General features: G+C 70.2%; 46 protein-coding genes and 3 pseudogenes (1 of these 49 only partly in view). 19 read left to right on the top strand and 30 right to left on the bottom strand.

What is annotated here, in order from left to right:
* Positions 1-781, top strand: partial view of a LacI family DNA-binding transcriptional regulator gene (locus AMK21_RS29555; protein ID WP_073882273.1) — the 3' portion only. Its footprint begins 233 nt before the window's first position; 781 of the gene's 1,014 nt are visible here — the last part of the coding sequence; its start codon lies off the left edge, out of view; its stop codon occupies positions 779-781.
* A gap of 167 nt (positions 782-948) precedes the next feature.
* On the opposite strand, the gene AMK21_RS29550 is transcribed toward AMK21_RS29555, so the two are convergent.
* The 6 genes from AMK21_RS29550 to AMK21_RS29525 form a co-directional block, all read right to left on the bottom strand.
* Positions 949-3,219, bottom strand: coding sequence for a glycosyl hydrolase family 95 catalytic domain-containing protein (locus AMK21_RS29550; RefSeq protein ID WP_073882237.1), 2,271 nt, complete (start codon positions 3,217-3,219; stop codon positions 949-951).
* Positions 3,216-5,189, bottom strand: a complete 1,974-nt coding sequence (locus AMK21_RS29545) for a beta-galactosidase (protein WP_073882236.1) — start codon at positions 5,187-5,189, stop codon at positions 3,216-3,218. The genes AMK21_RS29550 and AMK21_RS29545 overlap by 4 nt, the downstream gene beginning before the upstream one ends.
* A gap of 43 nt (positions 5,190-5,232) precedes the next feature.
* Positions 5,233-7,470, bottom strand: coding sequence for a sialidase family protein (locus AMK21_RS29540; RefSeq protein ID WP_073882235.1), 2,238 nt, complete (start codon positions 7,468-7,470; stop codon positions 5,233-5,235).
* 192 nt (positions 7,471-7,662) lie between these two features.
* Positions 7,663-8,592 (bottom strand): carbohydrate ABC transporter permease, encoded by a 930-nt coding sequence (locus AMK21_RS29535; RefSeq protein WP_073882234.1) that lies wholly within the window; start codon positions 8,590-8,592, stop codon positions 7,663-7,665.
* Positions 8,589-9,644: an ABC transporter permease gene (locus tag AMK21_RS29530; protein ID WP_073882233.1), complete on the bottom strand. Its 1,056-nt coding sequence runs from the start codon at positions 9,642-9,644 to the stop codon at positions 8,589-8,591. The genes AMK21_RS29535 and AMK21_RS29530 overlap by 4 nt, the downstream gene beginning before the upstream one ends.
* Positions 9,645-9,679: 35 nt before the next feature.
* Positions 9,680-11,347, bottom strand: a complete 1,668-nt coding sequence (locus AMK21_RS29525) for an extracellular solute-binding protein (RefSeq protein WP_073882232.1) — start codon at positions 11,345-11,347, stop codon at positions 9,680-9,682.
* Positions 11,348-11,711: 364 nt separating this feature from the next.
* Here AMK21_RS29525 and AMK21_RS29520 point away from each other — a divergent pair, with 364 nt between their 5' ends.
* Positions 11,712-14,528 (top strand): glycoside hydrolase family 3 C-terminal domain-containing protein, encoded by a 2,817-nt coding sequence (locus AMK21_RS29520; protein ID WP_079181276.1) that lies wholly within the window; start codon positions 11,712-11,714, stop codon positions 14,526-14,528.
* A gap of 251 nt (positions 14,529-14,779) precedes the next feature.
* Here the strand turns inward: AMK21_RS29520 and yicI are convergent, their stop codons facing one another.
* Complete coding sequence (gene yicI, locus AMK21_RS29515; RefSeq protein ID WP_073882230.1) at positions 14,780-17,059, bottom strand: alpha-xylosidase; 2,280 nt, start codon at positions 17,057-17,059, stop codon at positions 14,780-14,782.
* A gap of 720 nt (positions 17,060-17,779) precedes the next feature.
* Between yicI and AMK21_RS29510 the strand changes: the two are divergent.
* From AMK21_RS29510 to AMK21_RS29500, 4 genes and pseudogenes are all read left to right on the top strand, one after another.
* Positions 17,780-18,592 (top strand): annotated as a pseudogene (locus AMK21_RS29510) (glycosyl hydrolase).
* A complete protein-coding gene (locus tag AMK21_RS36755) occupies positions 18,535-18,834 on the top strand; it encodes a hypothetical protein (protein ID WP_267893941.1) in 300 nt (99 codons plus the stop codon). The pseudogene AMK21_RS29510 and the gene AMK21_RS36755 overlap by 58 nt, the downstream one beginning before the upstream one ends.
* A 415-nt stretch (positions 18,835-19,249) precedes the next feature.
* The gene (locus AMK21_RS29505) at positions 19,250-19,813 is read left to right on the top strand and encodes a hypothetical protein (protein ID WP_073882229.1); all 564 of its coding nucleotides are present in this window, start codon (positions 19,250-19,252) and stop codon (positions 19,811-19,813) included.
* Between the two features lie 4 nt (positions 19,814-19,817).
* A complete protein-coding gene (locus AMK21_RS29500; RefSeq protein WP_073882228.1) occupies positions 19,818-20,309 on the top strand; it encodes a hypothetical protein in 492 nt (163 codons plus the stop codon).
* Between the two features lie 646 nt (positions 20,310-20,955).
* Here AMK21_RS29500 and AMK21_RS29495 read toward each other — a convergent pair.
* Positions 20,956-22,422 (bottom strand): non-reducing end alpha-L-arabinofuranosidase family hydrolase, encoded by a 1,467-nt coding sequence (locus AMK21_RS29495; RefSeq protein WP_073882227.1) that lies wholly within the window; start codon positions 22,420-22,422, stop codon positions 20,956-20,958.
* Between the two features lie 565 nt (positions 22,423-22,987).
* Here AMK21_RS29495 and AMK21_RS29490 point away from each other — a divergent pair.
* The 4 genes from AMK21_RS29490 (at position 22,988) to AMK21_RS37230 (ending at position 26,565) form a co-directional block, all read left to right on the top strand.
* Positions 22,988-24,421, top strand: a complete 1,434-nt coding sequence (locus tag AMK21_RS29490) for an endo-1,4-beta-xylanase (protein ID WP_073882226.1) — start codon at positions 22,988-22,990, stop codon at positions 24,419-24,421.
* 540 nt (positions 24,422-24,961) lie between these two features.
* Complete coding sequence (locus AMK21_RS29485; protein ID WP_143194888.1) at positions 24,962-25,822, top strand: hypothetical protein; 861 nt, start codon at positions 24,962-24,964, stop codon at positions 25,820-25,822.
* On the top strand, positions 25,816-26,115 hold the full coding sequence (locus AMK21_RS29480) for an RNase A-like domain-containing protein (protein ID WP_073882224.1): 300 nt from the start codon (positions 25,816-25,818) through the stop codon (positions 26,113-26,115). Before AMK21_RS29485 ends, AMK21_RS29480 begins: the two co-directional genes overlap by 7 nt.
* A gap of 60 nt (positions 26,116-26,175) precedes the next feature.
* Positions 26,176-26,565 carry a contact-dependent growth inhibition system immunity protein gene (locus tag AMK21_RS37230; RefSeq protein WP_158070736.1) on the top strand — a complete coding sequence of 130 codons (390 nt, stop codon included), beginning with the start codon at positions 26,176-26,178 and terminating at the stop codon, positions 26,563-26,565.
* A 548-nt stretch (positions 26,566-27,113) separates the two neighbouring features.
* On the opposite strand, the gene AMK21_RS29475 is transcribed toward AMK21_RS37230, so the two are convergent.
* Together AMK21_RS29475 and AMK21_RS29470 are read right to left on the bottom strand one after the other, a co-directional pair.
* Complete coding sequence (locus tag AMK21_RS29475) at positions 27,114-28,442, bottom strand: class I SAM-dependent RNA methyltransferase (protein WP_073882223.1); 1,329 nt, start codon at positions 28,440-28,442, stop codon at positions 27,114-27,116.
* A gap of 133 nt (positions 28,443-28,575) precedes the next feature.
* Positions 28,576-30,624, bottom strand: a complete 2,049-nt coding sequence (locus AMK21_RS29470) for an APC family permease (protein ID WP_073882222.1) — start codon at positions 30,622-30,624, stop codon at positions 28,576-28,578.
* Between the two features lie 323 nt (positions 30,625-30,947).
* Here AMK21_RS29470 and AMK21_RS29465 point away from each other — a divergent pair, with 323 nt between their 5' ends.
* Both AMK21_RS29465 and AMK21_RS29460 read left to right on the top strand, forming a co-directional pair.
* Positions 30,948-31,616 carry a potassium channel family protein gene (locus AMK21_RS29465; RefSeq protein ID WP_073882221.1) on the top strand — a complete coding sequence of 223 codons (669 nt, stop codon included), beginning with the start codon at positions 30,948-30,950 and terminating at the stop codon, positions 31,614-31,616.
* Positions 31,616-32,296 (top strand): potassium channel family protein, encoded by a 681-nt coding sequence (locus AMK21_RS29460; RefSeq protein ID WP_073882220.1) that lies wholly within the window; start codon positions 31,616-31,618, stop codon positions 32,294-32,296. Before AMK21_RS29465 ends, AMK21_RS29460 begins: the two co-directional genes overlap by 1 nt.
* A 73-nt stretch (positions 32,297-32,369) precedes the next feature.
* Here the strand turns inward: AMK21_RS29460 and AMK21_RS29455 are convergent, their stop codons facing one another.
* The 8 genes and pseudogenes from AMK21_RS29455 to AMK21_RS29425 all read right to left on the bottom strand — a co-directional run bounded on the left by AMK21_RS29455 (position 32,370) and on the right by AMK21_RS29425 (position 37,505).
* A complete protein-coding gene (locus tag AMK21_RS29455) occupies positions 32,370-33,176 on the bottom strand; it encodes a DUF3159 domain-containing protein (protein WP_073882219.1) in 807 nt (268 codons plus the stop codon).
* A gap of 3 nt (positions 33,177-33,179) precedes the next feature.
* The gene (locus tag AMK21_RS29450) at positions 33,180-33,596 is read right to left on the bottom strand and encodes an OB-fold nucleic acid binding domain-containing protein (RefSeq protein WP_073882218.1); all 417 of its coding nucleotides are present in this window, start codon (positions 33,594-33,596) and stop codon (positions 33,180-33,182) included.
* A gap of 75 nt (positions 33,597-33,671) precedes the next feature.
* Positions 33,672-34,364, bottom strand: coding sequence for a response regulator (locus AMK21_RS29445; RefSeq protein ID WP_073882217.1), 693 nt, complete (start codon positions 34,362-34,364; stop codon positions 33,672-33,674).
* Positions 34,365-34,470: 106 nt separating this feature from the next.
* Positions 34,471-35,225, bottom strand: a pseudogene (locus tag AMK21_RS29440) (sensor histidine kinase); the annotation flags it as partial.
* Between the two features lie 48 nt (positions 35,226-35,273).
* Positions 35,274-35,336, bottom strand: a pseudogene (locus AMK21_RS36970) (hypothetical protein); the annotation flags it as partial.
* Between the two features lie 288 nt (positions 35,337-35,624).
* Positions 35,625-36,392 carry a DUF3710 domain-containing protein gene (locus AMK21_RS29435; protein ID WP_073882216.1) on the bottom strand — a complete coding sequence of 256 codons (768 nt, stop codon included), beginning with the start codon at positions 36,390-36,392 and terminating at the stop codon, positions 35,625-35,627.
* A gap of 1 nt (position 36,393) precedes the next feature.
* Positions 36,394-36,921, bottom strand: a complete 528-nt coding sequence (dut, locus tag AMK21_RS29430) for a dUTP diphosphatase (RefSeq protein WP_018488271.1) — start codon at positions 36,919-36,921, stop codon at positions 36,394-36,396.
* Positions 36,921-37,505, bottom strand: a complete 585-nt coding sequence (locus AMK21_RS29425) for a PaaI family thioesterase (RefSeq protein WP_073882215.1) — start codon at positions 37,503-37,505, stop codon at positions 36,921-36,923. The genes dut and AMK21_RS29425 overlap by 1 nt, the downstream gene beginning before the upstream one ends.
* Positions 37,506-37,563: 58 nt before the next feature.
* On the opposite strand from AMK21_RS29425, the gene AMK21_RS29420 reads away from it, so the two are divergent.
* The gene (locus AMK21_RS29420) at positions 37,564-38,022 is read left to right on the top strand and encodes a DUF3093 domain-containing protein (RefSeq protein ID WP_073882214.1); all 459 of its coding nucleotides are present in this window, start codon (positions 37,564-37,566) and stop codon (positions 38,020-38,022) included.
* An 18-nt stretch (positions 38,023-38,040) separates the two neighbouring features.
* Here the strand turns inward: AMK21_RS29420 and AMK21_RS29415 are convergent, their stop codons facing one another.
* The 4 genes from AMK21_RS29415 to AMK21_RS29400 form a co-directional block, all read right to left on the bottom strand.
* Positions 38,041-38,997 (bottom strand): hypothetical protein, encoded by a 957-nt coding sequence (locus AMK21_RS29415; RefSeq protein WP_073882213.1) that lies wholly within the window; start codon positions 38,995-38,997, stop codon positions 38,041-38,043.
* A 13-nt stretch (positions 38,998-39,010) separates the two neighbouring features.
* Positions 39,011-39,307 carry a DUF4193 domain-containing protein gene (locus tag AMK21_RS29410; protein WP_003965732.1) on the bottom strand — a complete coding sequence of 99 codons (297 nt, stop codon included), beginning with the start codon at positions 39,305-39,307 and terminating at the stop codon, positions 39,011-39,013.
* A gap of 405 nt (positions 39,308-39,712) precedes the next feature.
* The gene (locus AMK21_RS29405; RefSeq protein WP_073882212.1) at positions 39,713-40,954 is read right to left on the bottom strand and encodes a sensor histidine kinase; all 1,242 of its coding nucleotides are present in this window, start codon (positions 40,952-40,954) and stop codon (positions 39,713-39,715) included.
* 5 nt (positions 40,955-40,959) lie between these two features.
* A complete protein-coding gene (locus tag AMK21_RS29400) occupies positions 40,960-41,613 on the bottom strand; it encodes a response regulator transcription factor (RefSeq protein WP_073882211.1) in 654 nt (217 codons plus the stop codon).
* Positions 41,614-41,962: 349 nt separating this feature from the next.
* Between AMK21_RS29400 and AMK21_RS35565 the strand changes: the two genes are divergently transcribed.
* Positions 41,963-42,136 (top strand): hypothetical protein, encoded by a 174-nt coding sequence (locus AMK21_RS35565; protein ID WP_162888441.1) that lies wholly within the window; start codon positions 41,963-41,965, stop codon positions 42,134-42,136.
* A gap of 103 nt (positions 42,137-42,239) precedes the next feature.
* Here the strand turns inward: AMK21_RS35565 and AMK21_RS29395 are convergent, their stop codons facing one another.
* Both AMK21_RS29395 and AMK21_RS29390 read right to left on the bottom strand, forming a co-directional pair.
* Entirely contained in the window at positions 42,240-43,040 is an 801-nt protein-coding gene (locus tag AMK21_RS29395) for an inositol monophosphatase family protein (RefSeq protein WP_073882210.1), read from the bottom strand.
* A gap of 33 nt (positions 43,041-43,073) precedes the next feature.
* Complete coding sequence (locus AMK21_RS29390) at positions 43,074-44,201, bottom strand: ferrochelatase (RefSeq protein WP_073882209.1); 1,128 nt, start codon at positions 44,199-44,201, stop codon at positions 43,074-43,076.
* Between the two features lie 215 nt (positions 44,202-44,416).
* Here AMK21_RS29390 and AMK21_RS29385 point away from each other — a divergent pair, with 215 nt between their 5' ends.
* The gene (locus AMK21_RS29385) at positions 44,417-45,664 is read left to right on the top strand and encodes an MFS transporter (protein ID WP_073882208.1); all 1,248 of its coding nucleotides are present in this window, start codon (positions 44,417-44,419) and stop codon (positions 45,662-45,664) included.
* Positions 45,621-46,943 carry a D-arabinono-1,4-lactone oxidase gene (locus AMK21_RS29380; RefSeq protein ID WP_073882207.1) on the top strand — a complete coding sequence of 441 codons (1,323 nt, stop codon included), beginning with the start codon at positions 45,621-45,623 and terminating at the stop codon, positions 46,941-46,943. The genes AMK21_RS29385 and AMK21_RS29380 overlap by 44 nt, the downstream gene beginning before the upstream one ends.
* A gap of 65 nt (positions 46,944-47,008) precedes the next feature.
* Here the strand turns inward: AMK21_RS29380 and AMK21_RS29375 are convergent, their stop codons facing one another.
* Positions 47,009-48,091: a hypothetical protein gene (locus tag AMK21_RS29375; protein ID WP_073882206.1), complete on the bottom strand. Its 1,083-nt coding sequence runs from the start codon at positions 48,089-48,091 to the stop codon at positions 47,009-47,011.
* A gap of 575 nt (positions 48,092-48,666) precedes the next feature.
* On the opposite strand from AMK21_RS29375, the gene sepH reads away from it, so the two are divergent.
* On the top strand, positions 48,667-49,716 hold the full coding sequence (gene sepH, locus AMK21_RS29370; protein WP_073882272.1) for a septation protein SepH: 1,050 nt from the start codon (positions 48,667-48,669) through the stop codon (positions 49,714-49,716).
* A 72-nt stretch (positions 49,717-49,788) separates the two neighbouring features.
* On the opposite strand, the gene AMK21_RS29365 is transcribed toward sepH, so the two are convergent.
* Complete coding sequence (locus AMK21_RS29365; RefSeq protein WP_073882205.1) at positions 49,789-50,619, bottom strand: sulfurtransferase; 831 nt, start codon at positions 50,617-50,619, stop codon at positions 49,789-49,791.
* A gap of 237 nt (positions 50,620-50,856) precedes the next feature.
* Between AMK21_RS29365 and AMK21_RS29360 the strand changes: the two genes are divergently transcribed.
* Complete coding sequence (locus tag AMK21_RS29360) at positions 50,857-51,633, top strand: VOC family protein (protein ID WP_073882204.1); 777 nt, start codon at positions 50,857-50,859, stop codon at positions 51,631-51,633.
* 20 nt (positions 51,634-51,653) lie between these two features.
* Here AMK21_RS29360 and AMK21_RS29355 read toward each other — a convergent pair whose 3' ends face one another.
* The 4 genes from AMK21_RS29355 to AMK21_RS29340 are packed head-to-tail and all read right to left on the bottom strand — an operon-like array spanning position 51,654 to position 57,059.
* Complete coding sequence (locus AMK21_RS29355) at positions 51,654-52,307, bottom strand: thymidine kinase (RefSeq protein WP_073882203.1); 654 nt, start codon at positions 52,305-52,307, stop codon at positions 51,654-51,656.
* A gap of 50 nt (positions 52,308-52,357) precedes the next feature.
* The gene (locus AMK21_RS29350) at positions 52,358-53,545 is read right to left on the bottom strand and encodes an alkaline phosphatase family protein (protein WP_073882202.1); all 1,188 of its coding nucleotides are present in this window, start codon (positions 53,543-53,545) and stop codon (positions 52,358-52,360) included.
* Complete coding sequence (locus AMK21_RS29345) at positions 53,545-54,141, bottom strand: DUF5998 family protein (protein WP_073882201.1); 597 nt, start codon at positions 54,139-54,141, stop codon at positions 53,545-53,547. Before AMK21_RS29345 ends, AMK21_RS29350 begins: the two co-directional genes overlap by 1 nt.
* A gap of 41 nt (positions 54,142-54,182) precedes the next feature.
* Positions 54,183-57,059: a bifunctional GNAT family N-acetyltransferase/acetate--CoA ligase family protein gene (locus AMK21_RS29340; protein WP_073882200.1), complete on the bottom strand. Its 2,877-nt coding sequence runs from the start codon at positions 57,057-57,059 to the stop codon at positions 54,183-54,185.
* A 165-nt stretch (positions 57,060-57,224) separates the two neighbouring features.
* On the opposite strand from AMK21_RS29340, the gene AMK21_RS29335 reads away from it, so the two are divergent.
* Positions 57,225-57,506, top strand: a complete 282-nt coding sequence (locus AMK21_RS29335; RefSeq protein ID WP_007449776.1) for an HPr family phosphocarrier protein — start codon at positions 57,225-57,227, stop codon at positions 57,504-57,506.
* Positions 57,507-57,671: the final 165 nt, after the last annotated feature.

The raw sequence follows: 57,671 nt of genomic DNA, 5'->3' as shown, positions 1-57,671 counted from the left end.
GGAGATCGCCATCGCCGTCGCCACCAACGCCCGGGAGCACGGCTTCGACGTTCTGATGCTCACCGGCGAGGAGGGGCCCGCCGCCGTGCGCCGCGTGGTCGCCAGCGGCCTTGTGGACGCCATCATCCTGATGGATGTGGAACTGGACGATGCCCGGCTCCCCGTGCTGCGCGAGAGCGGCCGGCCCGCGGTGCTCATCGGCCTTCCCTCTCAGACCACCGACTTCACCTGCGTCGATCTGGACTTCACCGAGGCCGGCGCTCTGTGTGTGGAGCATCTGGCCGAGTTGGGGCACCGGGACATCGCCGTGATCGGCGAGGCTCCGGCCGTGTACGAGCGCAAGGCCGGGTTCGCGGAGCGCACGATCGACGGCCTGCGCGCCCGAGCGGGCCGGCTCGGGCTGCGCGTGTTGCACCGTCCGTGCGAGGGCACGTACGCCTCGATGGCGAGCGCCGTCGGGCAGATCTTCACCGAGCGCCCCGATGTCACGGGCTTCGTCGTGCACAACGAGCAGGCGGTGGAACCGCTGCTCAGCCTGTTGCGCCAGGACAGGAGGGCGGTGCCCGAGGACATCTCCGTCGTCGCCGTGTGTCCCGAGCAGGTCGCCCTCCAGGGTTCGGTCCGGTTGACGTCCGTCACCATCCCCGCGCGGGAGATGGCACGTCAGGCCGTCGACCACCTCATCGCCAAGGTCGAGGGGAAGGCCGACGAAGAGGTCGTCCTCCTCAAGCCGGAGCTCGTTGTCCGCGCGAGCAGCGGGCCTGCGCCCGTCAGGGGATGACGGGCGCGGTCCACCAGCGGTCATGGGATATCAGGCGGCGGCGTGTGCCGGGGACGGCTCCGGAGCGACGGCAGCGGGCGGAGCGAGCGCCGCGGCGAGCACGTGGCGCCGGTGGCCTCGGAACCTGTACGGAGTGTGTCGTACGGAGTCCCTGCGACGGGGTGGGGTCATGTCCTGCCGGGGAGGGAGAGAACGTGCTTCTCGTGGGCGACGAGGGTCAGCGGGTAGCGGTCACTGCCCGCGATCACGTCGATCGTGCGGTCGCTCGACGGCCACAGCACGGCGGTGGCATGGTCTTTGGACCACCGCAGGTCGAGGCGGGCCGCGAAGCGCGTGCGGATGCCTCGCAAGGTGCCTTCGGCGCACTCGCGTGGCACGGAAGGCAGCAGTACCAGCCGGTCGGGGGACGACTGGACCAGACACTCGATGAGCACCGCGGGCAGCGTGTGCGCGGCGTCCGCGTTGTACACGTCCCGCGCCGGGTAGTGGGCGCTCATGAGTGAGTCGTGGAAGTAGTCGCCGTGCAGCACGTGGCGGAGCGCTCGGCCCGCCAGTTCCTTGTCACGCAGCCGGGCGGCGACGAGCGCGGTGTGCAGGCGGCCGTGCGCCGAATCGTTCTCCGAGCCGCGTAGTTCGAGAGCGCGGAGGGCGGCCGTCGCGAGGGCCGGCGTGTCAAGGGGGTTGATCTCGTCGAGCGGCCACACCGGGTAGAGGTGGCTGATGTGCCGATGGTCGTACGTGTCCTCCAGCTCAGGACCGGCCCACTCGGCCAGTGCCCCGTCCGCGTTGACCCGGTAGGAAGGAAGCCTGGCGGCGAGGGCCCGCCAGTGCGGGGCGCTGGGGTGGTCGGGGCGGAAGTCGGCCGCGGTGGTCAGGGCGTGCCGTGCGGCGGCGATGTCCATCGTGGCGTCGACGGTGCCCCAGCTCGCGTTGGCGGGCCGGTTCTCGGGCGAGTACGAGGGCACCACCGCCACGGGGGCGTCGGGGCCGCGGCTGACGAGGAAGTCCTCGTAGAACTGGGCCACCTCGACCAGGGCGAGGGGGAGCCAGGGGCCGGGCCGGCCTCCGGTGAGGACTTCGTCGACCAGAGGGTGGAGCAGCCAGTCGGCGCCCGCGGTCCACAGGTGCAGGGGGTAGGCGCGTTCGAAGTGCCGGGTGTGGCCGCTCTCCCCGTCCGTGTGGGAGGGCGCGACGATGCCGCGGGCACCGAAGATCTCGCGGGCGTTGTCGCGCCAGTGGGCCAGTTGACCGCGTATCAGCTCCGCGTGGGCCCGGGACACCTCGGGCAGCGCCCCCGCCGCCGCGGACGCCACCTGCAGGTTGAGGTTGGCGTTGGTGGTGAAGGCTCCGGACCAGGCGGTGTCCCAGTCGCCCGTCCAGAGACCGGTGAGACGCGGCGGCAGTATGCCGCTGGACGACAGGAGGTGGTAGCGGCCCGCCGCGAAGAGACGTTCGAGAAGCGCCGGGCTGTCCGGACGGCGCAGCAGTGCGCTGCCCGGCAGTTCTCTCTCCGCCGGATCCGCCGTCAAGGTGAGTTCGGCGCGAAGGTAGGCGCCACGGTGGGCGGGCAGGTGTCTGGCCAGAAGCCGCGAGTACGCCAGGTCGGTGGCATCGTGCGGGCCGGGCGGGACGGTCGAGTCGACGCTGACCGGGTCCGCTTCGAGCAGGGCACCCAGCCCAGCGAGGTGCGCGGCGCCGGGGTCGCTGCCGGCAGGATGCCGCTCCACCCGGGTCAGCAGCAGTATCGCGGAGGCTCCGGTGACCCGCAGCCTGTCACCGGCCGCGTCCGCCCGGCCGTCGGGGATGACCACGAGGGTCGTCCCCGTGAAGGCGGTCCGTCCGTTCCCGTACTCGGTGCGCAGGCTCAGTACCGCCCTGGTGCCGGGGCGCCCGTTCCTCTCGCACACGACCGAGCGGGAGAAGCGCAGCCCGGCAGGCAACCCGGGCAGGCGTTCGTCGAGGCGGACCTCGGCGCTCAGTCCACCGGGCCGGCCGGACACCCGGTGGACGATCACGTCGTCGGTGCGAGAGACGAAGACGTCGCTGCGCCAGCCGTCGTCCATCGCGCTCACGTGCCCGGTGGTGAAGTCCACCTGCCTGCGGTATCCCGGCTCCCCTGTCACCCCCCTGCGTCGTATGCGGACCTGGAAAGCGGGATGGAAGGGCTGCACCCATACGTGCGGGTACCCGGCGCCGAAGTCCTCCGCCGCCCTGGTGTCGCCTGCCAGCAGGGCGGCCTGAAGAGCGGGGAGTTCGGCGGCGAGCGCCGGGGGGCCGACCGCTTCGCTGCCGTTGGGGCGGACCAGGGTGTGGTGGTTCACCACGACGCGTTCGTCGGCCGGATGGCCGAACACCATGGCGCCGTGCCTGCCGTTACCGCTGAGGTAGGCGTCCTCCCACCGTCCGGCGGGCTGCGGTTCCCACGTCCCGTGCCTCACGCCAGCACCGCCACACCATGGCGCTCCAGGCGGACGGAACCCTCCACCCGGTCGCCCGTGATCAAGTCCCGGTACGGGCCCGGCACGTCGACGGTGACCGGCCCGGGAGCATGGTTGAGCAGGAAGAGCACGTCACCGCGGCTGATCGCTTCCAGACCGGGTGGCCGGTTCTCCAGGACGGGTCGCGCGCCCGCCTCGCACGCCACGCGGGCGAGCAGCTCGCGGAGGGCTGTCGGCTCGGGCAGCGTGGAGACGTACCAGGCGCCTCCGTGGCGCAGCACGGCGGGCATGCCGACGAGCTCACCGCTTCGATAGGTGGCGACGGTCTCCGCTGCGGACAGTTCCAGTTCCTCCGCCCAGAGGGATCCCCGGAAGGGGCGGAGGCCGTCGTCGCACACCACCTTCTCGCCCGCGGGCAGCGGCCACCACTCGTGGACGAGGCGGATGCCGAACAGATCGCGCAGCCGTTCGTCCATGCCGCCGGGACGGATGCGGTCGTCCTGGTCCGCGGCGCCGGTCATGAACCCGCAGACGAGTGTGCCTCCGCCGCGTACATGGGCGACGAGACTGTCCACAGCGGCGTCGGTCAGCAGATACAGGTGCGGGACGACGACCAGGCGGTAGGGACTGAGGTCGTGCTCGGGGTGGGCGAAGTCGGTGGTGACTCCGGCCTCCCACAGGGCACGGTGCCAGGCTCGTACGACGGTGGGGTAGTGCACCTCGGAGGACAGGCGGCCCTCCTGTTCGTCGGCCCACCAGGAGTCCCAGTCGTGCAGGATCGCCACCTCGGAGATGACGCGGGTGCCGGCGACGCTCTCCCCCAGTCGGGACAGCTCGGCACCGATCCGCTTGATCTCCTGGTAGGCGCGACCGTGTTCGCCCGCGTGCGAGACCATGGCCGAGTGGAACTTCTCCGCTCCCTGTCGCGACTGCCTCCACTGGAAGTGGCAGACGGCGTCCGCGCCGCGGGCAACGGCCTGGAGGGACCAGAGTCGGCCCAGGCCACGGGGCTTGGGCACGTTGACACCGCGGAAGTTCACCGCGCCCGCCGCCTGCTCCATCACCATCCACGGCCCGCGGGCCTGCGAGCGGGTCATGTCCTGGATCATCGCTCCGTACTGGCCGGCGTGCGGGTCGGCGGGGTCCGGGTAGACGTCGACGGAGACGACGTCCTCCTCCCCGGCCCACTTCCATGCGTCCTGCCCGGTCCAGAAGGGCATGAAGTTGGTGGTGACGGGGATGTGGGGGGTGCGCGCGGCGACGATGTCGCGCTCGGCGGTGTAGCACTCCAGGAGGGTGTCGGAGGTGAAGCGCCGGAAGTCGAGCGTGCAGGCGGGGTTGCGCAGGTACTGCGCCTTGCGCGGTGGGATGACCTGTTCCCATGTGTCGTAGCGCTGGCTCCAGAAGGCGGTGCCCCAGGCTTCGTTCAGGGCGTCGATCGTGGTGTACCTCTGGCGCAGCCAGCGGCGGAAGTGCCGTGCGGTCTCGTCGCACCAGCAGAAGGTGCAGTACTCGTTGTTGATGTGCCACATGCGCAGAGCCGGGTGGTCGCCGTAACGCTCGGCGAGGTCCTTCGTGATGGCCGCGGCGTAGGCCCGGTAGACGGGTGAGCTGGGGCAGAAGTGCTGTCGTGATCCGTACCAGATGATGGATCCGTCCTCGCCGCGCGGCAGTGTGTCGGGGTGGAGGGTTCCCATCCACGCCGGCGGTGAGGCGGTGGGGGTGGCGAGGACGACCCCTGTGCCGTGCTGGTGCAGAAGGTCCATGAGCCGGTCGAGCCAGCCCAGGTGGCGTTCTCCCGGGCGGGGTTCGATCTTCGCCCAGGAGAACACCCCGACGGTGACGGAGTTGACCTCGGCCTCCTTCATCAGCCGCATGTCCTCCAGCCAGGTCTCCTCGGGCCACTGCTCCGGGTTGTAGTCGCCGCCGAAGAGGATGCGGGGTCCGGTGGCGTCGTTGAGGGAAGGCATGCAAGGACTCGCTTCGTCAGGGAGGTTGAGGTTCGTCGAGAGGTCAGACGGGGTCGGCGTACTGGACGCCGCGGCCGTTCGTACCGAGGTAGACGCGGCCGTGGATGCGGGGATCGCCGGTGATCGTCTCGCCGATCCAGCCCCACTGGTGGGCGTCGTCGTTGATGCGGGTCCAGGAGGCGCCCTCGTCGTCGGAACGCAGGACGGCGGTGGTCCGGTCGGTGGCGCCGACCTGGAAGATCGCCGGATGGTCCGCGCCGGCAGCGGCCTTGCCGAAGCCCAGGGTGTAGGAGGCCCAGCAGCTGCCGACCTTGGTGAAGGTGGCACCGCCGTCGACGGATCGGTACAGGCCGTTCCACTTGGCGGAGAGCCAGAGGTGACCGCTCCGGTCGGGCGTGACAGCCAGGCGGAACTGGTTGTCGCCCGCCGGCAGGCCGGTGGCGGCGGGCGTGAAGGTCCGTCCGGCGTCGGCCGAGCGGAGAACGGTGCCGTTCACCGTGTCGTAGACGTAGAAGCGGCGCGGGTCCCACGGGTCGGCGACCGGCGTACCGCCCCGGGGGAAGGTGGGCACCTCCGCCCAGGTGGCGCCGTTGTCGGTCGAGCGGTGTGTGGCGTACGTGGAGCCGTCCCAGTGGACGAACGACCACAGCAGGGTGCTGCCGTCCGCGCTGGTCGCGATGGGACCGGGAGCCGTACTCGCGATGTCCGGCTGGCTCGCGAAGGGCTTCCAGGTCTGGCCGCCGTCGCCGGACCAGGCGCCGTTGCGGCCCGATGACCATCCTGTCCGTACGACGTAGGAGGGCTTCCGGGCCGCCATCGCCAGACCGGTGGCGGAGCCGAAGACCGGGTTGGTGGCCATGCCGCGGGAAGGCGAGGCGGTCAGGGAGTCGTGGTACATGACGCCGATGTCGGCCAGACCGCTGATCAGGTGCGCGCCGCCCTCGGGAGGGGAGACCAGCTGCCGTACGGCGCTTTCCTCCAGGCCGCGGATCTCAGGGGACCAGTGGACCAGGTCGCGCGTGCCGTAGAGGGTGGCGCCGGTGCCGTAGACGATGTGGCGGGAGTCGAATGGATCGATGGCGACCGTCTGGATCCACCAGCCGAACTTGGGCCGGGGCTCGCCCCATCGCAGGTAAGGCGTCTCGGAGACGTCCAGGACGGCACGGTCCTTCAGGGATTCCCAGGTGCGTCCGCCGTTCGTGGAGCGGTAGACCGTGTCGATGTCCGCCCAGCGGTTGTTGGTGGTGACCACCAGGGTGCCGGGCCGCTGGGTGTCGACCGCGACGCCCCCGTATCCGAACGTGTCGGGTGACCCGTCCGGGGTGGTGCCACCGGGCCGGACCGGGGTGATGTCGCTCCAGGCTCCCGTAACGGTGTTCAGGGCGTGCACGCTGCCGTCGCTCTGCCCGTTGGGCCCGGGGGCGTCGGCGTAGCTGATGTGAAGCGTGCGGATCGCGGTGTCGTACGCGGCCCGGACGGGCACGCGGGCCGACGCGCCTCCCGGCTGTCCTGGGACGGGCTCCCAGGTGGCGTCGGAACGGCGGCGGTACAGGGCGGATCCGCCGTCGGCCCATCCCGCGTAGAGAGTCCGTCCCGCGGCGACGAGGAGGGTGATGCCCTGCCCGTTCGCCACCGGCTCGGGTCCGAACCCGGCCCGCGCCCAGGTGGCTCCGCGGTCGGTGGACTTCCACAGGCCGTCGTGACGGGTGCCGAGCCACAGGGTGTCGCTGTCGGAGGGGTCGACGACGAGTCGCTCGCCGGTGCCGCGCCCGTCCTCGTTGGCCCCGAGCTTCACCGGCAGATCGGTGCGGGCCCAGGTGGCTCCCCGGTCTTCCGAACGCAGCACGGCTCCGTTCTCCGACCAGCTCTGCGCGTACGTCCCGAGGGCGAGGTAGAGGCGGTCGGGATGGTGGGGATCGACGGCCATGGCCTCGACGCCCAGCAGGTTCCAGTCGTCCCAGCCGAGGTGGTCGGTGAGAGGGACCCAGGCCCGCGTGCGGCTGTCCCACCGGTATGCGCCACCGATGTCGGTACGGGCGTAGGCGAGTCCTTTGACGCGGGGGTGGAAGAGGACGCCGGTGACGAAACCGGTACCGCCGATGACCGCGGTACGCCAACGATGCTGCTGGGCGCCACCGGCCGTCCCGGAGGAGGCTCGCGCGGTGTCGGGGGTCACCGGTGCGGCGACGGCGCCGGCTGCGGACAGCGCGGGCCAGGCAGTCAGACCCGTGAGCACACCGGCGGTGACAACCGTGCGCCTGCCGGGCTGGTTCTCGAGCATAGACATGACGAAACCCTCTCTTCGTGGGGCCGTTGCGATGCGGGGTGGGGCCGCCGTGCCCTCCCGTGGTCAGGCGCGGGCGGACACGACGGAGATGGAGGGAGGCACGCCGGACCGCGGACGGCGACGCAGGCGAAGAATCCACCGGGTCGGCGGGCGAACGGCGTCTTGGACCGGCGACGCCGCGTGGTGTCAGCCCTTGACCGCGCCCGTCAGCATGCCCTTCTTGAAGTGCCTCTGGACGAACGGCGACAGCACGGCCACCGGCAGCAGTGCGAGCACCATGACAGCCATCTGGATCGACAGGGGCGAGAGCTGGCCGGTGTTGATGGCCTGTGCCAGGCCCGTAGGGCGTTCCTGCTTGAGAACCAACTGCATCATCACGTTCTGCAGCGGCATCATGTTCTGGTCGCTCAGGTAGAGCGACGCGTTGAACCAGGCGCTCCAGTAGCCGACGGCGTAGAAGAGCGCGATGACGGCGAGGACCGCGCGGGACAGCGGCATGATGATCGTCCACAGGATGCGGAGGTCACCGGCGCCGTCGATGCGGGCGCTGTCGAGGAGCTCGGGTGCGACGCTCATGAAGAAGGACCGCAGGACGAGGATGTTGAAGACGTTGACCGCGCTGGGAAGGATCAGGGACAGGTAGGTGTCGGTCAGTCCGAGCCCCTGGACCAGCAGGTAGGTGGGGATGAGACCCGCGCCGAAGAACATGGTGGCGAGAAGGGTCACCAGCAGGGGCCGGTGCAGCAGTGATCCGCTGCGGGAGAGGCCGTAGGCGCACAGGACGGACACGGTCATGCTGAAGACCGTGCCGGTGGTCGTGATTCCCACGCTCACCAGCGCTGCCCGGGTGACCTGGCCTCCGCCGAGCAGTTCCTGGTAGGCCACGAAAGTGATCCCGCGGGGAACGACGACGAGCCCGCCGGCCTCCGTGATGGTCTTCACCGAGGACAGGCTGGTGACGATCACGATCCACAGGGGAATGAGGATCGCGGCGCAGGCGAGGACGAGTACCGTGCCCTTCGCCGCCAGACCTGCCCGGCGCGGCTCCTCCTCCCACACCGGCCGCAGCCGGCCACGGGAGCCCCCGCGGCGCGTGGAACCCCACACGGCGCTCATCGCTTGTACACCCCCTGTTCGCCCATCATGTGGGCGACCTTGTTGGCCGCCAGTACGAGACCGAGGCCGATGATTCCCTTGATGACTCCGACCGCTGCCGCGTAGCTGAAGTCCCCGTACTGGATGCCGACGTTCCAGACGTAGGTGTCGAGGACTTCGGCAGCGGTCGGGCCGACCGCGGTGCGCTGGAGAAGGATCTGTTCGAATCCGACGGTCAGGGCGTTGCCCACCTGCAGCACCAGCAGCAGGGCGACCACGGGACGCAGGGCAGGCAGCGTCACGTGCCACATCCGCCGCCACCGCGAGGCGCCGTCCATCGCCGCCGCCTCGTACAGATCGGGACTGATGACGGAGAGCGCGGCGAGGAAGACGATGACGCCCCAGCCCGCGTCCTTCCAGACCATCTCGAAGGTGACGAGGAACTTGAACAGGCCGGGATCGGTCATCAGGTCGATGCCCTCGTAACCGTGCTCGCGCAAGGTCTGGGCCAGCATGCCCGCACCGCCGAACATCTGCTGGAAGATGGTGACGACCAGAACCCACGAGAAGAAGTGGGGCAGATACAGCACCGCTTGCGCGACGGCGCGGACCCGGGGCCGGACGAAGCTGTTGATGAGCAGGGCCAGCAGGACCGGCACGGGGAAGAACAGGGTGAGCTGCACCAGGAAGATCGTCAAGGTGTTTTCCAGCGCCTGCCAGAAGAGACGGTCCTCCACCATGCGGCTGAAGTGCTCGCTGCCCACCCAGGGACTCTCGCGGACGGCCTGCAAGGCGTTGTCCCCGAGGTAGGGGTCGTAGTCCTGGAATGCCACCATGTTGCCCAGCAGCGGCACGTAGTTGAAGACCAGGACGAGCAGGACCGCGGGCAGGGTCATCAGGATCAGCGTGCGATCGCGACGCAGTCTGACTCTCCAGTCGATGCCTTGGGATGTGCGGGCGGGGACGTTCGCCCGCCTCGCTGTATCCGTGTCCTCGGCCGGGCCGGAGCAAGCCGGGACCTTCTTGCTGTCGTCAGCGGCGCGTTCCGGACCCGCCACCTTGCTCTGCGGCACGTTCTCTCTCCTTGTTCCCCCTCGGGCCGGTGCTGTCAGGACGCCTGGTCGCCGGCGTCGTCCAGGAGCTTCCGGTACCAGTCACGCAGCTGGTCACCACCGCGGGAGCGCCAGTCCGACACGGCCTGCTGCATGTCGCTGATCTTCTTCCGGCCGCGCACGACGTCCTTCTCCAGGTCCTCGAACTGGCTGCTGAGCTCGGCCCAGCGGTTCGGCTCCTGAACCTGCATGCCGTAGAAGAGAGGCCGGGTGACGAACGCGCCCATGCGCTGCTGCCAGCGGACCATCCCTTCGGCCACGTCGGGGTGGTTGGGGTAGGCGAAGAACTGCTGAGGGCTCGCGACGTACTCGTAGGTCGCGAAGACCTCGTTGTTGCCGGCCTCGGTCTTGGTGATCTCATCGCCCTTGAGCGTGTGATGGAGCCCTTCCACGCCGTACGCCTTGAGGCGCTGTTCCTTCGTGCCGTACGGGGCCGCCGTGTAGTTGGCGATGGCGAGGACGTCTCGGATCGTCTTCTCGTCGGCGTTCTTGTTGACGAACGCCCAGATGTTGGAGGGCGACCCGGCGTAGAGGCGGGGCTTGCCGCCGTCGTGGTGGAAGTAGTCCATGGCGGCCATGGAGAAGCCCGGGTTGTCACCCCGCTGGACGACGGTCTTGCCGTACCAGTCGGAGATGTCCGCGTTGTACATCCACACCCGGCCGGCGGTGAAGAGGTTGCCGATGTCCCCGCTCTCGGCCTTGGCGTCCGGGTGCACGAATCCGGCGGAGTAGAGGGAGCGGGACCATTCGAGGGCTTCGAGGTACTCGGGGGTCTCGATCCGGTGGACCAGCTTGTCACCCACGAGCTTCCAGCAGACGGGCTTCTCGTCGAGGACACCGAAGAACTTGTACGCAGCCCAGGTCATGTCGCCGCAGGCCCAGACCCCGCTCTTGGCGGAGGTGATCTCCTTGGCGAGGTCGAACAACTGCTGGGTGGTGGTGGGCGGCTGGTAGCCCTCGGCCTCGAAGAGGTCGGACCGGTAGAAGGGCGCGATGTTGGGGATGTCGCTGGCCGGCATGGGCAGGCCGCGCAGCTTGCCGCCGAAGACGGCCCGCTGCCAGGCGTTGGTGGGGATCGCCGCCAGGTTCGGGTAGTCCTTGACCCTGTCGCCCGACAGGTACGGGCCGAGGTCGGCGAACTTGTTGTTGATGGCACTGGGTATCTTCCCGCCCAGCTCCCAGGCGGGAACCACGACGACGTCCGGGACGGCGCTGGAGGCGAGGACGGCGCCGAGCTTCTGCCCGTAGGTGTTGCCGTCCTGGTTCTGCCAGTTCACCTTCACGCCGATGGCCTCGTCCATCGCCGTCCAGTACGGGTTGCCGTTCTTGGGGGAGGTTCCCCAGAGCGGAGCCATGATCGAGACGGTGCTGCCCTTGCCGAGCTTCTCGGGCACGGAGACGGCGAGCTTCGAGGCCGGCAGCGCGGTGGTGAAAGCCACGGCTGACCCGTTCGCGCTCGGCAGGTCCGGCTTCACGACGTCGGACCCGACGAAGGCCGGGAGGATGCCCTGAAGCTTCTTCCCCGTGGTGACCCCCTCGGCGCGGCTGTCGCCGGACGAACCGCTGCACGCGCTGAGCAGCGGCACACCGCCCGCGACGGCGATCGCGGCGACCGCGGTGGAGCCGAGGAACGTTCTCCGGCTGGGAGCTCTGGTGTCGGGCATGGCGTAGCCCCTTTCGTCATGCGGGCAGCCGGCGGGCGTTCGGGAGCGGCCGTACGCATGCAAGTCGGCGGATGAGGCGAGCTGGGACACACGAAGCAAGGAGTGGTCGACCGACCGCTTCGTCGAAGCGCTTCGATGTTGCAGCGAGGTTAAGTGAGGAAGACAAGCCGTTCAAGAGTCGCCCCGGAATTCTTTTGTCTCGCCTTGCTTGCTGAGTATGCGACAGCGACCCCTCACCTCTGCCGAGCACCTGGCCGGGGCGGCTGCGTCTTGACACTCCCCCACGAGGGCCTTCAGCATCGAAGCGCTTCGAATCTTGCTGCACCGTTCCGATCGCTCACCCTTGGGGAACTCTGTGACCGACATGCGGCCGTCCTTCCGGGACGCCACCCTCTCCCTCGACGAGCGCGTCGACGACCTGCTCAGGCGGCTCACGCGCGATGAGCGGATCGCGATGCTGCACCAGTTCGCGCCCGCCGTCGAACGCTTGGGCATCGAGGCGTTCCGTACCGGTCAGGAGGCCCTGCACGGCGTCGCCTGGATGGGACCCGCCACCGTCTTCCCGCAGGCCGTGGGGCTGGGCGCCACGTGGAACGAGGACCTCGTCCGCCAGGTCGGTGAGGCTGTCGGCGAGGAGGCCCGTGCCATGCGGGCGAACGATCCGAGAGTGGGACTCAACGTGTGGGCTCCCACGGTCAACCTGTTGAGACACCCGTTGTGGGGCCGCAACGAAGAGGGATACTCCGAAGACCCTCGGCTGACGTCCGCCATCGCTGTCGCCTACACCCGCGGGCTGCGCGGCGACCACCCCGTCTACTGGCGCACCGCACCGGTGCTCAAGCACTGGCTGGCCCACAACAACGAGACCGACCGGGACACGAGCTCCTCCTCGATCCGCCCCCGGGTCCTGCACGAGTACGACCTCCGGGCCTTCCGTCCCGCGGTGGAAGCGGGGGCCGTCGCCGGAGTGATGCCCTCGTACAACCTCGTCAACGGCAGGCCGAACCACCTCTCCCCCCTGCTGGACACGCAGCTGCGGACATGGACCGACCAGCCCCTGGTGGTCTGCTCCGACGCCGGCGCGCCCTCCAACCTGGTCGACTCCGAGGACTACTACGACACCCATGAGGAAGCCGTGGCCGCCGCCCTGCGCGCCGGTGTGGACAGCTTCACGGACCACGGCCAGGACTCCTCCGTCATCGTCGGACGCGTTCGCGGGGCACTCGACCGCGGGCTGCTCCAGGATGGGACAGTCGACGAGGCCGTACGCCGGCTCCTGAGGATGCGCTTCTGCCTCGGGGAGTTCGATCCCGAGCTGGACCCGTACGCGAAGGCCGCGGCGTTCGACACTCCGGAGCACCGGTCGCTCGCGCGGGAGGCCGCGGAGCAGGCCGTCGTGCTGCTCAAGAACGACGGCCTGCTGCCGCTGGCCGAAGGCACACGCATCGCCTTGGTCGGGCTGCTCGCCGACGAGTGCAAGCTGGACTGGTACAGCGGCACGCTGATCCACCGCTCCACGCCCCTGGACGGGCTGCGCGAGCGCTTCGGCACAGCCGGCGTCTCCTTCACCGAAGGCGCCGACCGGGTGCGGCTGCGCACAGCGGCCGGCTGGGTGCGTGTCCCTTCCCCGTCGACAACGGCCACGGTGCGGGGAGTCGAAGGAGCCCTCGATCCGGCGCTGCTGAGTGGTCGCACCGACCTCGCGCCGCTGACCGTCGGCGGCGACCCCACGGCGTTCTCCGCGGTGGACTGGGGTGGCGGGCTGCTGACCTTCCGGGCCCCCGACGGGGCCTACGTGTCGGTCGCCGAGGACGGTCTCCTGCGCGCGTCGGCCGACCAGCCCGGGGGCTGGGTGGTGCAGGAGACGTTCCGTCTGGTGGAACACGGTACGGGCCACCTCCTCGAGCATGTCGGCACGGGCCGGTACGTGTCGGTGACCGCCGGAGGCCTGAAGGTTGCCGAGGAGGGTGATGCCTTCGACATCGTGACCGTGGGTCGCGGTGTGGACGACGTGGCCGCGGCGGCCGCGGCCGCCGACGTGGTCGTCGTCGCCGTCGGCAACGACCCGCACATCAACGGCCGCGAGACCGAGGACCGCACCACGCTGCGCCTGCCTGACCACCAGACGAAGCTGTGGCGCGCGGCTCACGCCGCGAACCCCCGTACGGTGCTCGCCGTCGTCTCCTCGTATCCGTACGCGTTGGCCGACGCGGATGCCGTCCTTCCCGCCCTGCTCTGGACCGCCCACGGAGGGCAGGCTGCGGGCACCGCACTCGCCCGGGTCCTGGCGGGCGACGTGTCGCCGGCGGGACGGCTTCCGCAGACCTGGTACACCTCCGACGCCGAGCTGCCCGACCTGCTGGACTACGACATCATCGATGGCCGCCAGACCTACCTGTACTACGAGGGCACCCCCCTCTATCCGTTCGGCCACGGTCTCTCCTACAGCGCCTTCGCCTACGACGGCCTGTCGACCGCGCGCGTCGGTGACACCGTCCAGGTGTCCTTCACCGTGACCAACAGCGGAACGCATGACGCGGACGAGGTCGCCCAGGTCTACGTCCAGGTACCGGAATCGACTCTCCCCAGGCCGCAGCGGCAGCTCCTCGCCCACCGCAGGCTGCGCCTCGCCTCCGGGGCGGCACGGCGGCTCACGTTCGAGGTGCCCGTCGAGGCATTCGGCTTCTGGGATGTCTCCCGTGGCCGCTGGACGCTCGACGCGGGCCGGCGCGTCATCCTCATCGGCGCCTCAAGCGCGGACATCCGGCTCACCTCCGACCTCCTGATCGAGGGAGAGGAAACCGCTCCGCGTCCCGTACTGGACAGCGGCCTCGATGCCGCGGACTACGACGAACAGCGCGGCACCGTGATCGTGGACCGGACCAGAGTGACGGGCGACGCGGTGACAGCCACGGACGGCGTCGCCGGCGAACTGGTCTTCCACGGCTGCGACTTCGGGGACGGCGTCGTCACGGCGTCGGCGGAGACGGCCGCGACCGGACCGGCCACCGTGGAACTGCGGCTGTCCGACGGGACACTCCTCGCGTCCTTCACACCCGTCGCCGACGGTCCTTACGCCTATGTCACCACCGCCGCCGGTCTCTCCTTGTCCGGCGTGCACGATCTGCACATCCGGCTGCACGGCCCGGTGCGGCTCGCGAGGGTCTCCTTCACCGACTGAAGACCTACAGGCGCAGTACAGCCCGGCACCCCCAAGGTGCCGGGCTTCGCCGTGTTCGCCCTGGTCCATGGCGTCGAGCGGGGGCGCGGTCGGCCGCCACTCGAGCGAGAGACCGCTTCGCAGATAGCGGCCGGTACACGCCACCCCTGGCGCCCGCCGAGGCCCCGGCGGGTGCGGCAGCCCCTCCGTGAGAAGGGCCGGTACGCACCACCGGGGCGCCGTTGCGCCTCGATGCGCGGGAAGGTGGCTCGTCAGGGCATGGGCACGACCACATCACCGGCTCCCCGGGCACAGCCGCCACCGGCCACCTCCACGCGGAAGGAGTGATCCGTCCCCTCGGCTCGCACGCGCAGGCCGTCCTGGTCCTGTACGAGGTGGAAGACCGCCGCCACCCGGCCCGTGAGGTCGGGCACGGTGAGCGACCGGCTGAAGGGCGTGCCGTCAGAAGCCGGATGGACGCGCAAGGTCAGCTCGTCCAACCAGTCGGAGTCCGGCCTCTGGTCGTCCGCGCCGAGGGGCAGCACGGCACCCGCCCGCACGAAGAGCGGCAGGCTGTCGAAGCCGTGCCTCTCCCGCCGCCACACAGGACCGGCCACCGTCTCACCGGTCAGCAGATGAGTCCAGGTACCCCGTGGCAGGTAGTACTCCACCTCGCCCTCCGCGGTGAAGACGGGCGCGACGAGAAGGTCGGGGCCGAGCATGTACTGCCGGTCCAGGGCGCGGCAGGCGGGGTCCTCGGGGAATTCGAGGAGCATGGGGCGCATGACGGGGACGCCGGTGGCGTGGGCCTCCACGGCCACCCCGTAGAGGTAGGGCATGAGCCGGTGCTTGAGCAGGGTGAACTGCCGCGCGACGTCGACGGCCTCCTCGCCGAACTCCCACGGCACCCGGTAGGACACGTTGCCGTGCAGGCGGCTGTGCGAGGAGAGCAGGCCGAAGGCGAGCCATCGCTTGAACACGTCCGGGTCCGGGGTGCCCTCGAAGCCGCCGATGTCGTGGCTCCAGAAGCCGAAGCCGCTCAGGGACAGGGAAAGCCCGCCTCGCAGCGACTCGGCCATGGCCTCGAAGGAAGCGAAGCAGTCGCCACCCCAGTGGACGGGAAACTGCTGCCCGCCGGCGGTCGCCGAACGGGCGAAGAGGACGGCCTCACCGGTACCGCGCTCCTGCTCCAGAAGCTCGAAGACGGTCTTGTTGTAGAGGTGGGCGTAGTAGTTGTGCATCCGCTCGGGGTCGGAGCCGTCATGCCAGACGACGTCCGTCGGCACGCGCTCCCCGAAGTCCGTCTTGAAACAGTCGACACCCTGGTCGAGCAGCGGCCTCAGCTTGTCCTGGAACCAGGCCCGGGCCTCGGGGTTGGTGAAGTCCACCAAGGCCATGCCGGGCTGCCAGAGGTCCCACTGCCAGACGTCGCCGTTCGGCCGCCGGACCAGGTACCCGCGAGCGGCGCCCTCCGCGAACAGCGTCGACTTCTGTGCGATGTACGGGTTGATCCACATACTGATCTTCAGCCCGCGGGCCTTCAGACGGGCGAGCATGCCCTCCGGATCGGGGAAGGTCCCAGGATCCCACTGGAAGTCCGACCACTGGTACTCGCGCATCCAGAAGCAGTCGAAGTGGAAGACGGAGAGCGGTATGTTCCGCTTCGCCATGCCGTCGACGAAGGACGCGACGGTCGCCTCGTCGTAGGCGGTGCAGAAGGATGTGGTGAGCCACAGGCCGAAGGACCAGGCGGGCGGCAGGGCGGGGCGACCGGTGAGGGCGGTGTAGCGGGCGAGCACCTCCTTGGGGGTCGGTCCCGCGACGACGTGGTACTCCAGGGCCTGGTCCTCGACGCTGAACTGGACCTGGCCGACCGACTCCGATCCGACTTCGAAGGACACCTTGCCGGGGTGGTTGACGAAGACGCCGTAGCCGCGCGAGGAGAGGTAGAACGGGATGTTCTTGTACGCCAGCTCGCTGCTGGTACCGCCGTCGGCCTGCCAGATGTCGACGGTCTGACCGTTCTTGACGAAGGGCGTGAAGCGCTCACCGAGCCCGTAGACCTGCTCACCGACGCCGAGAGCGAGCTGGACGGCCATGTGGTGTGCGCCGTCATGGGCGGTCACGAACGCGGTGCCCTTGCGCTCGGCGGCGGTCAGCCGGTGGCCACCTTCGTCCACGAACTGGAGCGTCCACGGCTTCGCGGTGTCGAGGCGCAGAGTGAGCGGTCCGCTGCACAGCTCGACGAGATCACCCTCACGCCGGGTGTGGCCCGCGCCGGCCCGCGTCCCCTCGCCCGGCAGCTCGAAGTCGGGCCCGAGATGGCGCTTGCCCGCATGATGGGTGACACGTACGCCGATGACCCCTTCTGCCGGTGAGAAGAACTCGGTCGTGATGAGGGCCGTGTTGAGGGTGTCCCCACGATGGCGCACGGGCGTGACAGCCGCGTAGGCCGTGATGTGGTCGGCGCCGACATGGAGATCGCGTACTTCGGTGGCGTACGAGACGCGGACGCCCTCGCGCATCAGCCAGAAGCCTTCGGTGAACTTCATCTGGTGTTCCTCGGTGTGTGGGTCGCGATCGAGCGAGGAGTACGGGGCGGATTCGGTGCAGCACGGCGCCGACCTGTTCCAGGTGGCTACATCCCTCCCGAAGGGCGGTGGTTCGCCTGCTCGGCCCGTCTGGCGGGCAGGGGCAGGCGCCATCACGCCCTCTGCCCATCATCGAAACGCTTCGACAGGTCGCGTGGGCACTGACCTCCGATACCGTTCCAACAAACACTCCAGTGGTCAAGGGATGCGAGGACGGCCGGGCGCCCCCGGAGGCCGGCGGACACTCCTATATGGCGTTTTGTCACGCACTCATCGAAGCGCTTCACCACCGATCCGACCCCGGCAGCATACGGAAGTCGGCCGGCTGATCGCCGACCACATCTCGGCCCAGCACCGGACGAGTCACACCGGCCGACAGCCCCGTCAGGGGTGGCGCACCCCGGTTCAGCCCGTACGGAGTGAGCGGGGTAGGGCGCCCGGGCCGATTCTCCGGGCGGCGCGGCACGGCGCCATGGGGAGCTGACGTGTCGGTACGCAGTTCGACCCCATGACGTGGAGCGCACATAGAGGACAAGCAGCGAAAAATGCGCCACGTTTAGGAAACGTTAAGTAGATTATGTTGCCTGCCGGCAATGAGAGGCGACGTGAACCGTTGACGAGAACTACGGATTCCGCCACCTTCATGTCGTCGAGTATTTCCGCTCCGTCACGAAAGCAGGGATGCCAGTGAGAGGAACACGACGGTTTGCCACTTCCACCTTGGCTGCCGCAGCTGTATTCACCGCAGCATTTGCTTGGCCGACGGCCGAGTCCGCGCAGGCGTTTCCCGCGACCCCCAAGCAGAATGTGGTGAACTATCTGCGCACCATATCCGGGACCAGCATCGTTTCCGGACAGCACAACAAGGAGCCCGCTTCGGCTCCCGGGCAGTACACGCAACACGTCGAGGACGTCACCGGGCAGTACCCGGGCCTGTGGGGAGGCGACCTGATGTTCAACGCCGCGGACGTGGCGAACCGCCAACGCGTGGTCGACCAGGCGAAGACCGAGTGGGCCAACGGGTCAATGGTGTCTCTGACCTGGCATGCCTGTCCGCCGACCGGCGGGAGCACCTGCGCGTTCGAGGGCGGCGTGAAGTCGAACATATCGAACGTGCAATTCTCGTAGCTCCTCACCGACGGCAGTGCACTGAACAACACCTGGAAGCGACGCCTCGACGAGGTCGTCCCCTACCTTCAGCAGTTGAAGAACGCGGGAGTTCCCGTACTCTTCCGCCCGTTCCACGAGATGAACGAATCGTGGAACTGGTGGGGCAACCGGCCGGGGACCAACGGAAGTGCTCGGCTCTTCCAGATCACGCGTGACTACCTCGCGGGAACGAAGGACCTGGACAACCTCATCTGGGTGTGGAACGTGCAAGGCAACCCGGCCGGGGGTGGAGCAGTTACTACCCCGGAAATCAGTACGCCGATGTCGTGTCGCTCGACGTCCGGTACAAGAACCATCCGAGTTCCGCCGATTACCAGCAGATGAGGAACATCGCCGGGACGAAGCCCATGGCCATCGGGGAAATCGGCAAGGTGCCGACCGCCGCGATGCTGCGGAGCCAGCCACAATGGGCATGGTTCATGATGTGGTCCGAGCATCTGCGGGGGGAACAACACCAACGCCGAGATCCAAGCGGCGTACTTCCATCCGCGCGTCCTGAACCAGGGCGAGGTCAGCCTCCCCTGAGGCCATCGTCGCCGGCGCCGAAGCGGACTCGCGGCTCCTGATCCTGGCCGGGCAGGAGGGCCCGACGGGTGTTGACCGTCGCCGTGCCGGTAGGCGGTCGGGGGTGGTCACAGCCAGCCGGAGAGCCCGTGGAGAAACCCGCCGCGATCGTCGCGGTGGACGGTGTGTCCCGCACCGTCCACCGTCCGCGTGTGCCAGCCCCTGCTGCGCAGTGACGTGGCCGCGACGGGGGGAACTCGACGATCGGTTCTCCTGGCATCAAACCCCTGAGCAGCGGCGCCTGTTCGTGAGGGTCGGGACGGTCGGCATCGCGCACACCGCGGGCGCACCGCCGGGCCGTACGGCAGGGCGCGAGCGTCCGCGAACCGGCCCCTCAAGGACAGCACAGCGGAAGAAGCTTTCCCGTGCACCATCTGATGCAATGAGTCACCGTTCCCTGACCTCGGAGGTTCAGGCATGGCCATCACCACGGGAGCATCACCGCACACCCTGCGCGGCGGGATCGACTCCCTCAACAGCCGTCATCATCAACTCGGTTTACGTGTCTTCCTGTTCATCGTCGTCGCGCACTGGGCGGAGCACCTGGTCCAGGCGTACCAGATCTACGTCTTGGGCTGGCCCATCCCGGAGGCACGCGGCGTGCTCGGGGTTCCTTTCCCGTGGCTCGTCACTTCGGAGTGGATGCACTACGGCTACGCCCTGGTGATGATGGTCGGCCTCTTCCTCCTGCGCCCTGGCTTCACCGGCCGCTCGGGCACTTGGTGGAAGGTGTCGCTCGGCATTCAGGTGTGGCACCACCTGGAGCACCTGCTGCTCCTGATCCAAGTGCTCGCGGGCGCGCACCTGCTGGGCAAGGCCGCCCCGACGAGCCTGGTTCAGCTGATCCTGCCCCGGGTGGAGCTGCACCTCTTCTACAACACCCTGGTGACGGTGCCCATGGTGGTGGCGATGTACCTGCACACCCGCGCAAACCGGCCGGACAACGTCACCGCACGGTGCGCCTGCGCGCCGAAGGGCTGAACGCATGGCTACGAGCGGTAGGAAGCCCTCCGGGTTCGTGTCCCTGCTGCTCCTGCTGGCCGGCCTCCTTCTCTTCTGGATGTCGGTGCCGAATCTCGGCACCGCCGCCAGGGCCGCCACCACTGACGGGCCACGGGGCACCTTCACCGCAACCCGTCTCATGTGCTCCGGGCACGCTGGGCACACCACCTGCGAGTGGTCAGGAACGTTCCAGTCCGACGACGGCACCGTGGAACGTGAGGGCGTCAGGCTGTACGGCAGCGGCCGTGACACGTTCGAGACCGGACAGGCGGCGCCCGCCGTGGACGTGGGCAACGCGGGGCGGGTCTATGACCCGACCGGATCACGCGCGTGGATCATCACGGTCGTGCTGGCGGTGCTCGCCTACGTCCTGCTCGCGGTCGTGGCGCGTCGGCATCTGATGCCTCCCCCGCTCCCCCGGAGAACGGAATTCCGTCCCATGACGATCCGCGAGGGGTCCGCCCCGCTTCCTTGACGATGCGATGTTCCCCGTCGTCGACCGCGTCTTCCCGCTCGACGAAACCCTCCGGGCCGTGGAATACGTCGAGAAGGGACGGGCAAAGGCCAGCTAAGTAGTCGCCACAATGACGTAAGTGCGAAAGCTACTCAGAACCCTCATGTCCGGCCCCGCGGCCCCGGGCGCGCAGCGCCGCCGCTGGTGCGAGGGTGCGCTGCGGCGCTGCCCCCTCCCGGTTCATGCCGGATCAACCGGCTCCCGCCCGACCGTGGCGTGCCGGCGTCGTGTGTGATCCACGTAGCGCTGGGCTCCGGTCGACGTGATCCTGGCCGTCAGGTGCTGATCCACGCTGGAGGCGGCAACCGCACTTCCAGCTCGCCCGGCTGACGACGCGCGATTGTCCCGTCCGGTGAAGGAGGCGACGTCGGCCGGGACCATGAAACGGAGGCAGCGACGCCCGGCGAAGGGACTTCGGCGGGAGGCAGCCGCAGAAGGGAACATCGGACAGCGTCGGCGAATCGGTCGGGCTGGTGGGGGTAGGCGTCGACCACCCCCGCGCGCCGTCGCCGTACGAGCGCTGACGTTGCCGCAGACCGGGCGGGCTCGGCCTTCCGCCGAGCCCGCCGCGACGGCCCCGTACCGGAGCCGGACACGTTTCACATCGTCAGCGCTGCAGTGTCAGCAGACCAGGACGGTAGGGCAGGAGGCCGTAGTCGCCGCCGGAGTTGGGGCTGCGCCCCTGGTAGAGCAACTGCAGATTGCAGGGATCGACGGTCATGGTCTGGTCGGGGCTTGAGCGGATCAGTTCGCCGTGGCTGATGTCGTTGGTCCAGGCGGCGCCACTGTTGGCCTTGCCGGCGAAGGGTTTGCTCTCGGTCGCGGCCTGGGGTGTCCACGCGCCGTTCAGACTGGTTGCCGTGAACGAGCGGAAGTAGCGACCCTGCGAGCCGATCGCCTCGACGATCATGAGGTAGCGGTTCTGGCCCTGCAGCTTGTAGACCTGCGGGGCTTCGAACAGGTTGTTCGTCGTGTCGCTCATGATCACTGTCGAGGTCGAGCCGAAGCTGCCCGGGAAGTTCCCGATCGGCATACTGGCCCGGTAGATCTTGCCGTTGTCGCCGGCGAAGAACAGGTACATGTTCGTCCCGTCACCGATGAGCGTCTGGTCGATGGGTCCTGTTCCGGAGTCGGGGATGCTTCCGGAGAAGAGCACTCGCGGGGACGACCAGCCGTTCGGGTTGGCGGGATCGCTCGACGTCCGGTAGGAGAAGGCGGACCCGCCCCACTGGTAGGCGAGCACCCAGATACCCTTCGGCGCGAAGTAGAAGAGCGTAGGCGCGACGGTGGAAGCTGACATCGCGTTCTGGCCGGCCGAGCCCATCTCCGACCAATCGGAGAACAGGCCGAAGTTCATCGAACCCCAACTCGTCCCCGTGTCGTGCGTCGTCGCATAGACGAGCTGTTTGCCCTCGTAGGGGACGACGGTGAAGTCCTTCAACGACACCCACCCCGGCTTGGGCTGCGCCAACGGGCCCGATGATGCCCAGCGGTATGTCCCCGGAAGGTCGCACGGGCCGGTGTTGCCGCCGCCGACCTTGACGAGCTGCCACTGCTGGTTGGTGCCGCCCCAGTCGTCGTACTGGACGGTGTTCGCGTTGTCGGCGGTGGAGGCACCTTGTACCTCGAGGGCCTTGCCGCTGTGGCGCGAGATGAACCTTACGTAGCCATCCGAGCTGTCGGCCAGTCGCCATTGCTGGTTGGCGGCGTTCAGGTCGGCCCACTGGACGATCGATCCGCCGTTCGCGGTGGACCAGTTGTAGACGTCCAGCACCTTGCCCGAGTGGCGGGACTTGATGCGGTAGTAGCCGCCCCCGGAATCGACGAACTGCCACTGCTGCTGGCTCTGATCGTTCCTGGTCCACTGAGTGATGCGGGCGCCGTCGGTGGTCGCCATGTTGTAGAGGTCCAGGGCCTTGCCGCTGTTGCGATTGACCAGCACGTACGAGGCGTTGGGGTCCACGGTCGCCGCCTCGGCGGGCTGGGCGCCGAGGAAGGTGGCCACGAGCAACAAGGGTGCAAGGACCGCGAGCAGGCGTCTTGACCGGGCCGGGGCCGAGTGGCGGTACCACATGAGCTGCGCCTCCTGGGGGCTGAGTTGAGGTGACCCTGATGAACAGCGGAGCGGAAGTGTCGTGGGTCCGGGAGGGCTTCGAAAAGTTTCGAGGATTCCCGGATGCTTTGACGCCACAAGCTAGGGATGCGGGGTTCTCCGGTCAAGGCTTGCCACTGATCTGTCCATAAACAGCACCCCCCTTCGGGCCTGACACACGATCGCGCCGACCGGACCTCTCCTGAGTGCGCGAATACAGTTCGCCAGCCCAAGACGCATGTACGGAGGAGGAAGGCCGAGCAAGCAGCGTCCGTGCACGCGCCCCGACCTCGGCCCTACGACGTTCGCCGGCACCGGCGCCCGGGGCTGCATTCCGTCTCGCCAGGGTGTCGGAAAGTTTCGGATGACCAATCGAAACTTCTTCTGCGGAGAGTATTGACGGCCCATCACCGATGCCTCAATCATCCCTGTCTGAGGAACTGGCCGTGGTCCGAGATACCGAACGTCGGCCTCGGCCTTCCGTGCTGCACGCCAGATCCGCGCACCGCATCAGTCCTTTCGTGATTTCCACCTTGGAGGCACAGTCATGGGCTCCTACGCCCTTCCCAGACCCGCTGTCCGCCGGAAAACTCGCAGCCTGCTGTTGGCACTGGTCGTCGGCGTCCTCGGGGCGTCCGCCACGCTGGTCGCGCCACCGGGGGCACACGCCGCCGAGAGCACGCTGGGCGCCGCGGCGGCGCAGAGCGGCCGCTATTTCGGCACCGCCATCGCCTCGGGCAGGCTGGGCGACTCGACGTACACGTCGATCGCGAACCGTGAGTTCAACATGGTGACGGCCGAGAACGAGATGAAGATCGACGCCACCGAACCGCAGCGGGGGCAGTTCAACTTCAGCTCCGCCGACCGCGTCTACAACTGGGCCGTACAGAACGGCAAGGAGGTGCGTGGCCACACCCTGGCCTGGCACTCCCAGCAGCCCGGCTGGATGCAGAGCCTCAGCGGCAACGATCTGCGTCAGGCGATGATCGGCCACATCAACGGCGTGATGGCCCACTACAAGGGCAAGATCGTCCAGTGGGACGTCGTGAACGAGGCCTTCGCCGACGGGAGTTCGGGAGCCCGACGCGACTCCAACCTGCAACGCAGCGGCAACGACTGGATCGAGCTCGCCTTCCGCACCGCGCGCGCCGCCGACCCGTCCGCCAAGCTCTGCTACAACGACTACAACGTCGAGAACTGGACCTGGGCCAAGACCCAGGCCATGTACTCCATGGTCCGGGACTTCAAGCAGCGCGGCGTGCCGATTGACTGCGTCGGCTTCCAGGCGCACTTCAACAGCGGCAGCCCCTACAACAGCAACTTCCGCACCACGCTGCAGAACTTTGCCGCCCTCGGCGTCGACGTGGCCGTCACCGAGCTGGACATCCAGGGCGCCTCGCCCGCCACCTACGCCAACGTGACCAACGACTGCCTGGCCGTCGAGCGCTGCCTCGGCGTCACCGTCTGGGGTGTGCGCGACAGCGACTCCTGGCGAGCGGAGCACACACCGCTGCTGTTCAACAACGACGGCAGCAAGAAGGCCGCCTACTCCGCCGTCCTCAACGCACTCAACGCCGGCGGCACAACTGAGCCCCCGGCGGGTTCCGGACAGATCAAGGGCGTCGGTTCGAGCCGCTGTCTGGATGTGCCCAACGCCAGCACCAACGACGGCACCCAGCTCCAGCTGTGGGACTGCGGCAGCGGCACCAACCAGCAGTGGGTGGCCACCGCCTCGGGTGAGTTCCGGGTCTACGGCGACAAATGCCTGGACGCCGCCGGCACAAGCAACGGCAGCAAGGTCCAGATCTACAGCTGCTGGGGCGGCGACAACCAGAAGTGGCGCGTCAACTCCGACGGATCCATCGTCGGCGTCCAGTCCGGCCTCTGCCTCGACGCCGTCGGGACCGGCACCGCCAACGGCACCAAGATCCAGCTCTACTCCTGCTCGAACGGCAGCAACCAGCGCTGGACCCTCACCTGACGGACCGGCCACGGACGAAGGGGCGGACCGATGACGGCCTGCGGTGCGGTCCCTCCCGCCCGCCGGGAAGACATCGTCGACGGTCGCGGGTCGCCGCGGTGAATCCGGGGTCCGCCGAGGCGGCGGCGGTAGTAGGACGCTCGGCCTACGCCCCCGAGAGGCATCCCCGTCGGTGGTGCGGCTGATCCGCACCTCCCACCCGCGTGGGCCAGTCGAGGGAATGGCACGGGCAGCAAGTCCTGCCAGTTCGGGTGGTGCACACGACTTCGCAGCCCGCCTCATCCGGCGGTGACGCCGAGAACACCTTCGCCCCTGTCCAAGCAGGACAGGGGCGAAGGCGCCTTGGAGCCGCGATCGTGAGCGGGGTTTCCATCCGCTCCCAGGCTCCGAGGACGGCCTTGGGCGAATCCGGTCGGAATACCGGAAATCGTCCGGGACCTCCTCCAGCCACTGTGCAAGAACGTGTTCCGGATCGGAAGGGTGGCGGACGTCCACCCCTTCCCGCAACAGCACTACCTCAACTCGCTCTGTCACAGCTGGATGAACGTATCCATCACCGCGACGTTGGGGGCGGACCAGCTCACCCAGGCGGTGGGTGCCATCACCAACCACCAGCAGGCGGACTGGGAAGCCGCGATGCGGACCTCCTGCAGCGCCCTGTGGGGAGGGACGGCGTGGGGGCAGCAGCGGCACGGCTACCAATGGGGGCAGACCGCCAACTCAGGTCCGGGCACGCCGCGGATTCCCACGGGCAGTCAGCCGGTTCTGGCCGTGCTGAAGGACACTGCGGACAAAATTGCCACTAATCTGCGCGAGTACGCTGAGGTTGCCGTCGCCCTCAACCGCGATGTCGAGGACGAGCTCCACCGCGCCATGTGGAAAGCCGCCAGGGAGATCATCGAAGATCTCGCCAAGCCCAAGGACCCCAAGAGCATCCTCGGCACCGCCACCTCCGTGATCGGCAAAGGCGCGGGCCTGATCCTGTCGTTCGACGTCAAGACGGTACTGAACATCGACACGGGCAAGCTGAACGGGATCGTCGACAAGTACACCGGCACCCTGGGGGGCCTCACCGCGCGCATGGAGGCGCTGAGGGAGCCGCTGGACGAGGCATTCCGGAGCGCACCCGAGTTTGAGGCCGGCGTTGCCCGTTCGCACGGCTTCGGTACCCGGGCCCTGGAGGAATTCAAGGACTCGAAGGTCTGGCTGAAGGTCGATTCGAACGGCAGCTACGACCTGAACCTCGCCGCCAACGAATACATGGCGAACGGCCACACTTTGGACAAGCACGTCGGCAAGAGAGGTGGGCATGTTCTGGAACTTCGCCGACTACTGAACCGCCTGCCACCCGTGGGAGCTCGGCTCCTGACGAGGCAATTCGAGAGGATGCCCCCGTGCTGACCCGATCCGCCTCCTATCCCGACCGGGAGACCGCCCAGTGGGCCACCCAGCAGGTGGTGACCGCCAACGAACAGGCCGTCCACCGCTGGCTCGCCCAGAACACCCGGGTCCGCCTCACCATCGAGGCAGCCTGGCCGTCCCGTGAGGAGCCCGTGGGCCGGGTCCAGCTGGAGGGCGACCTGCTGGCCGGGCGCGGCCCCGTCGATGTGCGCGCGGCGCGCGTGGTGCTGCGCCGCGAGGCGACGAGTCCGCTCGGCTTCGTCGTCCACACGACCGTCCCGTTCTACCTGTAGGGGTCACACGCACATGTCCATGAAGCCCCTCGAACCGAAGCCCCAGTCGGACATCGGTGACTGGCTGACAGTGCTGGCCGACCCCCTGAAGAGGAGCATCGAGGACGGCGACGTCCCGGAACCATCGTCCCCGACAGACGCACTGGGAGTGGCACGCGCGTTTTCCGGAGACCGCGCAACTACTGGGGGGGCTGGTTCTCGCAGGACATCGTCGACGAGTTCCCCGGCCACGACGCCGCAGTCGCCGACCACACCGGCACCACAAACCCGCAGATGGTCGCCCGCCTTGTGGGTGAACTGCACGAGTTGCCCGCCCTCCCCCTCGACGACGGGGGACTACGCCCTGGCTGCCGCCGAACTCGGCATGGAGGTGAGCCCGCCGGACCGTTCTCCCACGGCGCCTGGTTCCACTCGCTGGCAGCGACGCTCTCCGGTGTCCGATCCGGCTGAGCGGTCGGGGGACGGGCGCTCCACAGCCGCAGGATGGCACGAGCGTGGACAGCGACGCAGGGCCAAGCCCTCGCGAGACCCCACCTGAAGGTCCGACCGGCCGGTGACCGCAGTCCTTCGAGAAGATCGCCAGGGCCTCTACAGCGCAACCCGGAGGAGACGCAGGCGATCCGCAGTCCGAAGGCGGATGTATCTCAGCGCCCTGACCGCACCGACCGGGGCCAGGACGGCTACACCGACCTGGCCACCCGGGCGGCCAGATGGCTCGCGGCGGCCAGGAAACCTCTCCTCCATGATGACGCGACGACCCCTACTGCGCCGTGAGTTCGAGGCTCACCTGACGCACCATGAGAACGAGCGTCGGATGAGCGTCGAGCCCGTCGTGCACCACTCCCGACGAAGACCGCCGCAGACTACTTGCCCCTGCACTCCTGGGTGAAACCGCAGGTCAGAGCAGTGTGCCGGGACTGCGGCGCGCTCCACGTCGCGTCCGGTGGAAAACATGTCGAGCGCATCGCCGTGCCTGAGAACGCCGGGAAAACTGCAGGTCAGAGCCCCTTTGCCGCAGGCTCCAGAATCGCCACACACTCCACATGCGCCGTCATCGGAAACAGATCGAACGCCCGCAGCGTCCGCACCTTGTACCCGCCCTCCGCGAAGTACGCCAGGTCCCGCGCCAGCGCCGCCGGGTCGCAGGCCACGTAGGCGATCTTGCGGGCGCCCAGGCCGGACAGGTGCTTGACCACCTGCTTGCCCGCGCCCGCGCGCGGCGGGTCCAGGACGATCAGGTCGCACTCGGTGATGCCAGTGCGGGGCAGGACCTGGTCGACCTTGCCCTGTTCGATGCGGACCCGGTCCAGGTCCTTGAGGTTGTGGCGGGCGTCCTCGACCGCGCGCTTGCCGGACTCGATGCCGAGCACCGCGCCCTTCTCGCCGATGCGCTGGCCGATGGCTCCGGCGAAGAGGCCGACGCCGCAGTAGAGGTCGAGGGCCGTGTCGTTCTTGCGGGGCAGCAGGCCCTGCATGACCGCGCGGACCAGGGTGTCGGCCGCCTGCGGGTGGACCTGCCAGAAGCCGCCGGAGCCGACGCGGTACGTGCGGTCGTCGGCGCGTTCGCGGACGAAGGCGCGGCCGTGGACGCGGTGGACGCCGCCGTCGTGCTCCTCTACGCGGAGTACGGAGACCGGCTTGTCCAGCTCGACCAGAGGGAGACGGCCGCCGGGCTTCGGGGTGAGGATGACCTGGCGGTCGTTCGAGCCGGTGGCGGTGATCGCCTCCACGGCGGCGAGCTGCGGCCATTCGCGCTTCTCGACGCCGAGCTCCGAGACGCCGGGTGCGGCGATCAGGCAGCGGTCGATCGGCTGGACGTCGTGCGAGCGGTGCTTGCGCAGGCCCGCCCGGCCGTCCGCGTCGACGGTGTACTGGACGCGGGTACGCCACGCGGGGACCTCGCCCGGCGGAAGCTTGTCGCCCTCGGCGGGCATGACCGTGCCGTCCCAGCCGGCCTCCTCGGGCGTCAGGCCCGCCAGGCGCTGGAGCTGCTCGGCGATCACCTCGCCCTTGAGTCGGCGCTGGGCGCCGGGCTTGGCGTGCTGCCAGTCGCAGCCGCCGCACATGCCGGGGCCGGCGTACGGACACGGGGCCTCGACCCGGTCCTTGGACGGCTCGAGGATCCGTACCGCGTCGGCCCGCAGGAAGCGGGAGTCCGTGTCGCCTTCGGTGACCTTGGCGATGATCTTCTCGCCGGGGAGCGTGTGACGGACGAAGAGGACCTGGTTCTCGGCGGTACGGGCGATGCAGTGGCCGCCGTGCGCGACGGGACCGACCTCGACCTCGTACTCCTCCCCGACCAGCGACGACGTGGGTGCGTTCTGCATGAGGGGAGGCTCCAGGGACGGGGAAGGGGGCATACCGGGCAGGCGTGCGTGCCTGGACGACAGCCCACCAGTCTACGTGCGTGCGGTCGGAGTGCTTACCACGAGCGGTCCCCCGGCCGTGGATCCGAGGGACTCAGCCCTTCCGGCCCGGCTCCTTGGGCCGGCGTTCCACCGGGCCCCGCCGTACCGAACCCGGAGCGTTCCACTCCGCGTGCTTCCGGGCCCGCTTCTTCGCCGCCTCGGAGGACTGGAGCTGGTACGGCACGGAGGTGACCATGACGCCGGGGGTGAAGAGCAGGCGGCCCTTCAGGCGCAGGGCGCTCTGGTTGTGGAGCAGGTGCTCGTACCAGTGGCCGACCACGTACTCCGGGATGTAGACGCTGATCACATCGCGCGGGCTCTGCCGGCGCAGGCCCTTCACGTACTCGATGACCGGGCGGGTCACCTCGCGGTAGGGCGAGTCGAGGATCTTGAGCGGTACGTTGATGGAGCGTCGCTCCCAGTCCTCGCGCAGGGCCTTCGTCTCGTCCGGGTCGACGCTGATGGAGAGCGCCTCCAGGTGGTCGGCGCGGATCAGCTCGGCGTAGGCGAGGGCGCGCAGGGTCGGCCGGTGGAGTTTGGAGACCAGGACGATCGCGTGCACGCGGGAGGGGCGGACGCTCTCGTCCGTGGGGGTCTCGTCGGCCGCGATCTCGGCGGCGACCCGGTCGTAGTGCTTCCGGATGGCGGTCATCGTGCCGTAGAAGATCACCATGCCGAGCAGGGCGACCCAGGCGCCGTGGGTGAACTTGGTGGCCAGGACCACGACCAGGACCAGACCGGTGAAGAAGGCGCCGAAGGTGTTGACGGCGCGGGAGCGGACCATGTGGCGGCGCTTGGCCGGGTCGCGCTCGTCGGCCAGCAGGCGGTTCCAGTGCCGCACCATGCCGGTCTGGCTGAGGGTGAAGGAGACGAAGACGCCGACGATGTACAGCTGGATCAGGCGCGTGGAGTCGGCTCCGTAGATCCCGACCAGCAGGATGGCGGCGCCGGCCAGCAGCACGATGCCGTTGGAGAAGGCGAGCCGGTCGCCGCGGGTGTGGAGCTGGCGCGGCAGGTAGCGGTCCTGGGCGAGAATCGAGCCGAGCAGCGGGAAGCCGTTGTACGCGGTGTTCGCGGCCAGGAAGAGGACCAGCGCCGTGGCCCCGGCAAGGGCCAAGAAGAGGAATGAACCGTGGCCGAAGACCGCCTCCGCCACCTGGGCGATCACCGGGTCCTGGGTGAAGCTCTCGCCGACCGGGACCCCGTCGCGGATCAGGTCGACGGCCGGATTCTCGGCCATCTTGACGTCGGTGGTCAGGGCCAGAGCGATGATTCCGCAGAACATGGTGACGGCGAGCAGACCCATCATGGCGAGCGTGTTCGCGGCGTTCTTGCTCTTCGGCTTGCGGAAGGCGGGCACGCCGTTGCTGATCGCCTCCACACCGGTGAGAGCTGCACAGCCGGAGGAGAAGGCACGCAGGAGGAGGAAGACGAGGGCGAAGCCGGCGAGTCCCTGGTGCTCGGGCTTGATCTCCAGCTCGGAGGTCGGGGCGTGCATCGCGTCGCCGAGCACCAGTGCCCGGAACGCGCCCCACAGGAGCATGAGGAGGACGCCGGCCACGAAGAGGTACGTCGGGACCGCGAACAGCTTCCCGGACTCCCTGACCCCACGCAGGTTCATCACGGTGAGCAGGACGATCGCGCCGATGGCGCAGAGGGTCTTGTGCTCGATGACGAAGGGGATCGCGGAGCCCAGGTTCTCCACGCCGGCGGAGATCGACACGGCCACGGTCAGGACGTAGTCGACCAGCAGGGCGCTGGCGACGGTCAGTCCGGCCTTGGGGCCGAGGTTGGTCGTGGCGACCTCGTAGTCGCCGCCGCCGCTCGGGTACGCCCGGACGTTCTGCCGGTAGGAGGCGACGACAGTGAACATGAGGACCACGACGGCCAGCGCGATCCACGGGCTGAAGTGGTACGCCGACACACCCGCGATGGACAGGACGAGGAGCACCTCTCCAGGTGCGTACGCCACCGAGGACAGCGGGTCGGATGCGAAGACGGGGAGCGCGATGCGCTTGGGGAGAAGGGTCTCCCCAAGCTTGTCACTGCGCAGCGCCCGGCCGATCAGGATCCTTTTGGGCAGGTCGGTCAGTTTGGACACGCTGAGGATCGTAAGCGGAGCCGGTGCCGGTCACGGACGCCTGATCGCCGCGGCACCGCTCTCTCCTGCGGCAGGGGCGGGAATCGGCCGTAATCTTTAACGTAATCCTTGCGACCGACATAGCGCGCCTTTACTCGCCCTTTGCCCATGTGTCGCGGGCAACGCACACTCGGAGGAAACAGCGGTCCCCCAGCCGCATAAGCTCATCCCCGGGCGACGCCGAAGCCGTTGCCCCGTTGTTTGCCCGGCAAGCTGAGAGAGAAGTGTGAGCAGCGTGTTTTCGCAGGTCAGCCGGACGATCAGGACGGCGAGGTAGGCGAGCGGTGCACATCGTCATCATGGGCTGCGGGCGCGTCGGAGCCGCTCTCGCACAGACCCTGGAGCAGCAGGGCCACACGGTCGCGGTGATCGACCAGGACCCCACGGCCTTCCGCCGTCTCGGGTCCGGATTCGGCGGTCGCCGGGTCACCGGGGTCGGCTTCGATCAGGACACCCTCCGCGAGGCGGGCATCGAGGACGCCGGGGCGTTCGCCGCGGTCAGCAGCGGCGACAACTCCAACATCATCGCGGCCCGCGTGGCCCGCGAGATGTTCTCCATCGAGAACGTCGCGGCCCGCATCTACGACCCGAAGCGGGCCGAGGTCTACCAGCGGCTCGGCATCCCCACCGTGGCCACGGTCCGCTGGACGGCGGACCAGATGCTGCGGCGGCTGCTGCCGTCGGGCGCGGAGCCGCTGTGGCGCGATCCGAGCGGGGGTGTGCAGCTCGCCGAGGTGCACACGACTCCGTCGTGGATCGGCCACCGGATCAGCACGCTCCAGGAGGAGACCGGCGTCCGCGTCGCCTTCCTCACCCGGTTGGGCGAGGCCATACTGCCGACGTCGCAGACCGTCCTGCAGGAGGGCGACCTGGTCCACGTGATGATGCGTACGGACGAGATCGCCAAGGTCGAAGAGACCTTCGCCGAGGGTCCCGAGAAGGGCGGTCACTGATGCGTGTGTCGATTGCCGGGGCGGGCGCGGTGGGCCGTTCCATCGCCACCGAGCTGCTGGAGAACGGGCATGAGGTGCTTCTCATCGACAAGGCGCCCAGCGCCATCTCGGTGGAGCGGGTCCCGTCGGCGGAGTGGCTGCTGGCGGACGCCTGCGAGATCACATCGCTGGACGAGGCGGCTCTGCAGCGCTGCAACGTGGTGATCGCGGCGACGGGCGACGACAAGGTGAACCTGGTCGTCTCGCTGCTCGCGAAGACCGAGTACGGCGTGCCGCGGGTGGTGGCGCGGGTCAACCACCCGAAGAACGAGTGGCTGTTCAACGAGTCCTGGGGCGTCGACGTCGCCGTCTCGACCCCGCGGCTGATGTCGGCCCTGGTGGAGGAGGCGGTGAGCGTCGGCGATCTGGTCCGGCTGCTGCGCTTCACCCACGGCGACGCCAACCTGGTGGAGCTGACGCTGCCGCCGGAGTCGGCGCTGGCCGGCACCCGGGTCGGTGACGTGGCATGGCCCGAGGACACCTCGCTGGTCACCATCATCCGGGGGACGCGGGTGCTGACGCCGAGCGCCGAGGAGTCGCTGGAGGCCGGTGACGAGCTGCTGTTCGTGGCGGCCCAGGCGCGCGAGGAGCAGCTGGAGGACCTGTTGTCGGTCCGCCGCGATCTGTCGTCCGACAGCTGACGCGTGAGCGTAAGAAGGGCCCGTAACCGCACAACAGCGGTTACGGGCCTCTCCTTTACGTCGTTACGCGTCCTTACGCCTCCGGGCTGCGCAGAGCCGCTGCGGCCTGCTCGGCCTTGCGGTCCTTCTCCGCCTGCTCCGCGGCCTTCTCCTCGGCCTCCATCTCGGCGAAGACGTCGATGGGCGGCGGAGCCTTCGCGAGGAAGACCCAGGTCAGGTAGACGGCGAGCAGGAACGGCGGGATCTTCAGCGCGACCAGCACCCAGCCGAACTGGGTGGTGTCGGCCCACCAGTAGAGCGGGAAGAGGATCGCGCACTTGGCCAGCAGGATGAGGCCCCAGGCGTAACTGGCCTTGGTGTACGCCTTCTTCCGGCCCGGGTTACGCGTCCGCCAGGAGAGGTTCTCCTTGAAGACCGGGCCCAGGATCAGTCCGATCAGCGGGACGCCGGCGGCTGCGGTGACGAGGTAGGCCGTGGCCAGCCCCAGGGTGTAGAGCATGCCCGGCAGGTAGAAGTCCTTGGCGTTGCCCGTCATCATCGCGAAGACGACACCGAAGGCGACCCCGAAGACGCCGCTGAAGGCATGCTTCACGGTGTCCCGGCGGATCAGCCGTACGGCGACCAGGGCCAGGGAGACGGCCAGGGCCGCGATGGCCGAGATGTGCAGGTCCTTGTTGATCGTGAAGATCGTGACGAAGAGCAGCCCGGGCAGGACTGTCTCCACCATGCCTCGCACGCCGCCGAAGGCCTCGAAGAGGGCGGCTTCGGTGACCGCCTTCGACTCGGCGTCCTGCTGGGCGGCGTGCCTTCCGCCGGCGCTCTGCCGGTCGATGGGGTGGGACTGGTCCGTTTCGGACGTCGGCTTGTCGAGAGACGTCACCGGCTACTCCTTGCCGAGCGGTCGGAGTTCGTATGTGGGGTTGAACAGCACCCGGCGCCCGTGACTCATGGCGACCCGGCCCGAGGCGATGATCCTGCGGCCGGGCTCTATGCCGACGATGGAGCGCCGGCCGAGCCAGACCACATCCAGCGGCTCGGTGCCGTCGAAGAGCTCCGCCTCCAGGGCGGGCACTCCGGCCCGGGGTCGGAGGGTGACGGTCCGCAACGTACCAGCCACCTTCACGATCTGCCGGTCGGAGCACTCGGATATCCGGGTGCACCCGGTGGCCTGGGTGTCCTCCCGCAGCTCCTGGAACTCCAGGTCCTCCTGGGAGCTGGAGAGCCGGTCGAGCATACGGCGGAAGCGCCCGGGAGGCCTCTCCGCGCTGCCGGCCTTCTCGTGTCGGGGAACAGCACTCATACCCGAAGGGTACCGGTCCTGCGGGCTGTGTACGGAGGCCTGGGGAGACCACTCGAAAGGGTGACCCGGCGGTGGTCAGCCCCGCTCGAAGCGGTAGCCCATGCCCGGCTCGGTGACGAAGTGGCGGGGGTGTGAGGGGTCCGTCTCCAGCTTGCGGCGGAGCTGGGCCATGTAGACCCGCAGATAGTTGGTCTCCGTACCGTAGGAGGGCCCCCAGACCTCCTGGAGGAGCTGTTTCTGACTGACCAGGCGGCCGGCGTTGCGGACGAGGACCTCCAGCAGGTGCCACTCGGTGGGGGTCAGCCGTACGTCGCGGCCGGCGCGTTGCACCTTCTTGGCCACCAGGTCGACGGTGAAGCCGGGCGTCTCCACGATCGCGACGTCCTCGCCGACGTCCTGGCCGACCGGTTCCGCGCGGCGTACGGAGGCGCGCAGGCGGGCCAGCAACTCGTCCATGCCGAAGGGCTTGGTGACGTAGTCGTCGGCGCCCGCGTCCAGGGCCTCCACCTTCTCGTCGGAGGTGTGGCGCGCGGAGAGGACGAGGATCGGGACGCGGGACCAGCCGCGCAGCCCTCTGATCACCTCGACCCCGTCCATGTCGGGCAGCCCGAGGTCGAGGACGACGACGTCGGGGTGGAGGGCGGCGGCGAGCTGGAGGGCGGTCGCCCCGTCGGCTGCGGCGTCGACCTCGTACCGGCGGGCCTTCAGGTTGAGCACGAGGGCGCGCACGATCTGCGGCTCGTCGTCGACCACGAGCACCCGGGTCATCGCGGACCTGCCTTTCTGCGGGAGGGGCTGTACGGGGAGTAGGTGGGGTACGGAACCGTGCGGGCGCGTCCGTCATGGGGTGAGGGGAACGTGCGGGACGGGTCCGTCATGAGGTGGCCTCGGCCGGGAGCACCGCCCGGTCCCGGGCCTGGTCCCGGCCCGGTGCGGCGGTCAGCGTCAGGACCATGGTGAGGCCGCCGCCGGGGGTGTCCTCGGCGTCCAGGGTGCCGCCCATGGCCTCGGCGAAGCCCCGGGAGACCGCGAGGCCGAGGCCCACCCCGGCGCCGCGCGGGGCGTCACCGTACCGCTGGAAGGGCTCGAAGATCCGCTCCTTGGCCTCGTCGGGGACGCCGCGCCCCCGGTCGACGACCCGGAGAGCTCGACGCGTTCGCAGAGCGCGCTGGCAGCCACCGCGATGGGCTCCCCGCCGGGGCTGTACTTGACGGCGTTCTCGACGACGTTGGCGACGACCCGCTCCAGCAGTCCCGGGTCGACGGCGACCATGGGCAGCGTCTCGGGGATGTCCAGGTCGACGCTGCCCTCGGGGACCCCGCCGAGCGCCATCGGCACGACCTCGTCGAGATCGATCTCGCGGAGCAGCGGGGTCACGGTGCCGGTCTGGAGGCGGGACATGTCCAGCAGGTTGCCGACCAGGTGGTCGAGCCGGTCGGCGCCGTCCTCGATGCCTCCGAGGAGCTCGGCCTCGTCCTCCGGCGACCAGGCCACGTCGTCGGAGCGCAGCGAGCTGACTGCGGCCTTGATCCCGGCGAGCGGGGTGCGCAGGTCATGGCTGACGGCGGCGAGCAGCGCGGTCCTGATCCGGTTGCCCTCGGCGAGCCTGCGGGCCTGCTCGGCCTCCCCCTGCCCCAGGCCGTGCAGCAGCGCCTCGGTGCGCGGCCGGCCGTGGTGGCCGACGAAGGCCACCACGCAGTCGGTGCCGCGCCCGACCCTGCGGTTGGCCTCGGAGAGCATCGCGTACGTCTTGCCGACGCCCGGTGCCGCGCCCAGGTAGATACGGAGTGTGCCGCGTCCCATGGCCCCATTGTCTTCTTCCGTCCGGCCGTATCGGTCCACGGCCGGTGGCGCCCGGTGCGGCTGCCACCGTCGACGCTACTCCGCGCGTGGCCGGCATCCGGGGCCAGAAGTGGAGGCGCGGGCCGAATTGACGGAACTCTGATGGGCCCCGAGGCGGAAAAGCCGGTGGGCCACACCCCGGGAAGGAGTGCGGCCCACCGGCGGCGATGCTGTGGTGACGTACCGCTAGCGGACCTCGGTGATCTCCGGTCCGCGCTGGAGCTGGCCCATGCCGCCGGAGAACTTCGAGCCCTCCTGCTCCTCCTGCTGGACACCCTCGGGCACCATCTGGGCGTCGTTGGGAAGCTTGAGGACGATCGGGTCGCGGGGGGCCATCGGGCCCTCCCCGCGGACCACCACGGTGTCCCGGAAGATCGTCTCCAGCAGGCCCGCGGCCTCCGGCTGGACCGCGCCCTGGCCGGAGATGACCCCGCGCAGGAACCAGCGGGGGCCGTCGACGCCGACGAAGCGCACCAGCTGGACACCGTTGGCGCCGTCCGGGAGCTGTACGGGGACCTGCGCACGCAGCTCCCAGCCCAGCGGGCCCTCGACCTCGTCGATGATGCCGCCCTGCTGGGTGATGCCGGAGGCGATCTCCTCGCGGACCTCGCCCCAGATGCCCTGGCGCTTGGGGGCCGCGAAAGCCTGCAGCTGGACCGCGCTGTCGCGGAGCACGACGGTGGCGGCGACGATCGCGTCCCCGGCCACCTCGACCCTCAGCTCCATGCCCTCGACACCGGGCACGAAGATGCCGCCCAGATCGACCCGGCCCTCGCCGGGCTGGGAGACCTCGGAGAGGTCCCAGGGCCCGTCGGGCCGGGGGGCCGGCGGAAGATTCGTCCGCCGGGCGCCTGACGCGGCGCCGTCGGTACCCTCGTCGGCGACCTGCTCGGTCTCGCGCACCTCGTCCGCCGCGTCCTCGGCGGAACCACTCTTCTTGCGACGTCCGAACACGTCACTGTCCTTCCCGGTCGGATACGACCGAAGCGTAGCTGTTCCCACCGTGGGTGATCCCGCCCTCGGCGACGTCCACCGACGCGTGGCCGCCGGTGGACCCGAAGCCCCCTTCGGCCCGCGCCGAGCCGGGAAGTTCCGCCACCTCGTGGAAGCGCACCTTCTCGACCTGCTGGACAACCAATTGGGCAATCCGGTCGAACCGTTCGAATCGCACGCTCTCACGCGGATCGAGGTTGACCACGATCACCTTGATCTCCCCACGGTACCCGGCATCAACCGTCCCTGGGGCATTCACGAGGGCCACTCCGCAGCGGGCCGCGAGGCCGGAGCGGGGGTGCACGAAGGCGGCGTACCCGTCGGGCAGGGCGATCGAGACCCCGGTGGGAAGCACCACGCGCTCGCCGGGGGCGAGTTCGGCGGCCTCGGTGGTCACCAGGTCGGCCCCGGCGTCCCCCGGGTGTCCGTACGCCGGAATCGGCACGTCCGGGTCGAGCAGGCGGATCAGTACGTCGACGGGACTGCGCATCAGGGGTTCACCTCGAAGGCTCGGGCACGCTTGAGCTGGTCCGGGTCGGCCATGGCCGCCTGGATCTCCGCGGGCCTCCCGTTCTCGATGAAGTGGTCCACCTTGACCTCGATGAACAGCGCGTCGGCCCGCACGGCGACGGGACCCTCGGGGCCGCCGATCCGGCCGGTGGCCGTGGAGTAGATCTTCCGGCCGTGCACGGCGGTGATGCGGGCGTCGAGGTGCAGCACGGTGTCCACCGGGACGGGGCGCACGAAGTCGGTCTCCAGCCGTCCGGTCACCGCGATCGTGCGCAGCAGCCAGTTCAGCGAGCCGAGCGTCTCGTCCAGGGCCGTGGCGAGTACGCCGCCGTGGGCGAGGCCGGGGGCGCCCTGGTGGGCGGGCTTGACGGTGAACTCGGCGGTGACGCTCACGCCCTCGCCGGCCCGGGCCTGGAGGTGCAGGCCGTGCGGCTGCCCCTCGCCGCAGCCGAAACAGCGCTCGTAGTGCGCGCCGAGGAGCTCCCCGGGGGCGGGGGCGTCAGGGTGCCGTACCGGGGCGACGGCGTCGGCCGGGGGTGTCAGAGCTGCTGATGTTCCACTCACAGGCGCAGACCTTACCCGCGCGGCGGTGTGCCGGTGCCGCCGTGCCAAGCTTGGCTCCATGCAGCCTTCCGCACCGCCCTTCGACGAACGTCTCACCGCTCCCCGTTCCTGGTGGTTCATCGCCTTCGGGATCGGTGTCGCCTGCGCGCTGATGCTTCTGCCGCTCGGGGCCCTCCCGCTGCTCGCCGGGCTGGTCGGCGGCACGGCCGCGGCCGCGGCCGCGGTGAGCAGTTACGGCTCCGCCCGGATCCGGGTGGTGGCCGGTGCGCTGGTGGCGGGTGACGCCCGCATTCCGCTCTCGGCGCTCGGGGAGCCCGAGGTGCTGGACGCCGAGGAGGCCTACGCCTGGCGCACGCACAAGGCGGACGCTCGCGCGTTCATGCTGCTGCGCAGCTATGTGGGGACGGCGGTGCGGGTGGAGGTCACGGATCCGGAGGACCCGACTCCGTACGTCTTCCTCTCCACCCGGGACCCGAAGGGCCTGGCGGCGGCGCTGACGACGGTTCCAGCGGCCTGAGAGTCCGTACGGAAGCGGTCAGGCGCCCTCGATCCCCTTGGGCAGGACGACCGGTACGGCGGGCCGCTCCAGCGGGGGCAGCTCGGCGAGCCGGTCCCAGGGGATCCGGTGCTCGCGCAGGTCGTTCCGGATGCGGTCGGCGAGCTTGCGGGTGTCGCGGCGGTTCATCGTGGCGCCGACGGCCGCGCCGATCATGAACGGGATCAGGTTGGGCAGGTTGCGGGCCATGCGCTTGGTGATCTGCTGGCGCAGCTCGCGCTTCATCTGGCCGCCCAGGGCCGCGTTGAGTGTGGTGGGCCGGGTGACGTCGATGCCGCGCTCCTCCGTCCATGACGTCAGATACGCGGTGGAGCGCTGGGCGAGGTTGCCCGGCGGCCGGCGCCCGTAGACCTCGTGGAGCTCGGCGACGAGCTTCATCTCGATCGCGGCGACGCCGGTGACCTCGGCCGCCAGCTCGGCGAGCATGGCGGGCGGTACGGGCAGCATGGCGGCCGCTCCGATGCCCGCGCCGACGGTGGCGCTGGCCCGGCTCGCGCCCGCCACGAGCTTGTCGGCGAGTTCCTCGGGCCCCAGCCCGGGGAACTGCTTGCGCAGGGTGGCGAGATCGCGCACCGGGACGCGGGGAGCTGTTTCGATGATCCGGTCGGCCAGCTGGCCGGCCAGGACACGGGCGCTCTCCCCGCCCTTGCGCACCCCCCGTTTCACTGCGTGCAGGCGGCCTGCCCCGGTCGTGGGCTCCGCCTGGTCACTCTCTCCGCTCCGGTCCGGCAGGTCTGCCGCCCCCGCCACTTCGAGCGAGGCCGAACGGCCCCGCTCGTCGTCGGAGGTACCGGAAACACCGGAGGGGTCCGGCAGGGCGGCGGACCGCTCGGCAGACGGGCTGACGCCTGCTGCCGGGCCTGGGCCGCCCTCGTTCGCCTCCGGTTCGTGCCGGCGCCAGGGGCGCCGTTTCCGGAACGGTGTGTCGCCTGCCACGGCCGACCCGACCTCAGTCGCAGTCGCGGCAGATGGGCTGACCGTTCTTCTCGCGGGCCAGCTGGCTGCGGTGGTGCACCAGGAAGCAGCTCATGCAGGTGAACTCATCGGCCTGCTTGGGCAGGACCCGGACGGCCAGCTCCTCGTTGGAGAGGTCCGCGCCGGGCAGCTCGAGTCCTTCGGCCGCGTCGAATTCGTCGACGTCGACGGCGGATGCCGTCTTGTCGCTCCGACGAGCCTTGAGCTCTTCGAGGCTGTCCTGGTCCACGTCGTCGTCGGTCTTGCGTGGGGTGTCGTAATCCGTTGCCATGTCGCTCTCCCCCTCTTGGGTGTCTGCGGGTGTCTCAGCGCACGTAACGCGTGAGAGGCCGGACTTGTGCCCGACCTGAGGCGGAGATTTTGCCTCACATCAAGGTCTGTTACTCAATCGACACCCAACCGGCCGCCTCGGCGAGGCTCGGCTTGGGTGGCGATGGGGACCGTACACGGTCCCGACTGTGCGGTTCACAGGCGCCACCCCGTGTACTTCCCGTGATAACACCCCCCGAAAACCCGGACGATTACCGGCTTTCCACATGAGGTGCGATCACGGAGAGTAGATGGCCCGAAAACGGGCTCTGTGATCGATCACACACGGCTCGCCTGGGAACGGGTCCTGAAAATTCCGCCCAAAGCGAACATGAAGATTCGGTGCAGAGTCACACCGTGCGGCCTCTCAGACCGGCAGGGTGACGCGCATCACGAGACCGCCGCCTTCGCGGGGCTCCGCGATGATACGGCCTCCGTGGGCCCGCGCGACGGACCGTGCGATCGACAGGCCGAGTCCGACCCCCTTGTCGCTGCCCGTGCGCTCCGTACGCAGCCGCCGGAAGGGCTCGAAGAGGTTGTCGATCTCGTACGCCGGCACCACGGGACCGGTGTTCGAGACGACCAGCAGGGCCTGGCCGGGCTGCAGGGAGGTGGTGACCTCCACCCAGCCGTCCTCGGCCACGTTGTAGCGCACGGCGTTCTGTACGAGGTTCAGCGCGATCCGCTCCAGCAGGACCCCGTTGCCCTGGACGACGACGGCGGACCGCTCACCGCGGATCTCGACCTTCCGCGCCTCCGCCTCCGCCCTGGCCTGGTCGATGGCACGGTCGGCGACCTCGGCGAGGTCGACCGGTTTGCGCTCCACGATCTGGTTGTCGCTGCGCGCCAGCAACAGCAGCCCCTCGACCAGCTGCTCACTGCGTTCGTTGGTGGCCAGCAGCGTCTTCCCGAGCTGCTGGAGCTCCGGTGGTGCCTCCGGGTCGGAGAGATGGACCTCCAGCAGCGTGCGGTTGATCGCCAGCGGGGTGCGCAGCTCGTGCGAGGCGTTGCCGACGAACCGCTGCTGCGCGGTGAACGCCCTCTCCAGCCGGTCCAGCATGTCGTCGAAGGTGTCCGCGAGCTCCTTGAGCTCGTCGTCCGGTCCGTCCAGCTCGATCCGCCGGGTGAGGTCCGTGCCCGCCACCCGGCGCGCGGTCCGGGTGATTCGGCCGAGCGGGGACAGGACGCGTCCGGCCATGGCGTAGCCGAAGGCGAAGGCGATCACACTGAGGCCGACCAGGGCGAGGAGCGCCCTGTTCAGCAGGCTGTCCAGCGCGTGCTGCCGCTGGGCCGCCGTACACGCCTTGATGGTCTCGTTCAGCTGGTCGTTGTTGGTCGCGGAGCCGAGCTGCGGGCAGGTGTCGCTGGCGATCAGCACGTTGTTGCCGCCGACCTTGAACTCCAGGCTCCCCGCGTCGTGGAGGGCCTGCGCGGCCAGCATGTAGATGATCGAGAGCAGCAGGATGCCCGCGATCAGGAACATCCCGCCGTACAGCAGCGTGAGCCGTATCCGGATGGTCGGGCGCAGCCAGGGGTACGGGGGGTCCTGCTGCTTGGGCTCCCAGGTGGGCTTCGGGGGCGCCGTGGGGGGCGGCGGGGTGGCGGCCATGGTCCTCAGATCCGGTATCCGGAGCCCGGCACGGTGACGATGACGGGCGGTTCGCCGAGCTTGCGGCGGAGCGTCATGACCGTGACCCGCACCACGTTGGTGAAGGGATCGGTGTTCTCGTCCCAGGCCTTCTCCAGCAGCTGCTCCGCCGAGACGACGGCACCCTCGCTGCGCATCAGGACCTCCAGCACCGCGAACTCCTTGGGGGCGAGCTGGATCTCCACCTCGTCCCGGAAGACCTCGCGCCGGTTCGGGTCGAGCTTGATGCCTGCCCGCTCCAGGACGGGCGGCAGCGCCACCGTCGTACGGCGGCCCAGCGCACGGACCCGGGCGGTCAGCTCGCTGAAGGCGAAGGGCTTGGGCAGGTAGTCGTCGGCGCCCAGCTCCAGCCCCTCGACCCGGTCGCTGACGTCACCGGAGGCGGTGAGCATGAGCACCCGGGTGGGCATGCCGAGCTCGACGACCTTGCGGCAGACGTCGTCGCCGTGCACCAGCGGAAGGTCCCGGTCCAGCACGACGACGTCGTAGTCGTTGACCCCGATGCGCTCCAGAGCCGCGGCACCGTCGTAGACGACGTCGACGGCCATGGCCTCCCGGCGCAGTCCGGTGGCCACCGCATCGGCGAGCAGCTGCTCGTCCTCGACGACGAGTACGCGCACAGCGCAGTCCTTCCCTAGGTACTTCAACGGGTTCACACAGCGAACGGCCCCCGAGGGAGGCCGACTGTGTGCATCCATCCTGCCCGCAACGCGTATAAACCGGCGGTAAGACGGCGCTGGGCCGGCCGGACCCGGGGAATGGGGGCGGAATTACCGGTCAGTTGAGGTTTCTCTGAGACTGCGTGTGGGGATGAGGGGTTCACACCCGCGATCACGCCCGGCCCGTGGCATGCCACGGCCCCGCTCCTTTCCCCGGAGAAGCGGCGAGATCACCCGCCCCTCCGGCTCCCCTGCCGGAGGAATCCCGGGCACACCCCCGTGCCACCGACCCACGATGAGGGGGCGCATCATGGACGCTTTCACCGCAGGTCTGCTGCAACGCATCAAGACCACCGAGTCCGACCTCACGCGGGCTCGCGAGGACGGCGACGACTTCCTGGCGGATGTCGAGCAGGGCGAGCTGGACGACCTGCACCGCCTCGCGGCCGAGCACGGCGTGGAAATCGGCGCCACAAGCGTCTGAGCCGTACGACAAAGGGCCCCGGATGCCGACAACGGCACCCGGGGCCCTCTGCTGTGCCGTGCGGCCCCACAGCTCTCACCAGGGCCTTCGGCCGGGCGGGGGCTCAGTCGTGCCAGGCGCCCAGCTCCTCCAGGGCGGCCTGCAGCGGCTCGAAGACGCCCGGGGTGGCGGCCACCGCGAGGTCGCCGTCGGCCGGAAGCCCGGGGCGGCCACCGGTCAGCGCGCCCGCCTCCCGGGCGATGAGGTCGCCCGCGGCCAGGTCCCAGGGGTGCAGTCCGCGCTCGTAGAAGCCGTCCAGCCGGCCCGCCGCCACATCGCAGAGGTCGACAGCCGCCGAGCCGCCGCGCCGGATGTCCCGCAGCCTGGGGATCAGCTGCCGGGCGACGTCCGCCTGGTGGCCGCGGACCTTGCTGACGTAGTTGAACCCGGTCGAGACGAGGGCCTGGTCCAGGGGCGGGGCGGGCCGGCAGCGCAGGGCGTTGCCGTTCGCGTACGCACCGCCGCCCAGGACCGCCTGGTAGGTCTCCCGGCGCATGGGGGCCTCGACGACGCCCACGACCCGCTCTCCGTCACGTTCGGCGGCGATGGAGACCGCCCAGGTCGGTAGGCCGTACAGGTAGTTCACGGTGCCGTCGAGCGGGTCGATGACCCAGCGGATGCCGGTGCTGCCCGGGGAACTGGCCCCCTCCTCGCCGAGGAACCCGTCGTCGGGGCGGAAGTCGGAGAGGTAGCCCGTGATCAGCTTCTCGGCGGCGATGTCCATCTCGGTGACGACGTCGATGGGGCTGGACTTGGTCGCGGCCACCCCGAGATCGGCGGGGCGGCCGTCGCGCAGCAGGGCTCCGGCGCGGCGGGCGGCCTCCAGGGCGAGGTCGAGCAGTTCGGTCAGGGCGGGGTCGGTCACGGTGCTCCCAGGGGACTCGACGAAACGAGGGCTCTACGCGTACGCACTGTCGGCGCCCGCCGCCGCGGGCTTGGGTGCCCTGGCCGGGCAGCAGCCGACCGGACAGAGGTCGTGGGACGGACCGAGGGAGCCCAGCGCGCAGGGCTTCACCTCACGCCCCCGCTCACGCGCCGCACGCTCCAGGAGCAGGTCCCGTACGGCGGCGGCGAAGCGCGGGTCGTCGCCCACCGTCGCGGACCGGCGGACCGGCAGCCCGAGCTCGGCGGCCTTCGCGGTGGCCTCGGTGTCGAGGTCGTACAGAACCTCCATGTGGTCGGAGACGAAGCCGATGGGGGCCATCACGACCGCGGGGACGCCCTCGCCGTGGAGGGTCTCCAGGTGGTCGCAGATGTCGGGCTCCAGCCACGGGATGTGCGGGGCGCCGCTGCGGGACTGGTAGACGAGCTGCCAGGGGTGGTCGGTGCCGGTCCTCTCGCGCACCGCCTCCACGATCAGCCGGGCCACGTCCAGGTGCTCCGCGACGTACGCGCCGCCCTCGCCGTGCGCCTCCACCGGCCCCGACGCGTCAGCGGCGGAGGTCGGGATGGAGTGCGTGGTGAAGGCGAGGTGCGCGCCCGCGCGGACGTCATCGGGCAGGTCGGCGAGGGAGGCGAGCACCCCGTCCACCATGGGCTCCACGAAGCCGGGGTGGTTGAAGTAGTGGCGCAGCTTGTCCACGCGCGGCACGTCGAGGCCCTCCGCCTCCAGGGCGGCCAGCGACTCGGCGAGGTTCTCGCGGTACTGGCGGCAGCCCGAGTACGAGGCGTAGGCGCTGGTGGCGAGGACGGCGATCCGGCGGTGCCCGTCGGCGGCCATCTCGCGCAGGGTGTCGGTCAGGTACGGCGCCCAGTTGCGGTTGCCCCAGTAGACCGGGAGGTCCGGACCGTGGTCGGCGAAGTCCTTGCGCAGGGCATCCAGCAACGCGCGGTTCTGGGCGTTGATCGGGCTGACCCCGCCGAAGAGGAAGTAGTGCTGCCCGACCTCCTTGAGCCGTTCCTCGGGGATGCCCCGGCCGCGGGTCACGTTCGCAAGGAACGGGACCACGTCGTCCGGGCCCTCGGGACCGCCGAAGGAGAGCAGCAGCAGAGCGTCGTAGGGAGCGGGATCTCGGAGATCGGACATGACCTCGATCCTGCCACCCGCCGCCGACAGCGCGGCAACCGACATCCGACGGTCTGTCGGGAACCCCTGGGAGGCCCCGGGATTCATTTTCGGCCAACGCGCGGGCCGCCCTGGAACCACCGTCCCGGCCACCGGTAATCCGGTGTCCTCCGGCATGCGTCGGCCGTAAGCTGTATCAAGCAGCTACACCCCTGACAGGCACCACCGGAGTCCCCTTGCCCAGCCCCTACCGCGCCATCTTCGCCGCCCCCGGTTCCAAGGGGTTCTCCGCCGCAGGCTTCTTCGGCCGCATGCCGCTGTCCATGATGGGCATCGGCGTCGTGACCATGATCTCCCAGCTCACCGGCCGCTACGGGCTGGCCGGGGCGCTCACCGCGACCCTCGCCATGGCGGCCGCGGTCTTCGGTCCGCAGGTCTCGCGCCTGGTCGACCGGTACGGGCAGCGGCGGGTGCTGCGCCCCACCACGCTGGTCTCGGTGGCGGCGGTGGCGGGGCTGCTGATCTGTGCCCATCAGAGGGCGCCGGACTGGACGCTGTTCGTCTTCGCGGCGGGCGCGGGCTGTGTGCCGAGCGTGGGGTCGATGGTCCGGGCCCGCTGGGCGGCGATCTACCGGGGTTCCAGCCGTGAGCTGCACACGGCGTACTCCTGGGAGTCGATCGTCGACGAGGTGTGCTTCATCTTCGGGCCGATCATCTCGATCGGGCTCTCCACCGCCTGGTTCCCGGAGGCCGGGCCGCTGATCGCCGCCGCGTTCCTGCTGGTCGGGGTCTTCTGGCTGACCGCCCAGCGCGCCACCGAGCCCATCCCGCATCCGAAGTCGCTCCACACCGGCGGCTCGGCGCTGCGCTCCCCCGGCCTCCAGGTCCTGGTGGTCACCTTCGTGGCGACGGGCGCGATCTTCGGGGCCGTCGACGTGGTGACCGTGGCCTTCGCCGAGGAGCGCGGCCACAAGGCCGCGGCCTCCCTCGTGCTGGCCGTCTACGCGCTCGGTTCGTGCCTGGCGGGAGCCGTCTTCGGGCTGCTGCACCTGAAGGGGAAGCCCGCGACCAGGTGGCTGGTGGGGGTCTGCGCGATGGCCGTGAGTATGATCCCCCTCCAACTGGCCGGGAACCTTACGTTGCTGGCCGTGGCGCTCTTTGTCGCGGGTCTCGCCATCGCACCGACGATGGTCACCACCATGGCCCTCGTCGAAGCGCACGTACCGCGCACCAAGCTGACCGAGGGCATGACCTGGACCAGTACCGGGCTCGCGGTCGGAGTGGCGCTCGGCTCCTCGGCCGCGGGCTGGGTGGTCGACGCCGCCGGGGCGAAGGCGGGGTACGCGGTGCCCGTCGCGGCGGGAGCGATCGCGGCGGCGGTGGCGTTCCTGGGGTATCGCCGGCTGGCGAAGCCGGTTCCTACGGGAGGGCGCGGGGAAGATGACCGACACCTACGCACGGACGACGACGAACGCGTGGCGTAACTGGGCGGGCAATGTCACCGCCCGGCCGGCCCGGGCCGAGTCCCCCGCGTCCGTGGACGAGCTCGTCGACGTACTGCGCCGGGCGCACGCGGACGGCCTCACGGTGAAGCCGGTCGGCACCGGCCACTCCTTCACGGCCACCGCGGCCACCGACGGCCTGCTGATACGCCCGGATCTGCTCACCGGCATCCGGGACATCGACCGGACGACGATGACCGTCACCGTGGAGGCGGGCACTCCGCTCAAGCGCCTCAACACCGCGCTCGCCCGTGAGGGGCTCTCGCTCACGAACATGGGCGACATCATGGAGCAGACGATCGCCGGGGCGGCCTCCACCGGGACACACGGCACCGGCCGCGACTCTGCGTCGATATCCGCGCAGATCCGCGCTTTGGAGCTGGTCACCGCCGACGGCACCGTGCTGGTCTGCTCGGAGCAGGAGAACCCGGAGGTGTTCGCCGCCGCCCGGATCGGGCTCGGCGCCCTCGGGGTGATCACCGCGGTCACCCTCGCCGTGGAGCCCGTCTTCCTGCTGACCGCCCGTGAGGAGCCGATGACCTTCGACCGGGTCACGGTCGACTTCGACCAGCTGGTCGCCGAGAACGAGCACTTCGAGTTCTACTGGTTCCCGCACACCGGCAACTGCAACACCAAGCGCAACAACCGAAGCGCGGGCCCGGCCGCCCCGCCCGGGAGGGTGAGCAGCTGGGTCGACGACGAGCTGCTCTCCAACGGGGTCTTCCAGGTGGCCTGTTCGGTCGGGCGGGCCGTCCCGGCGACCATCCCCTCGATCGCCAGGCTCTCCAGCCGTGCCCTCTCGGCCCGGACCTACACCGACATTCCCTACAAGGTGTTCACGAGCCCGCGCCGGGTGAAGTTCGTGGAGATGGAGTACGCCGTTCCGCGCGGGCAGGCCATGGCGGCGCTGCGGGAGCTGAAGGCGATGGTCGAGCGCTCGCCGCTGAAGATCAGCTTCCCGGTCGAGGTGCGCACCGCGCCCGCCGACGACATGGCCCTCTCGACGGCCTCGGGCCGCGACAGCGCGTACATCGCCGTGCACCTCTACAAGGGCACACCCCACCGCTCGTACTTCACGGCGGTCGAGCGGATCATGACCGCGTACTCCGGCCGCCCCCACTGGGGCAAGATCCACACCCGGGACGCGGCCTATCTGGCGGAGGTCTACCCGCGCTTCGGCGAGTTCACCGCCGTACGCGACCGGCTCGACCCGGACCGGATGTTCGGCAACGACTACCTGCGGCGCGTCCTCGGCGACTGACCTCCCGGTACGCCGTCGGCCCCCCTGATGCATCAGGGGGGCCGAGGTGTTTCCCCCGTACGTCGTCACTCGCCGCCGGTGCCGTCGGCGGGCGGGGCCTGCTCGCCCTGGCCGGCGGCGGCGCCGGTGCCCGGGGCGGTCGTCGGGTCGGGGGCGCCGGTCGCGCCGCCGTCGGGGGCGGACGGGGTCGGCGTCGGGGCGGGCGTGGTCTGCCCGTCGCCGGAGGTGGAGGGCGTCGGCGTGGGGGTGGACCCGGTGCCGGGGTTCCCGTCGCCCGTTCCCGTGCCGGGGTCCGGGCTCGGTCCGGTGCCGTCGCCCGGGTCGGTGGCGGGGGCGGAACCGGTGCCGGTGCCGTCCTCGTCGCCCGGGGTCCGGCCGCGGTCCACTCCCCCGTCCTGGCCGGTCTCCCCGGAGGGCGTCGGGCCGGCCGGGCCGGAGTCGCGGTCGTCGCCACCGCCGCGTACGACGGAGCTGAGGGTGGTGCCCTGGCCGCCGCTGAGGTCGTTGCCCGAGATCATCTCGAAGGCGGTGATCCCGGCCATGGACACGGCGAAGACCGCGGCGGCCGCGAGCGCGGGGCGCTTCCAGCCGCGCAGCCGGGTGCCGTGGGTGGTGCCTTCGCTGAACGCGTCGTCGGTGGCGTCGGGTGCGGCCGGGCCCTCGCCTGCTTGCGGCAGCGACTGCGTACGGCCCGGGTCGGATCCGGCGCCGGCCGCCAGGCCGGGCCGCGCCCGCAGCATTCGGGTGCGCGCGTCGCCGAGGTCCAGCAGCTGCGTACGGTCGGTGTCGGCGACCGGCTTCAGCAACTGTGTGCTCTCCCCCTGCGCCAGCACCTCCGGCACCCCGCCCGGGTCGACCGTGGGCAGCACCGTGGTCGCGTCGTCCGTCTGGCCCGGCTCCGGTTCCGTCCGCCGCTCGGCGCCTCTGCGCCCAGCGGGCGTCGTCTCCTTGGTGTGCACCGTCACCTGGCGGCCCTCCGGGTGGGTCACCTGGACCGTCACCTCGCGGATCTGCTCGCCGGTGCGGCGGAAGAAGTGCTGGAAGACGGAGCCGCCGCAGGTGGCGACGACGCTCATCACGCCGGCGCCGGCGATGGTGCCGTACACGCCCAGCTGTGAAGCCGCCACGGCTGCCGCGACGGCCGCCACGGCACTACCGGCGACCTGCGGCAGACTCAGATCTATGCGCCTTCCCTCGGGTTCTGTGTCACTTTCCGGCTTCTGAACCATTACCAGCCCCTGCTTGACATCTCTCCCACCATGCAACAGGAAGGGACAAATGAGCGAAGTGGATAGTTCCGTTTCCGGTGATTGTGTGAAGCACAACACCCATCAGGGGCATTTCACGGAGAACCGGGTATCCCAACTCCCGCGCCGCCCGAGAAGTCGGGCGGCGCGCCGGTCCACCCGAGTGGCCCGAATGGAGTACCGTACGAGCCCTGGGGCGGACTCCCACACCGGAATCCGCAGCTACGGGAAGGGGCCGGCAGCGGCACTCGAACCGGCAGCGCCAAGGCATGGCACGGGTGCTTGCTGCACAGAGCGACCAAATCGGTCACTTTAGGGCGCAAGAGACAACCGTGCCATGGTGGCGTTCCAGGGCGAGCGCCCGACACGCCGGGCAACTTGGCAAGGTTGTGGCAGGCTGCACCCGGGCAGGTCACACTCGACTAGCGGAAGCAGCGACGCACGTGACGTCGGCAGGCACCACCCGGGAGGTCCCCATGCCCGAACTGCGTGTCGTGGCCGTCTCCAACGACGGCACACGACTGGTGCTCAAGGCTGCCGACAGCACGGAATACACACTTCCGATCGATGAGCGGCTGCGCGCCGCCGTGCGCAACGACCGCGCCCGGCTCGGCCAGATCGAGATCGAGGTGGAGAGCCACCTCCGCCCCCGCGACATCCAGGCCCGCATACGGGCCGGTGCCTCCGCGGAGGAGGTCGCTCAGTTCGCCGGCATCCCCGTCGACCGTGTCCGCCGCTTCGAGGGCCCCGTGCTCGCGGAGCGCGCCTTCATGGCCGAGCGGGCCCGGAAGACTCCCGTGCGCCGTCCCGGCGAGAACACCGGCCCCCAGCTCGGCGAGGCGGTGCAGGAGCGACTCCTGCTGCGCGGCGCCGACAAGGAGACCGTCCAGTGGGACTCCTGGCGCCGCGACGACGGCACCTGGGAGGTCCTGCTCGTCTACCGCGTCGCGGGCGAACCGCACTCGGCCAGCTGGACCTACGACCCGCCGCGCAGGCTGGTCCAGGCCGTCGATGACGAGGCGCGCTCGCTGATCGGTGAGAGCGACGGCGCGGCGCCCGAGCCGAGCTTCCCGTTCGTGCCCCGGATCGCCCGGCTGCCGCGCGACCGACCGCTGGACCGCGCTCTCGACCGGCAGATCGAGCGGCCCGCACCGGCCTCCGAGCCGGAGGAGTACGTGAGCAGCGCATCGGCCGGTGAGCGTGACTCGTTGACCAGCCTGCTGGAGGCGGTGCCGAGCTTCCGCGGTGACATGGTCGTCCCGGAGCGGCCCACGCAGCCCGAGCCGCCCGCCCTCGAACCCGCGGTGGAGGAGAGCGAGGCGGACGAGCCGCCCGCGGCCTCGGCCGGTGCGGGTTCGGCGTACGCGGACGTGCTGATGCCCCGGGCGGTGGCCGGTCACCGCGACCGGCTGACCGGGACGACGGACCGTCAGGCCGAGGCGGACGGGGTCCGGCCGGGCCGCCGTGCCGCCGTGCCGAGCTGGGACGAGATCGTGTTCGGCACCCGCCGCAAGAAGCAGGACTGACCGGGAGTGCCGGTCAGCAGGAGAGGGGCCCGTACGCCATGGCGTACGGGCCCCTCTCCGTCGTCACGCTTATCAGGCCGGCTCGGGGCCGGTGGCGACCGGGCGAGCGGGGTCCGCGGACCATTGGGACCAGGAGCCGGGGTAGAGCGCGGCACGGATTCCGGCGATCTCCAGGGCGAGCACCTCATGGGCCCCGGAGACCCCGGATCCGCAGTAGACACCCACAGCCTCGCCGCTCTTCCCCGCCCCGAGCCCGGTGAACCGCTCGGCGAGCTGTGCGGCCGGAAGGTAGCGCCCGTCCTCGGCGACGTTCTGGGTGGTCGGCGCGGAGACGGCGCCGGGGATGTGTCCGCCGACGCGGTCGATCGGCTCCACGTCGCCCCGGTAGCGCTCGGCCGCCCGTGCGTCCAGCAGCAGCCCGGTGCGGGCGAGGACGGCCGCCGCGTCCGTGTCCAGGGTGGGCAGGGCGCCCGGCTTCGGCCGGAAATCGCCCTCGGCGGGGTCCGGGATCTCGGTGGAGAGGTCGCCGGTCCACGCGGCGAGCCCGCCGTCCAGGACCCGTACGTCCGCGTGCCCCGTCCAGCGCAGCAGCCACCAGGCGCGTGCGGCGGCCCAGCCCTGCCCACCGTCGTACACCACGACCGGGGTGTCCTGACCGACCCCGGCACGGCGCATCACGGCGCCGAAGGCCTCCGGGTCCGGGAGGGGATGGCGGCCGCCGCTGCCCGCCGGTCCGGCCAGCTCCGTATCGAGGTCGACGAAGACGGCGCCGGGCAGGTGGCCGGTCTCGTAGTCGGGGCGGCCGTGCGGACCACCCAACTGCCAGCGGACGTCCAGGAGCACCGGGGGCCGCGGTCCCGCCGACTCGCTCGCGTATTCCGATGCGGTGATGATGGGCTTCATGGGTGCCATCCTCGCGCAGAGGCCGTGGCACCCCGTACCAGCATCGGAACGGAAATACCGCATCAAAGCGGCCTTCCCCCGTCGAGAACCCGCAGAACGCGGCGCGGCCGGGGCCGTACCGGCGCCGGGTGGTGCGAGCATCTGCACGGGGTGTGCGGACCGCGTCCTGACCCGGGACGGCCGCATGCGCCCCGTTCCCCCATCCGGCCACACAACGGTCCGAGGAGAGACAAGACGATGACCGAGGCTGCTGCCCGGCGCACGCCCGGAACACCTTGCTGGGTGAGTCTGATCGTGCACGGCCTGAGCGCGACCCAGGAGTTCTACGGAGCTCTGTTCGGCTGGGATTTCCGGCCGGGACCCGACCAGTTGGGCCCCTACGTCCGCGGGCTGCTCGACGGGAAGGAGGTCGCGGGCATCGGCCAGCTGCCCCCCGACCGGCACCTCCCGATCGCCTGGACCACCTACCTGGCGACGGACGACGCGGACCTGACGGCCGAGGCGATCCGGTCCTGCGGCGGCACGGTCGCGGTCGGTCCGCTCGACGCGGGCGAGGCGGGACGGCTCGTCATCGCCTCCGACCCGGGTGGGGCGGTGTTCGGCGCCTGGCAGGGCTCGGAGCACATCGGGACCATGACGGCGGGCGTCCCCGGCACCCCCGTCTGGAACGAGCTGGTGACCCGGGAGACCTCGATGGTCGCGAAGTTCTACCAGACGGTCTTCGGCTACGAGACCGAGGCCGTGGTATCCGCCGACTTCGACTACCAGACCCTGCACCTGAACGGCCGCCCGGTGGCCGCCCTGCACGGGGTCGGCCAGTCGCTCCCGCGCGACCGGGGCCCGCACTGGATGACGTACTTCGAGGTCGCCGACGTCGACGAGTCCGCGGCGCGGGCGGTGGAGCTGGGCGGCCACATCCTGCAACCGCCGCGCGAGGGCGCGAGCGGCAGACTGGCGACGGTGGCCGACCTGGAAGGCGCGGCCTTCACGATCCTCCGGTCGTCCGAGGACTGACCCGCCCTGCGCGAGGGGCTCTAGTCGTCCGCGGCCACCGGCAGCACGTCCGGGGAGAGGGTGCCGGCGCGGGCCGTCTCCGCGGTGAGCCTGCGGCGGTGGTGGCGTCGGCACAGCACCTCGTAGCCGACCTCGCCCGCCTGCCGGTTGACGTCCCCGACGACGACCTGGGCGCCCTCGACGACCATCTCGCCGTCCACCGTGCGGGCGTTGTGCGTGGCGCGGGCGCCGCACCAGCAGAGCGCCTCGACCTGGAGGGCCTCTATCCGGTCGGCCAGTTCGATCAGTCGTTGGGAGCCGGGGAAGAGCTTGGTGCGGAAGTCGGTGGTGATGCCGAACGCGAAGACGTCCAGCCCCAGATCGTCGACGACCCGGGCCAGCTGGTCGATCTGGACCGGGGCGAGGAACTGGGCCTCGTCCACGATCACGTAGTCCACCCGGCCGCCGCGGCTGACACGGTCGACGATGTGCGCGTACACGTCCATGCCCTCGTCCGCCTCGACGGCGTCCGTCACCAGGCCGAGCCGGGAGGAGAGCTTGCCCTGGCCCGCCCGGTCGTCGCGGGTGAAGATCACGCCCTGGAGCCCGCGCGCGGAGCGGTTGTGACCGATCTGCAGGGCCAGCGTGCTCTTTCCGCAGTCCATGGTTCCGGAGAAGAACACCAACTCGGGCATGAGGGGTCGAGCACCTTTCACGGATGGTCACAGGGGGGTGGAAAACGCGGTTACGAGCGTACTTCGAGCAGCGGAACGAGCTGTTCGACGGGGGTCAGTGAGCCGTGCATGCCGACCATCGCCGACTCGTGCGGCTCGTTGACCGACGCCGTGATGACGACGTCGTCGTGAGCGGCGGCGACCACATCGCCGATCCGGCCGTACACCCGCTCGTCGATCGTGGGCCCGAACCAGCCCGCCGCGATCGCCTCGTCCCTGCTCGCCACCCAGAACTGCTCGCCGAGCACCTCGCGCCAGACGGCCAGGACGTCCCCCTGGGCGCCGGGCACCGCGTAGACATGGCGGGCGCGGCCCTCGCCGCCGAGCAGGGCGACGCCCGCGCGCAGCTCCCAGTCCTCGTCGAAGTCGATCCGGGACCGCTCGTCGAACGGGATGTCGATCATGCCGTGGTCGGCGGTGATGTAGAGCGCGGAGCGCGGCGGGAGCTGCTCGGCGAGGCGCTGGGCGAGCCCGTCGACGTACATCAACTGGCCGCGCCAGGCGTCGGAGTCGACGCCGAAGCGGTGGCCCTTGCCGTCGACCTCGCTGTAGTACGTGTAGACCAGCGAGCGGTCACCGGCGGCGAGGCGCTGGGCTGCGACGTCCATCCGGTCCTCGCCGGAGAGCCGGCCGAGGAAGGAGCCGCCGCTGAGCGCGACCTTGGTGAGCGGGGTCTGCTCGAAGTCCGGGGAGGAGACCTGCGCGGTGTGCACACCCGCCGCGTCTGCGAGCCGGAAGACCGTGGGGTAGGGCTGCCAGACCTTCGGCGCGGTGAACGGCTTCCAGCGGAGCTGGTTCATCAGCGCGCCGGTCTCCGGGTTGCGCACGGTGTAGCCGGGCAGGCCGTGCTCGCCGGGTGGCAGCCCCGTACCGACCGAGGCGAGCGAGGTCGCGGTGGTGGAGGGGAAGCCGGCGGTGATGGGGCGGCCGGTGTTGCCGAGCGAGGTGGGAAGCAGGGAGTGCAGGAAAGGCGCCTCGTCGGGATGGGCCTTGATCTGCTCCCAGCCGAGGCCGTCGATCAGGAAGACGCAGTTGCGGTCGGCGGGCGTCAGCTCGCCGATGGTGGCGGTGAGACCCTCCACCCCCTGCCCGGCCGCGAGCGTCGGCAGCAGGTCGGCGAGCGAGCCGCTGCCGTACGCGGGGACGGGGGCGGTGTCGAGCGCGAGCGGGACCGGGTCCTGCCAGGCGGCCTGGGCCATCACCGGCCGGTCGCGGCGGTGGCGGCCGTGGCCTCGGAGAGGGACTGGGCGAAGACGAGGGTCTGGCGGACGGCGTCGGGGCCGTCGCCGGCCTCACTGACGCGCAGGCTCAGGTCGTCGGCGGTGGAGCTGCCGGTGTAGCCGTGGTCGGCCTCGCAGTTGGCGTCACCGCAGGCGGCGGGCTCCAGGTCGATCCGGGAGACCGCGCCCCAGCCGATGGTGAGGACGACCTCGCGGGGCAGCGTGCCCGCGACGTACTTCTCCGGGTTGGCCACCACTCGGCTGACCACGACGGAGGAGATCCGGTCGAGCTTGACCGACTCCGTGGACGTGGTGGCGTACGGCGTCGGGGAGCTGGTGTCGGCGGCCTGCTCGTCGGTGTGGCTGACGATGAAGCGGTTCCCGGTCAGGACGAGGACCGTGGCATGGCGGCGGACCTCGTTGGAGTCGAACGTGGTCTCCTGGTGGACCAGGTACGAGGAGACCGGCTCTCCGCCGACGGCGGCCTCGACCGCCTCGGCCACGAGGGCCGGGTAGTAGCCGCTGCGCTCGATCGCCGCGCGCAGCCCCTGGGTCGTCGTACCGGTCTTTGCCATGTGCACCATCCTACGGGGGGCCGATGGCTGCGTGGGACCTGTCAGTAGTTCGGGAGGCGGCGGGGGCCGAGGTCGCCGCGCGGGGGCGGCGGGGCCAGGCGGACGCTCGCGCCCAGCACGGTGAGGCCCTGGGGGGCCACGACCACAGGTTCCAGCGCCACGGAGACCACTTCGGGGTGGTCGTCGACGAGCCGGGACAGCCGCAGCAGCAGCTCCTCCAGGGCCGGGGTGTCCACGGGCGCCGAGCCGCGCCAGCCGAAGAGGACCGGGGCCGCCTTGATCGACCGGATCAGCTCGGCGGCGTCGCGGTCGGTGGCCGGAACCAGCCGGTGCGCGGTGTCGCCGAGCAGCTCGGAGGGGGCGCCCGCGAGGCCGAAGGAGAGGATGGCCCCGGCGGCGGCGTCGATGGACGCCCGGACGACCGTGTCCACGCCGCGCGGGGCCATGGACTGGACGACCGGGAGGAGTTCGGCGGGCTTGCCGAGGAGCTCGGTGAGCTCTCCGTACGCCCGGCGCAGCGCGTCCTCGTCGGCGAGGTCGAGCCGCACGCCGCCGAGGTCGGCGCGGTGGCGTAGGTGGGGTGCGGTGGTCTTCAGCGCCACCGGGTAGCCGAGGCGGGCGGCGGCGGCGACGGCTGTCCCGGGGTCCGGGGCGGGGAGCGTGGGGCGTACGGGGATGCCGTAGCGGCCGAGCAGCTCGCGGGCCTCGTCGTGAGTGAGGGGGCGACCGCGCGGGTCGGGTGCGGTGCCGAGGAGGGTGTCGATCAGGGCAGCGGCGCCGGGCTCGTCGGTGGTCTCGTCCAGGAACTCGGGCACCTTGCCGGGGGTGGCCGCCTGGCGCCGCCACTGGGCGTACTTCACGGCCTCGGCCAGCGCCCGTACGGCACGCTCGGCGGCGGGGTAGGCGGGGATGCGGCCGGGGCGCTCGGCTCCTTCGGCCTCTGCGGTCCCGGGCTCCGCGGGGGCGGCCGCGGTTGCCGTGATGGGCGCCGTCGGCGAGCCGGACGGCTGGGCGGCGAGCGTCGTGGGCCGGGTGCGGGGTGCGGCCGTGCTGCTCGCGGCGGCGAGGGCCTCCGCGAGGCCGCCGATCTCCACATGGACGACGGCGACGGGCTTGGCCGGTCCGCCGGCGGCGGCGCCGCGCAGGGCGGCGGCCAGCACCTCGCCGTCACCGGTCTCGGCCTCGCCGTTCTCGCCCACCCACGGGATGGCCGTGACGATCACGGCGTCGCAGGTGCCGTCGGCGAGCGCCTCGGCCAGCGCGTCCCGGAAGTCCTGCGGGGACGCGGCCGTGGTGAGGTCGCGCGGCGGACGCGGGCGGAGCCCCTCGGCGAGGCAGGTGTCGTACGTGAGGAGGCCGAGGGACTCGGAGTTGCCGAGGATCGCGACCCGGGGCCCGGCCGGGAGCGGCTGGCCGGCCAGGAGCAGTCCGGCGTCGACCATCTCGGTCACGGTGTCGACCCGGATGACGCCCGCCTGCCGCATCAGGGCGGAGACGGTGGCGTCGGGGATGCGGCTCACCGGGACTGCGTGGCCGGGCGGGTTGGTGCCGCTGTGCCGGGCGCCCTTCACCACGACGACGGGCTTCACGGCGGCGGTGCGGCGGGCGAGGCGGGTGAACTTGCGGGGGTTGCCGAGCGATTCGAGGTAGAGGAGGGCGACATCGGTGTCCTGGTCCTCGAACGAGTACTGAAGGAAGTCGTTGCCGGAGACGTCCGCCCGGTTGCCCGCCGAGATGAACGAGGAGAGACCCGCGCCCCGCCGGTGGAGGCCGGAGAGAAGGGCGATGCCGATCGCGCCGGACTGGGTGAACAGGCCGATCCGGCCGCGGGCGGGCGACTCGGGTGCCAGGGAGGCGTTCAGCCGGACGGACTCGGCGGTGTTGATGATGCCGAAGGCGTTGGGGCCGATGATCCGCATGCCGTACGAGCGGGCCTGGCGGACCAGTTCGCGCTGGAGCTCGCGGCCGGCGGAGCCCCGCTCGGCGTAACCGGCGGAGAGGACGACGAGGCCCTGGACGCCGTGCTCACCGCAGTCGGCGACGGCCTCGGGGACACGGTGGGCGGGGACCGCGATGACGGCCAGGTCGACCTGCTCGTCGATCTCGCCTAGCGAGCGGTGGGCGGGGACCCCGTCGAGCGTGGCTAGGCCCTCGTCGAAGGCGCGGTTCACGGCGTAGGTGCGGCCGGTGAAGCCGGCGGCGAGAAGGTTGCGCAGGACCGTGCGGCCCACTCCCCCGGGCGTGCGGCCGGTGCCGATCACCGCGACGGAGCCGGGGGCGATGAGGCGCTGGACCGAGCGGGCCTCGGCGCGCTGCTCGCGGCCGCGCTGGACGGCGAGGGACTCCTCGGTGGGTTCGAGGTCGAGGGTGAGGTGGACGGAGCCATCCTCGAAGCTGCGCCGCTGGGTGTAGCCGGCGTCCCGGAACACCTTGATCATCTTGTTGTTGGCGGGGAGCACCTCGGCGGCGAAGCGCCGGATTCCGCGCTCGCGGGCGACCGCGGCGATGTGTTCGAGCAGCGCCGAGGCGACCCCGCGGCCCTGGTGGGCGTCCTGGACGAGGAAGGCGACCTCGGCCTCGTCGGCGGGGGCGGAGGCGGGCCTGCCCTGGTCGTTGATGCGGTCGTAGCGGACGGTTCCGATGAACTCGCCGCCGATCGTGACGGCCAGTCCCACCCGGTCGACGTAGTCGTGATGGGTGAAGCGGTGCACGTCCCGGTCGGAAAGGCGGGGGTACGGTGCGAAGAACCGGTAGTACTTCGACTCGTCGGAGACCTGCTCGTAGAAGCTGACCAGCCGTTCGGCATCGTCCGTGGTGATCGGCCTGATGCGTGCGGTGCCACCGTCGCGGAGCACCACGTCCGCTTCCCAGTGGTCGGGGTACGCGTGATGCGGACTCTGCTCCGGCGAGGGCTCCATGGGCAAAGCCTACGGCCGGTATCCCGGTCGCGGAGGGATCGGTACCGGGGCAGTGTGAGGCACGCCCCGGCCAGGGCATGCCGGAGGGGAGGGAGGCCGGGCACAGCATTGCGCACCGCATGAGAGACTGGTCTAGACAACCGTTGATATGTGAAGGGCAGAACCATGGCTGAGCGCCGCGTAAACGTCGGTTGGGCCGAGGGCCTGCACGCCCGCCCCGCTTCCATCTTCGTCCGTGCCGCCACGGCTTCCGGCGTCCCCGTGACGATCGCCAAGGCCGACGGCAACCCGGTCAACGCCGCCTCCATGCTCGCGGTGCTGGGTCTGGGTGCGCAGGGCGGCGAGGAGATCGTGCTCGCGTCCGACGCGGACGACGCCGAGGCCGCCCTGGACCGTCTGGCGAAGCTGGTCGCCGAGGGGCTCGAAGAGCTTCCCGAGACCGTCTGACGATCCCGAGACCGAACAACGGCGACGGACCGTGAGCCGTGGTTCCCCGATGGGGACCACGGCTCTTTCGTTATTCCTGAAACCGACACAGCGGTTAATCGCAGCTTTATTTAGGCAGCACGAACAAAGCCCTCGGAGATTACTTCTCTTTGTATACGGCGTGAT

The organism is Streptomyces sp. CB00316 (assembly GCF_001905595.1).
In the GTDB taxonomy this organism is placed as follows: Bacteria; Actinomycetota; Actinomycetes; order Streptomycetales; family Streptomycetaceae; genus Streptomyces.
Note: the sequence above shows the minus strand (reverse complement) of the source record. Positions and strands in the feature narration are given on the sequence as shown.

Coding starts and splice junctions, on each gene's coding strand:
- AMK21_RS29545 (WP_073882236.1), bottom strand. CDS start 5,189: ATGCCTTCCCTCAACGACGCCACCGGACCCCGCATCCTCTTCGGCGGC.
- AMK21_RS29540 (WP_073882235.1), bottom strand. CDS start 7,470: ATGCTCGAGAACCAGCCCGGCAGGCGCACGGTTGTCACCGCCGGTGTG.
- AMK21_RS29535 (WP_073882234.1), bottom strand. CDS start 8,592: ATGAGCGCCGTGTGGGGTTCCACGCGCCGCGGGGGCTCCCGTGGCCGG.
- AMK21_RS29525 (WP_073882232.1), bottom strand. CDS start 11,347: ATGCCCGACACCAGAGCTCCCAGCCGGAGAACGTTCCTCGGCTCCACC.
- AMK21_RS29520 (WP_079181276.1), top strand. CDS start 11,712: ATGCGGCCGTCCTTCCGGGACGCCACCCTCTCCCTCGACGAGCGCGTC.
- yicI (WP_073882230.1), bottom strand. CDS start 17,059: ATGAAGTTCACCGAAGGCTTCTGGCTGATGCGCGAGGGCGTCCGCGTC.
- AMK21_RS29505 (WP_073882229.1), top strand. CDS start 19,250: ATGGCCATCACCACGGGAGCATCACCGCACACCCTGCGCGGCGGGATC.
- AMK21_RS29500 (WP_073882228.1), top strand. CDS start 19,818: ATGGCTACGAGCGGTAGGAAGCCCTCCGGGTTCGTGTCCCTGCTGCTC.
- AMK21_RS29495 (WP_073882227.1), bottom strand. CDS start 22,422: ATGTGGTACCGCCACTCGGCCCCGGCCCGGTCAAGACGCCTGCTCGCG.
- AMK21_RS29490 (WP_073882226.1), top strand. CDS start 22,988: ATGGGCTCCTACGCCCTTCCCAGACCCGCTGTCCGCCGGAAAACTCGC.
- AMK21_RS29485 (WP_143194888.1), top strand. CDS start 24,962: ATGAACGTATCCATCACCGCGACGTTGGGGGCGGACCAGCTCACCCAG.
- AMK21_RS29475 (WP_073882223.1), bottom strand. CDS start 28,442: ATGCAGAACGCACCCACGTCGTCGCTGGTCGGGGAGGAGTACGAGGTC.
- AMK21_RS29460 (WP_073882220.1), top strand. CDS start 31,616: ATGCGTGTGTCGATTGCCGGGGCGGGCGCGGTGGGCCGTTCCATCGCC.
- AMK21_RS29450 (WP_073882218.1), bottom strand. CDS start 33,596: ATGAGTGCTGTTCCCCGACACGAGAAGGCCGGCAGCGCGGAGAGGCCT.
- AMK21_RS29445 (WP_073882217.1), bottom strand. CDS start 34,364: ATGACCCGGGTGCTCGTGGTCGACGACGAGCCGCAGATCGTGCGCGCC.
- dut (WP_018488271.1), bottom strand. CDS start 36,921: ATGCGCAGTCCCGTCGACGTACTGATCCGCCTGCTCGACCCGGACGTG.
- AMK21_RS29420 (WP_073882214.1), top strand. CDS start 37,564: ATGCAGCCTTCCGCACCGCCCTTCGACGAACGTCTCACCGCTCCCCGT.
- AMK21_RS29410 (WP_003965732.1), bottom strand. CDS start 39,307: ATGGCAACGGATTACGACACCCCACGCAAGACCGACGACGACGTGGAC.
- AMK21_RS29405 (WP_073882212.1), bottom strand. CDS start 40,954: ATGGCCGCCACCCCGCCGCCCCCCACGGCGCCCCCGAAGCCCACCTGG.
- AMK21_RS35565 (WP_162888441.1), top strand. CDS start 41,963: ATGGACGCTTTCACCGCAGGTCTGCTGCAACGCATCAAGACCACCGAG.
- AMK21_RS29390 (WP_073882209.1), bottom strand. CDS start 44,201: ATGTCCGATCTCCGAGATCCCGCTCCCTACGACGCTCTGCTGCTGCTC.
- AMK21_RS29380 (WP_073882207.1), top strand. CDS start 45,621: ATGACCGACACCTACGCACGGACGACGACGAACGCGTGGCGTAACTGG.
- sepH (WP_073882272.1), top strand. CDS start 48,667: ATGCCCGAACTGCGTGTCGTGGCCGTCTCCAACGACGGCACACGACTG.
- AMK21_RS29365 (WP_073882205.1), bottom strand. CDS start 50,619: ATGAAGCCCATCATCACCGCATCGGAATACGCGAGCGAGTCGGCGGGA.
- AMK21_RS29360 (WP_073882204.1), top strand. CDS start 50,857: ATGACCGAGGCTGCTGCCCGGCGCACGCCCGGAACACCTTGCTGGGTG.
- AMK21_RS29355 (WP_073882203.1), bottom strand. CDS start 52,307: ATGCCCGAGTTGGTGTTCTTCTCCGGAACCATGGACTGCGGAAAGAGC.
- AMK21_RS29350 (WP_073882202.1), bottom strand. CDS start 53,545: ATGGCCCAGGCCGCCTGGCAGGACCCGGTCCCGCTCGCGCTCGACACC.
- AMK21_RS29345 (WP_073882201.1), bottom strand. CDS start 54,141: ATGGCAAAGACCGGTACGACGACCCAGGGGCTGCGCGCGGCGATCGAG.
- AMK21_RS29340 (WP_073882200.1), bottom strand. CDS start 57,059: ATGGAGCCCTCGCCGGAGCAGAGTCCGCATCACGCGTACCCCGACCAC.
- AMK21_RS29335 (WP_007449776.1), top strand. CDS start 57,225: ATGGCTGAGCGCCGCGTAAACGTCGGTTGGGCCGAGGGCCTGCACGCC.